The sequence below is a fragment of the Pseudomonas azerbaijanoccidentalis genome, assembly GCF_019145495.1.
Classification (GTDB): Bacteria; Pseudomonadota; Gammaproteobacteria; order Pseudomonadales; family Pseudomonadaceae; genus Aquipseudomonas; species Aquipseudomonas azerbaijanoccidentalis.
This window is the reverse complement of record NZ_JAHSTU010000008.1, coordinates 223,981-281,651: the sequence shown is the minus strand read 5'-3', so window position 1 is coordinate 281,651 and position 57,671 is coordinate 223,981. Positions and strand designations below refer to the sequence as shown.

General features: G+C 59.2%; 50 protein-coding genes and 1 other RNA gene (2 of these 51 only partly in view). 40 read left to right on the top strand and 11 right to left on the bottom strand.

What is annotated here, in order from left to right; genetic code table 11:
- The 3 genes from KVG88_RS24245 to KVG88_RS24235 all read right to left on the bottom strand — a co-directional run.
- On the bottom strand, positions 1-94 hold the 5' portion of the coding sequence (locus KVG88_RS24245) for a nitrate/nitrite transporter (protein ID WP_150701027.1). 1,118 nt of this gene lie to the left of the window's left edge; only the first 94 of its 1,212 coding nucleotides appear in the window; its start codon is at positions 92-94; its stop codon lies beyond the left edge, outside the window.
- Between the two features lie 268 nt (positions 95-362).
- Complete coding sequence (locus KVG88_RS24240) at positions 363-938, bottom strand: ANTAR domain-containing response regulator (protein ID WP_150701028.1); 576 nt, start codon at positions 936-938, stop codon at positions 363-365.
- A 15-nt stretch (positions 939-953) separates the two neighbouring features.
- On the bottom strand, positions 954-2,165 hold the full coding sequence (locus KVG88_RS24235; RefSeq protein ID WP_150701029.1) for a CmpA/NrtA family ABC transporter substrate-binding protein: 1,212 nt from the start codon (positions 2,163-2,165) through the stop codon (positions 954-956).
- Between the two features lie 223 nt (positions 2,166-2,388).
- On the opposite strand from KVG88_RS24235, the gene KVG88_RS24230 reads away from it, so the two are divergent.
- The 29 genes from KVG88_RS24230 to KVG88_RS24090 all read left to right on the top strand — a co-directional run bounded on the left by KVG88_RS24230 (position 2,389) and on the right by KVG88_RS24090 (position 28,484).
- Positions 2,389-3,123, top strand: a complete 735-nt coding sequence (locus KVG88_RS24230) for a helix-turn-helix domain-containing protein (RefSeq protein WP_217872958.1) — start codon at positions 2,389-2,391, stop codon at positions 3,121-3,123.
- Positions 3,124-3,127: 4 nt separating this feature from the next.
- Positions 3,128-4,780 carry a type III secretion system outer membrane ring subunit SctC gene (sctC, locus tag KVG88_RS24225; RefSeq protein WP_217872957.1) on the top strand — a complete coding sequence of 551 codons (1,653 nt, stop codon included), beginning with the start codon at positions 3,128-3,130 and terminating at the stop codon, positions 4,778-4,780.
- Positions 4,777-5,883 (top strand): type III secretion system gatekeeper subunit SctW, encoded by a 1,107-nt coding sequence (gene sctW, locus KVG88_RS24220; protein ID WP_217872956.1) that lies wholly within the window; start codon positions 4,777-4,779, stop codon positions 5,881-5,883. The genes sctC and sctW overlap by 4 nt, the downstream gene beginning before the upstream one ends.
- 23 nt (positions 5,884-5,906) lie before the next feature.
- Positions 5,907-7,958, top strand: coding sequence for an EscV/YscV/HrcV family type III secretion system export apparatus protein (locus KVG88_RS24215; protein WP_217872955.1), 2,052 nt, complete (start codon positions 5,907-5,909; stop codon positions 7,956-7,958).
- 13 nt (positions 7,959-7,971) lie between these two features.
- The gene (locus KVG88_RS24210; protein ID WP_217872954.1) at positions 7,972-8,379 is read left to right on the top strand and encodes an InvB/SpaK family type III secretion system chaperone; all 408 of its coding nucleotides are present in this window, start codon (positions 7,972-7,974) and stop codon (positions 8,377-8,379) included.
- A complete protein-coding gene (gene sctN, locus KVG88_RS24205; RefSeq protein WP_217872953.1) occupies positions 8,376-9,662 on the top strand; it encodes a type III secretion system ATPase SctN in 1,287 nt (428 codons plus the stop codon). The genes KVG88_RS24210 and sctN overlap by 4 nt, the downstream gene beginning before the upstream one ends.
- Entirely contained in the window at positions 9,646-10,101 is a 456-nt protein-coding gene (locus KVG88_RS24200; protein WP_217872952.1) for a SpaM family type III secretion system protein, read from the top strand. The genes sctN and KVG88_RS24200 overlap by 17 nt, the downstream gene beginning before the upstream one ends.
- Positions 10,098-11,021 (top strand): SpaN/EivJ family type III secretion system needle length determinant, encoded by a 924-nt coding sequence (locus KVG88_RS24195; RefSeq protein ID WP_217872951.1) that lies wholly within the window; start codon positions 10,098-10,100, stop codon positions 11,019-11,021. The genes KVG88_RS24200 and KVG88_RS24195 overlap by 4 nt, the downstream gene beginning before the upstream one ends.
- Complete coding sequence (locus KVG88_RS24190) at positions 11,018-11,953, top strand: FliM/FliN family flagellar motor switch protein (RefSeq protein WP_217872950.1); 936 nt, start codon at positions 11,018-11,020, stop codon at positions 11,951-11,953. Before KVG88_RS24195 ends, KVG88_RS24190 begins: the two co-directional genes overlap by 4 nt.
- A complete protein-coding gene (locus tag KVG88_RS24185) occupies positions 11,946-12,605 on the top strand; it encodes an EscR/YscR/HrcR family type III secretion system export apparatus protein (protein ID WP_217872949.1) in 660 nt (219 codons plus the stop codon). Before KVG88_RS24190 ends, KVG88_RS24185 begins: the two co-directional genes overlap by 8 nt.
- Before the next feature lie 10 nt (positions 12,606-12,615).
- Complete coding sequence (locus KVG88_RS24180; RefSeq protein ID WP_020795892.1) at positions 12,616-12,870, top strand: EscS/YscS/HrcS family type III secretion system export apparatus protein; 255 nt, start codon at positions 12,616-12,618, stop codon at positions 12,868-12,870.
- Positions 12,871-12,874: 4 nt separating this feature from the next.
- Positions 12,875-13,681 carry a type III secretion system export apparatus subunit SctT gene (sctT, locus tag KVG88_RS24175; RefSeq protein WP_217872992.1) on the top strand — a complete coding sequence of 269 codons (807 nt, stop codon included), beginning with the start codon at positions 12,875-12,877 and terminating at the stop codon, positions 13,679-13,681.
- Positions 13,656-14,690 (top strand): EscU/YscU/HrcU family type III secretion system export apparatus switch protein, encoded by a 1,035-nt coding sequence (locus KVG88_RS24170; RefSeq protein WP_217872948.1) that lies wholly within the window; start codon positions 13,656-13,658, stop codon positions 14,688-14,690. Before sctT ends, KVG88_RS24170 begins: the two co-directional genes overlap by 26 nt.
- 118 nt (positions 14,691-14,808) lie before the next feature.
- Complete coding sequence (gene sicA, locus KVG88_RS24165) at positions 14,809-15,291, top strand: type III secretion system translocator chaperone SicA (protein ID WP_150701041.1); 483 nt, start codon at positions 14,809-14,811, stop codon at positions 15,289-15,291.
- 2 nt (positions 15,292-15,293) lie between these two features.
- Positions 15,294-17,063, top strand: coding sequence for a type III secretion system translocon subunit SseC family protein (gene sctE / locus KVG88_RS24160; RefSeq protein ID WP_217872947.1), 1,770 nt, complete (start codon positions 15,294-15,296; stop codon positions 17,061-17,063).
- Between the two features lie 25 nt (positions 17,064-17,088).
- The gene (locus tag KVG88_RS24155; protein ID WP_217872946.1) at positions 17,089-18,180 is read left to right on the top strand and encodes an IpaC/SipC family type III secretion system effector; all 1,092 of its coding nucleotides are present in this window, start codon (positions 17,089-17,091) and stop codon (positions 18,178-18,180) included.
- 14 nt (positions 18,181-18,194) lie between these two features.
- Positions 18,195-19,250 carry an IpaD/SipD/SspD family type III secretion system needle tip protein gene (locus KVG88_RS24150; protein ID WP_217872945.1) on the top strand — a complete coding sequence of 352 codons (1,056 nt, stop codon included), beginning with the start codon at positions 18,195-18,197 and terminating at the stop codon, positions 19,248-19,250.
- 169 nt (positions 19,251-19,419) lie between these two features.
- Positions 19,420-19,677, top strand: a complete 258-nt coding sequence (locus tag KVG88_RS24145) for an acyl carrier protein (protein ID WP_150701045.1) — start codon at positions 19,420-19,422, stop codon at positions 19,675-19,677.
- Positions 19,678-19,862: 185 nt separating this feature from the next.
- Positions 19,863-21,176, top strand: a complete 1,314-nt coding sequence (locus KVG88_RS24140) for a winged helix-turn-helix domain-containing protein (protein ID WP_217872944.1) — start codon at positions 19,863-19,865, stop codon at positions 21,174-21,176.
- The gene (locus KVG88_RS24135) at positions 21,173-21,625 is read left to right on the top strand and encodes a transglycosylase SLT domain-containing protein (protein ID WP_217872943.1); all 453 of its coding nucleotides are present in this window, start codon (positions 21,173-21,175) and stop codon (positions 21,623-21,625) included. Before KVG88_RS24140 ends, KVG88_RS24135 begins: the two co-directional genes overlap by 4 nt.
- 127 nt (positions 21,626-21,752) lie before the next feature.
- The gene (locus tag KVG88_RS24130) at positions 21,753-22,925 is read left to right on the top strand and encodes a PrgH/EprH family type III secretion apparatus protein (RefSeq protein WP_217872942.1); all 1,173 of its coding nucleotides are present in this window, start codon (positions 21,753-21,755) and stop codon (positions 22,923-22,925) included.
- A gap of 10 nt (positions 22,926-22,935) precedes the next feature.
- Positions 22,936-23,196, top strand: coding sequence for a type III secretion system needle filament subunit SctF (gene sctF, locus KVG88_RS24125; protein ID WP_217872941.1), 261 nt, complete (start codon positions 22,936-22,938; stop codon positions 23,194-23,196).
- A 57-nt stretch (positions 23,197-23,253) separates the two neighbouring features.
- On the top strand, positions 23,254-23,562 hold the full coding sequence (gene sctI / locus KVG88_RS24120; protein WP_150701050.1) for a type III secretion system inner rod subunit SctI: 309 nt from the start codon (positions 23,254-23,256) through the stop codon (positions 23,560-23,562).
- A complete protein-coding gene (locus tag KVG88_RS24115) occupies positions 23,559-24,281 on the top strand; it encodes an EscJ/YscJ/HrcJ family type III secretion inner membrane ring protein (protein ID WP_150701051.1) in 723 nt (240 codons plus the stop codon). The genes sctI and KVG88_RS24115 overlap by 4 nt, the downstream gene beginning before the upstream one ends.
- Entirely contained in the window at positions 24,268-24,831 is a 564-nt protein-coding gene (locus KVG88_RS24110) for an OrgA/MxiK family T3SS sorting platform protein (RefSeq protein ID WP_217872940.1), read from the top strand. The genes KVG88_RS24115 and KVG88_RS24110 overlap by 14 nt, the downstream gene beginning before the upstream one ends.
- The gene (locus tag KVG88_RS24105) at positions 24,803-25,522 is read left to right on the top strand and encodes an oxygen-regulated invasion protein OrgB (RefSeq protein WP_217872939.1); all 720 of its coding nucleotides are present in this window, start codon (positions 24,803-24,805) and stop codon (positions 25,520-25,522) included. Before KVG88_RS24110 ends, KVG88_RS24105 begins: the two co-directional genes overlap by 29 nt.
- Before the next feature lie 7 nt (positions 25,523-25,529).
- Positions 25,530-25,946, top strand: coding sequence for a hypothetical protein (locus KVG88_RS24100; RefSeq protein WP_225934127.1), 417 nt, complete (start codon positions 25,530-25,532; stop codon positions 25,944-25,946).
- 46 nt (positions 25,947-25,992) lie between these two features.
- Complete coding sequence (locus tag KVG88_RS24095; RefSeq protein WP_225934126.1) at positions 25,993-27,381, top strand: hypothetical protein; 1,389 nt, start codon at positions 25,993-25,995, stop codon at positions 27,379-27,381.
- Between the two features lie 83 nt (positions 27,382-27,464).
- Positions 27,465-28,484, top strand: coding sequence for a quinone-dependent dihydroorotate dehydrogenase (locus KVG88_RS24090; protein ID WP_150701055.1), 1,020 nt, complete (start codon positions 27,465-27,467; stop codon positions 28,482-28,484).
- Positions 28,485-28,712: 228 nt separating this feature from the next.
- Here the strand turns inward: KVG88_RS24090 and rmf are convergent, their stop codons facing one another.
- Positions 28,713-28,928 carry a ribosome modulation factor gene (rmf, locus tag KVG88_RS24085; RefSeq protein ID WP_003223300.1) on the bottom strand — a complete coding sequence of 72 codons (216 nt, stop codon included), beginning with the start codon at positions 28,926-28,928 and terminating at the stop codon, positions 28,713-28,715.
- A 530-nt stretch (positions 28,929-29,458) separates the two neighbouring features.
- On the opposite strand from rmf, the gene rlmKL reads away from it, so the two are divergent.
- Positions 29,459-31,729 carry a bifunctional 23S rRNA (guanine(2069)-N(7))-methyltransferase RlmK/23S rRNA (guanine(2445)-N(2))-methyltransferase RlmL gene (gene rlmKL / locus KVG88_RS24080; RefSeq protein ID WP_150701056.1) on the top strand — a complete coding sequence of 757 codons (2,271 nt, stop codon included), beginning with the start codon at positions 29,459-29,461 and terminating at the stop codon, positions 31,727-31,729.
- A 143-nt stretch (positions 31,730-31,872) separates the two neighbouring features.
- Positions 31,873-34,266: a sensor domain-containing diguanylate cyclase gene (locus KVG88_RS24075; protein WP_217872937.1), complete on the top strand. Its 2,394-nt coding sequence runs from the start codon at positions 31,873-31,875 to the stop codon at positions 34,264-34,266.
- A gap of 86 nt (positions 34,267-34,352) precedes the next feature.
- On the opposite strand, the gene dacB is transcribed toward KVG88_RS24075, so the two are convergent.
- Complete coding sequence (dacB, locus tag KVG88_RS24070; protein WP_217872936.1) at positions 34,353-35,813, bottom strand: D-alanyl-D-alanine carboxypeptidase/D-alanyl-D-alanine endopeptidase; 1,461 nt, start codon at positions 35,811-35,813, stop codon at positions 34,353-34,355.
- A 233-nt stretch (positions 35,814-36,046) separates the two neighbouring features.
- On the opposite strand from dacB, the gene KVG88_RS24065 reads away from it, so the two are divergent.
- A complete protein-coding gene (locus KVG88_RS24065; protein ID WP_007971486.1) occupies positions 36,047-36,391 on the top strand; it encodes a YggL family protein in 345 nt (114 codons plus the stop codon).
- 135 nt (positions 36,392-36,526) lie between these two features.
- On the opposite strand, the gene KVG88_RS24060 is transcribed toward KVG88_RS24065, so the two are convergent.
- The gene (locus KVG88_RS24060) at positions 36,527-37,717 is read right to left on the bottom strand and encodes a benzoate/H(+) symporter BenE family transporter (protein WP_150701059.1); all 1,191 of its coding nucleotides are present in this window, start codon (positions 37,715-37,717) and stop codon (positions 36,527-36,529) included.
- 344 nt (positions 37,718-38,061) lie between these two features.
- Between KVG88_RS24060 and KVG88_RS24055 the strand changes: the two genes are divergently transcribed.
- Positions 38,062-38,826, top strand: a complete 765-nt coding sequence (locus KVG88_RS24055; protein ID WP_217872935.1) for a GntR family transcriptional regulator — start codon at positions 38,062-38,064, stop codon at positions 38,824-38,826.
- Positions 38,827-38,976: 150 nt separating this feature from the next.
- Here the strand turns inward: KVG88_RS24055 and guaD are convergent, their stop codons facing one another.
- The 4 genes from guaD to xdhA form a co-directional block, all read right to left on the bottom strand.
- Complete coding sequence (guaD, locus tag KVG88_RS24050) at positions 38,977-40,281, bottom strand: guanine deaminase (protein ID WP_150701061.1); 1,305 nt, start codon at positions 40,279-40,281, stop codon at positions 38,977-38,979.
- Positions 40,282-40,306: 25 nt separating this feature from the next.
- Complete coding sequence (gene xdhC, locus KVG88_RS24045) at positions 40,307-41,152, bottom strand: xanthine dehydrogenase accessory protein XdhC (RefSeq protein WP_217872934.1); 846 nt, start codon at positions 41,150-41,152, stop codon at positions 40,307-40,309.
- A 117-nt stretch (positions 41,153-41,269) separates the two neighbouring features.
- A complete protein-coding gene (gene xdhB / locus KVG88_RS24040) occupies positions 41,270-43,669 on the bottom strand; it encodes a xanthine dehydrogenase molybdopterin binding subunit (protein WP_217872933.1) in 2,400 nt (799 codons plus the stop codon).
- The gene (xdhA, locus tag KVG88_RS24035; protein WP_217872932.1) at positions 43,662-45,116 is read right to left on the bottom strand and encodes a xanthine dehydrogenase small subunit; all 1,455 of its coding nucleotides are present in this window, start codon (positions 45,114-45,116) and stop codon (positions 43,662-43,664) included. Before xdhA ends, xdhB begins: the two co-directional genes overlap by 8 nt.
- A gap of 264 nt (positions 45,117-45,380) precedes the next feature.
- Between xdhA and KVG88_RS24030 the strand changes: the two genes are divergently transcribed.
- The 7 genes from KVG88_RS24030 to KVG88_RS24000 all read left to right on the top strand — a co-directional run bounded on the left by KVG88_RS24030 (position 45,381) and on the right by KVG88_RS24000 (position 56,977).
- Positions 45,381-46,040: a GntR family transcriptional regulator gene (locus KVG88_RS24030; RefSeq protein WP_150701065.1), complete on the top strand. Its 660-nt coding sequence runs from the start codon at positions 45,381-45,383 to the stop codon at positions 46,038-46,040.
- 2 nt (positions 46,041-46,042) lie between these two features.
- On the top strand, positions 46,043-49,531 hold the full coding sequence (gene smc / locus KVG88_RS24025; protein ID WP_217872931.1) for a chromosome segregation protein SMC: 3,489 nt from the start codon (positions 46,043-46,045) through the stop codon (positions 49,529-49,531).
- Positions 49,532-49,789: 258 nt separating this feature from the next.
- Entirely contained in the window at positions 49,790-50,644 is an 855-nt protein-coding gene (zipA, locus tag KVG88_RS24020) for a cell division protein ZipA (RefSeq protein ID WP_217872930.1), read from the top strand.
- Between the two features lie 132 nt (positions 50,645-50,776).
- The gene (gene ligA / locus KVG88_RS24015) at positions 50,777-53,134 is read left to right on the top strand and encodes an NAD-dependent DNA ligase LigA (RefSeq protein WP_217872929.1); all 2,358 of its coding nucleotides are present in this window, start codon (positions 50,777-50,779) and stop codon (positions 53,132-53,134) included.
- 160 nt (positions 53,135-53,294) lie between these two features.
- Positions 53,295-54,461 carry a zinc-binding metallopeptidase family protein gene (locus KVG88_RS24010; RefSeq protein ID WP_217872928.1) on the top strand — a complete coding sequence of 389 codons (1,167 nt, stop codon included), beginning with the start codon at positions 53,295-53,297 and terminating at the stop codon, positions 54,459-54,461.
- A gap of 282 nt (positions 54,462-54,743) precedes the next feature.
- Positions 54,744-54,840: signal recognition particle sRNA small type (ffs, locus tag KVG88_RS24005), an RNA gene on the top strand.
- Between the two features lie 436 nt (positions 54,841-55,276).
- On the top strand, positions 55,277-56,977 hold the full coding sequence (locus KVG88_RS24000) for a putative bifunctional diguanylate cyclase/phosphodiesterase (protein ID WP_217872927.1): 1,701 nt from the start codon (positions 55,277-55,279) through the stop codon (positions 56,975-56,977).
- On the opposite strand, the gene KVG88_RS23995 is transcribed toward KVG88_RS24000, so the two are convergent.
- A protein-coding gene (locus KVG88_RS23995) for a substrate-binding periplasmic protein (RefSeq protein WP_150701071.1) crosses the window boundary here: on the bottom strand, positions 56,974-57,671 show its 3' portion. Its footprint extends 43 nt past the window's final position; only the last 698 of its 741 coding nucleotides appear in the window; its start codon lies off the right edge, out of view; its stop codon occupies positions 56,974-56,976. The genes KVG88_RS24000 and KVG88_RS23995 overlap by 4 nt on opposite strands.

Below are 57,671 nucleotides of genomic sequence, written 5' to 3'. Positions count from 1 at the left end.
CGAGCAGGTACCAGACCATGAAACTCAGGTCGAAGTAGAGAAAGGCTGCGAACAGGGTCGGGGTATGGCCGGATTTCCAGAAGCTTGAATTCATCGCGCACCTCAAACTGAGTAGAAGTCTCGAACGGGAGCCAAAACAAAAAAACGCCGCCACCTGATTCGCCTTGGGGCAAATGAGGTGAGCGACGTCTTTGTCGTAGATTGGGCAACCGCCGTTGGTTACCTGTAGCGATTACTTAGCCAGATCTGTGCCACATGCCGATTTTTGTGGCACAGGGGAAAAGATCGCAGCCTTCGGCAGCTCCTACAGGGTGTACGCATGCGAACTGTAGGAGCTGCCGAAGGCTGCGATCTTTTGATGCTCAACCCAATAATTCACTCATGGCAATAATCTGCTCCGCCACCTGAATCAGCTTCTGCTGGCGGCTCATGGCCTGGCGGCGCATCAGCGTGTAGGCCTCTTCCTCGTTGCAGTCTTTCATCTTCATCAGCAGCCCTTTGGCCAGCTCGATGCGCTTGCGCTCGGCCAGTTGCTGGTCGCGGGCATGCAGTTGCGCGCGCAGGGCCTGGTCGCTCTCGAAGCGGGCCATGGCCACATCCAGAATCGGCTGCAACCGCTGTGCGTGAATGCCCTCGACGATGTAGGCGCTGACCCCGGACTTGATTGCCTGACGCATCACGCCGGGGTCGTGTTCGTCGGTAAACATGACGATGGGCCGTGGCTGGTCGCGGCTGACCAGGACGACTTGCTCCATGACATCGCGGCTCGGTGACTCGGTATCGATCAGAATCACGTCCGGACGCACTGTTTCGACGCGCTCGGGCAGGTCGATGGTCAGCCCTGATTCGTCGATCACGTCGAAGCCGGCCTCGGTGAGAGCCGCTTTCAATCGTCCGACTTTTTTTGCGGTGTCGTTGATCAGCAGGATACGCATCATGTTCGCAGTCTCCTGTCAGCGGCTGGCGAGTCGGGGCGAGCTATCGCTCATGGCGTGCAGTTTAAAGCTGCGGGCATAACCGGCGGGGTCTGAACCGTCCCAGACCTTGCCGTCGATCAACTGGCTGCTGCGCATCTCTTTGCCCAGCGAGGCAACGCCAACGGCGCTGGCGGCCTCGCGGTAAACGTCCAGTTGCTGGACCTGGCGGGCCACGGCGAGGTAATCCGGATCGTCGCGCAACAGGCCCCAGCGTCGGAACTGGGTCATGAACCACATGCCATCGGACAGGTACGGCAGGTTCACATCCCCTTCACCATGGAAGCGCAGGGCGTGGGGGTCTTGCCAGCGATTGCCCAGGCCGTCGTCATAGTCGCCCAGCAGGCGCGGCTCAATGCATTCGAGCGGTGCATCGAGGTACTGCGGCGCACTGAGCAGTTGTGCGGTACTGCGCCGGTTCTCGGCGCTTTCTTCGATAAAGCGGCTGGCTTCCAGAATCGCCATCACCAGTATCCGGGCGGTATTGGGGTATTGCTCGACGAAAGCGCGGGTGCAGCCGAGGACTTTTTCCGGGTGATCGGGCCAGATGGTCTGGGTGGTGGCCAGGGTAAAACCGAGATCCTGTTGCACCGCGCTGGCAGACCAGGGTTCGCCGACGCAGAAGCCGTCGATGCGCCCCGCTTGCAGGTGGGCGACCATTTGCGGCGGCGGCACCACCACACTGTCGACATCCAGCAGCGGATGAATGCCCTGACTGGCGAGCCAGTAATACAGCCACATGGCATGGGTACCGGTGGGGAAGGTTTGGGCGAACGTCAGTTTTGGGCGACTTTGGTGCACGTGCCGGTGGAGTGCTTCAGGACCGGTCACGCCAAGCCCCTGCAAGCCATGGGAGAGGTTGATGCTCTGGCCGTTCTGGTTCAGGCCCATGAGCACCGCCATATCTGTCGCCGCCACGCCACCGATGCCCAGATGCACGGCGTAGATCAAACCGTACAGGCTGTGGGCGGCGTCGAGTTCACCGCTGACCAGTTTGTCCCGCAGGTTGGCCCATGACGACTGGCGCTTGAGGTTCAGGGTCAGGCCGTAGGGCTGGGCGAAGCCCTGGGTGGCGGCAACCACCACCGAGGCGCAGTCGCTCAGGGCCATGAAGCCGAGGTTGATTTCGGTCTTTTCCGGGGCATCGCTGCCGTTGACCCAGGCCAGTGGGCCGGCTGATGGTTCGTTCATCGATTTCGCACCTTCAAAAAAAACGTCGTCCCAGGCCCCTTGACTGCAAGGCCGGGTGACGACGCCATTGTCCTTGCGCGCATTCCGTCGTTGGTCTGCGTGCTGATGCCTGAAGGGGTGCAAGGCATATGCCATCCCGGGTTCATCAGCTTTACATCAGGATTCAACGCGCCATGTCTTTCATCCTGCCGACTCCTATCGTCAGGCTGCAAAGGAGGTTGGCGTGCACATCGAATCAATACACGCCGCAGGTTTTCCTGATCCCCGTTTCAATGAGCGGGTGTTGCATCTGCGGGTCGGTGAAGCGCCCGTGCATCTGACCACGCCTCAGTGTGCGACGAGCTGCCATCTGCCGGGCGGGTGGGAAGGATTGATTGCGATGAACGGTGCCTTCGAAGTGAGCGGCAGTGTGCAAACCCTGTCGGTTGCGCAAGCGCCTCTGGTGAAGTTGCAGGTGTTCATCGATAGGGGTGAAACGCTGCTCGATCAGCGATCCGCCCGGAATTCCTGGGCCGTTTTGCCGGTGGCTTATTCCATCGTGCAGTCGCCCCAAACGCTTGAGCGCTGGTACATCGGACAGGCGATGGTCGGTGGCGTGGCCTATCAGGCTTTTGCCAGCGAGCTGCGTCACTGCGAGAGCTATGGACTTGTGCGCTTTCTGCTGGAGCAGGGCACCCACAGTGAGAAGTTGAGCACTTTGGCCCGGCGTTATGGCGTCTCTGTTTCACATTTTCGTCGGCTGTGCCGGCAGGCATTGGGGACGGCGGCCAAACCCGCCTTGCGCGGCTGGCGCACGGCTCAAGCGCTGTTGAATATGAGTCAGCAGGACTGCTCGCTGACGGATGTCGCGCTGGAGTTCGGTTTCGCCTCTTCCTCGCATTTCTCCAAGGAAATCCGCGAGCTGGTGGGCTTCGCGCCCAGCAGCCTGGCCGATATCACCTACCTTCCAGGCAAGTGAACCGATGAACTGCCGATTGATCTCTTTATCTCTTTTGCCCGTTTGCCTGAACGCTGTGTTGCTGCTCACACCGTTTACCGTGCAGGCCTCGATCTACCAATTCGAGGCCCGTGAGCAGAGCGCGCGGACGTTTTTCGGCGAGCTGTCCGGTCCCTTGGGCAAACCCGTGATCGTCAGCAAGGCAGCTGCGGCCAAGCGGGTTTCCGGTACGTTCGATTTGCTCACACCCCAGCGAACCTTTGAGCGCATCAGCCTGCAAATGGGTTTGATCTGGTACAGCGATGGCCAGGCGATTTACCTGTATGACGCTTCGGAATTCAAAAGCGCGATGATGTCGTTGCAGACCCTCACCGTGGCCAGGCTCCAGGCGTTTCTCGAACGCTCCGGTTTGCATGACAAGCGTTACCCGTTGCGCCACGACGGCCTGCGCACTTTTCACGTGTCCGGCCCGCCGATGTACGTCGATCTGGTCATGCAAGCGGCCGGGATGATGGACAACCAGCGCTCGGAGCTGTTGTTGGGCAAGCAGCAGATCGGCGTGATTCAAGTGCGCAACACCTTCGTCGGCGACCGCAAGTACGAGTTACGCGATGACAAGGTGACCATCCCCGGCCTGGCCACTGTCATCGAAGAGTTGCTGCGCGGCGAGAAACGCGGGGTCGAGCCGATGGTGGCCCAGGCCCCTATGCAGCGGCCGCAAGGCCTGATGCCGGCGTTCCCTCTGGAAGGCCTGGCCAGTGCGCCAGGAGACCCAGACCCGACCGCGCCGCGGATCATTGCGCGGGATGTCGCTGCCGGCAATATCCGGGTGGTGGCTTATCCCGATACCAATAGCCTGTTGGTCAAAGGGCTGCCGGAGCAAGTGCGCTTCATCGAGAACCTGGTGAGTGCACTGGACACGCCAAAGCGTCACGTGGAGCTGTCGTTGTGGATCATTGATCTGCACAAGGACGAGCTCAACCAGTTGGGCATCAATTGGCAGGGCACCGTGAATTCGGGCGGTACATTTTCCGTATCGCTCAATGCCGGTTCGGCAACCACCCTCGATGGCGCTTCGTTTGTGACCCAGGTCATGGCGCTGGAACGGACCAACCGCGCGAACGTGGTCTCGCGACCGGTGATCCTGACCCAGGAAAACGTGCCCGCGATCTTTGACAACAACCGCACGTTCTATGCCCCGCTGGTGGGCGAACGCAGTGTCGATTTGCAGCACATCACTTACGGCACGCTGGTCAGCGTACTGCCGCGTTTCGCTCAGGCGGACGAGGTGGAAATGTCGCTCAACATCGAAGACGGCAATGAGGTGGAAAACCCCGGTCAGGGTGAGCGTCCGAACGCGTTGCCTACGGTCGGGCGCACGCGGATCAGCACCGTGGCGCGGGTGCCCCAGGGCAAGAGTTTGTTGGTGGGCGGTTTTACCCGCGATGACAACAGTGAACAGGTCGGGGGGATACCGGTCCTGGGTTCGATTCCGTGGGTCGGGCGTTTGTTCAGCTATCGCCAGAATCGCTCGGCCAACACTGTGCGGGTGTTCCTGATTCAGCCCAAGGAGATTCTCGACGCCCTCGAACCGGTCACGGAACCGCTGCCTCAGGTGTTGACCCCGCAGCAGCACGAGCTCGTGCGCAGATCCTATTTGCGGACAGCTGAAAAATGATCCTGCCACCGATTTCCACGGGTGGGCGAGCGGCCCAGGCCCGGCTGAATGCCGAGAAGGCCGCTGAGCAGCCACAACCGCAGGCGGATGCAGACGTTGAGCTGGACGAAAGCGGCACGGCGGCTGCCGCGCAACGTTTCGTGCAGATCAGCGATGAAATGTCGGCGGCGTTGGCGCAGTTTCGTAGCCGCCGGCATTTCGAACTCAAGTCCGACACTTTGACGGACAACTTTGAAAGAGTGCTCGACGACGACACCTTGCCCAAGGTGCAACGGGTCATCAGCCTGGCGCGGCTGGCGGAGAAACCGGTTACCTGGTTGTTGCAGCAGTTGCGTGGGCTATTCCCCGACGACAGCGATCTGGTGTTGGTGCTGCGTGAATTGTTGCGCCGTAAACGACTTGATGGCGGTTCGCGCCGGCGACTCGAAAAGGCATTGCAGCAAGCGCTCGCCGAGGCCTCGCCCAAGCGCCTGAACGCCGGAATCAACACGGCCCTCAAGGCCCGGATGTTCGGCGCGAGCATGGCCGTGCGTGCAGGCCTGCTGCGCGAAACCTACCGGGATTTTCTGCAGTCCGACGACGGCCCGGTCAATTGCTATCAGGACTGGATAGCGCTGTATGGCGCGGCCCAGCGCATGAGTGTGCTGACGTTCATCGAAGATGCCTTGCTCACCGACATCAGTGCCCAGGACCCCAGCTGCTCGCGCGCAGAGTTCGGGCATCTGCTGGCCCGGTTGGCCGATCTCAAACGCCTGCGTTCAGCCGATGGCCTGTTCATCGGTAGGCTGCTTGGCGATGAACTCATTTGCCGGCACAACCCCGACGAGTCCGATTGGCTGGTGTTTCTCATGGGCCTTTTGACCTATCCCGACGAACTCGATCAGTTGTTGCTTGGCGTACTGGGTGAACGCTTGCTGTTGAGCCCTCACCGTGAGCGCGGGGCGGTGCTGCAAACGCTGCGTCGACTCAGCCTGCCTTTGCCATTGCCGCTGTTTGCCGATGAAGAAGCGCCGCAGCGCCTGGCACAACAGTTCACACGCCTGGCTGACATTGCCTACACCCACGAATGCATCGAGCGGCGACGTCCCGGCGGTGGCTCATGATTTTCAACTGGAGCTGACTTGCCATGCTCAATGTGTTTTTGCGAAATGTCGGCGCTCGTCCGGAACTGCTGATCCTCACGCTGATGGTGATGATCATCGCCATGCTGATCATTCCCCTGCCGACAGTGCTGGTGGATTTTCTGATCGGCTTGAACATCATCATTTCATTGCTGGTGTTCATGGGCTCTTTCTACATCGAGCGCATCCTCAACTATTCGACGTTCCCGGCCTTGCTGCTGTTGACCACGTTGTTTCGCCTGGCGTTGTCGATCAGCACCAGCCGCCTGATCCTCAGTCAGGCCGATGCGGGCGAGATCATCGAGTCGTTCGGTGAGTTTGTGATCGGCGAAAGCCTGGTGGTGGGTTTCGTGATCTTTTCCATCGTCACCATTGTCCAGTTCATCGTGATCACCAAGGGCTCTGAACGGGTGGCCGAAGTGGCCGCGCGCTTTTCGCTGGATGGTATGCCGGGCAAGCAAATGAGCATCGACGGCGACCTCAAGGCTGGCGCCATCACGGCTGAAGAAGCCAAGGAAAAACGCAGTGTGCTGGAGCGCGAGAGCCAGTTGTATGGCTCGTTCGACGGGGCGATGAAATTCATCAAGGGCGATGCCATCGCCGGCATCATCATTATCTTCGTCAACTTCATCGCCGGCATGGCCATCGGTGTCGGGCAAATGGGCATGGACATGTCCACCGCTCTGTCGACCTACACCTTGCTGACCATCGGCGATGGGCTCGTGGCGCAGATTCCGGCGTTGCTGATCGCCATCGGTGCCGGTTTCATCGTCACCCGCGTCAACGGCGACGACAGCAACCTGGGGCGCAACATGCTTGCGCAAATGCTCGGCAATCCGTTCGTTCTGGGGGTGACCGCACTGTTGGCGGTGGGTGTCGGCCTGCTGCCCGGTTTTCCGCTGCTGACGTTCTTGTCGATTGCCAGCGTACTGGGGTTGGTGGTGTTTATGCGACATCGCAAAGCCTCCCGGCAAACCGGCCAGAGCGAAGGTCGTGCCGCGCCCGCCGGCCAGGATGCACTGCAACCCGAGAGCGGATTGCTCGATGACGTCGACAACATCGCCACCGAAACCATTGCCCTGATGTTGCTGGTGCCGCCGACGCGTCTGGATGAACTGAAGAAGGCCCGCTGGGCAGCGCGCTTTCGCAGCCAGTTTTTCGTCGACTACGGCTTGCGCATTCCCGAACCGCAGCTGCGTGCCAGTGAGGCGTTGCCGGCACATCAGGTGGCGGTGCTGATCAATGAAGTGCGCGCCGAGCAGTTTGATATCCATTTCGATCACTGGCGTCTGCTCGACTATTCGCCGGAACTGGAACCCTTGGGTTTTGCGCTGGTGCGCGGCAACGACAGCAATCGCCTGGGCGGTGTCTGGGTCAACGCCACCGAGCGTGAGCGGGTGCAGCAATTGGGGTATCACCTGCGCGCCGCTGATGAAGAGTGCTACCGCTGCCTGGTTACGTTGCTGGCGCGCAACATCCAGGAGTTCTTCGGCGTGCAGGAAACCAAGCAACTGCTCGACGAAATGGAAACGCGCTACCCCGATCTGCTCAAGGAAGTGTACCGCCACGTCACCGTGCAGAAGATCGCCGAAGTGCTGCAACGGCTGATCGGCGAGCGCATCTCCGTGCGCAACATGAAGCTGATCCTCGAGTCGCTGGCCCACTGGGCATCCCGGGAAAAAGATGTGCTGGCGCTGGTCGAGCACGTTCGCGGCGCGATGGCTCGTTACATCAGCAACAAGTTTGCCCAAGGCAATGACTTGCGTGTGCTGCTGCTGTCGCCGGAGTTTGAGGAAGTGGTCCGGCGCGGGATTCGGCAAACCTCCGGCGGCAGTTTCATCAACCTGGAACCGGCTGAATCGGAAGAGTTGATGGACCGACTCAGTGTCGGCATCGACAGCCTGCACATCGCGCAGAAGGACATGGTGTTGCTGTGTTCGATCGATGTGCGGCGCTACATCAAGAAACTGATCGAGGGGCGGTTCCGGGAGCTGGACGTGATGTCGTTCGGCGAAATCTCCGAGACCGTCTCGGTCAATGTCATCAAAACGCTGTAAGGAAAACCTGTAAATGATTCCGCTGGATATCGCTGATCTATTGCGCGAAGCGCTGCGTCTGAGTGGCTGCGATGACAGTCAGATTGGGCACTTCGACAGTCACAGCACCATTGAAATGCAAATGAAAAACCTGCCCGATATCAGTGTGGCAGTGGTCGATGGCGATGTCTGGGTGTGGGCTGCGGTCGCGGAGGCGAGCCCGAATGCACTGAATCACTGTGCTTTCGATTTGATGCAATTCCTGCTCGAAGGCAATGCATTTTCCCGCACCGGGCAATTGCATCTTTGCGTCGTGCAGGAGCGGCTCGAACTGCGCTTGATGGCCAATGTTCATGCCCTCAGCGATGCCGAACACTTCGCACAAGCGCTGGATGCCTTCGTGCAGGCCACTGAAACGCTGTGCGAACTCTTGCGCCGATGAGCACCCGGCTGGAAAGGCATGCGGCCCATCCCCTGCGTTTGAATGGTCCCTTGATCGAAGCGGCACTGGTCGACGTTGTCATTGGCGAGGTCTGCGAAGTCCGGCGCCATTGGCGTTTGCCTCAGGTCGTGGCCAGGGCGCAGGTCATCGGGTTCAAGCCTGGGTCGGTCCTGCTCAGTTTGCTCGGTGACGCGAAAGGCTTGTCGAGGGAGTCGATGATTGTTCCCACGGGCGCGACCTTGCAACTGACCTGCAGTGACGCCTTGCTCGGCAGTGTGGTCGACCCCCAAGGCAACATTGTCGAACGCCTGGCGCCATCAACGGCGGTGGCTCAGCGAGACTATCCGGTGGACGCCGACCCGCCGTCTTACCAGCAGCGGCGCCCGGTGGCAGAACCGTTGCGGACCGGCATCCGTGTCATCGATGGTTTGCTGACTTGCGGTGTCGGCCAACGCATCGGCATTTTTGCCGCCGCCGGTTCCGGTAAAACCACCATGATCAACATGCTGATCAACCACACCGATGCAGACGTTTTTGTCATTGGCCTGATTGGTGAGCGTGGGCGTGAAGTGACCGAGTTCATCGAGCATCTGCGTCAGTCTGAAAAACGCTCCCGTTGCGTGGTGGTGTATGCCACGTCGGATTTTTCTTCGGTCGATCGCTGCAACTCGGCCCTGCAAGCCACGGCCATCGCCGAGTACTTTCGCGACCAGGGCCAGTGTGTGGTGTTGCTGCTCGATTCGTTGACGCGATACGCCCGGGCTCGTCGCGACCTGGCCCTGGCGGCCGGTGAAGCGCCGGCGCGGCGCGGCTATCCGGCCTCGGTGTTCGATGCTCTGCCGCGCTTGCTGGAGCGACCGGGTGTGACCGCCTCGGGCAGCATCACTGCCTGGTACACCGTGCTGCTGGAAAGTGACGACGAGCCGGACCCGATCGCCGAGGAGATTCGCTCCATTCTCGACGGCCATATCTACCTCAGCCGTGCCCTGGCGGCTAAAGGTCACTACCCGGCAATCGATGTGTTGCGCAGCGTCAGTCGCGTGGCGACGCAAGTCACCACGCCACAGGTTCAACAACTGGCGGCGTCGGCCCGCGAAACACTGACGCGTCTTGAACAGTTGCAGATTTTCCTCGATATGGGCGAGTACACCCAAGGCGCGGATGCGGCCAACGACCACGCGATGCAGCGTCGCGAAGCGCTGACTCAGTGGCTGCGTCAACCCACAGGCGAAAGTTGTGAACCGGACGAAACCCTGCGGAGTTTGCATGAGCTCATTGGGTGATCGACGGCGCTTGTTGGCGTTCAGTCAGTACCGTCGGCAACGCGGTGAACAAGCGGTGTTGCGTACACAGGAGCAATTGCAGCCGCTGTTGCAGGAACAGGCCGGTTTCGCAGGGCAAGAGGCGTCGCTGCACAGTCTGTTGGCCAGCCATCGGGCGAACGACTGCGTGCTGGATTACGGCCAACTCTTGGCGCTGCTGCGCAGGCAGGCCGTGATCCGTCGGCAACTCGATCTGTTGCGTGTGGAGCGTGACCGCGTGGATCAGCAGTGCCGGCAGGTTGAGCAGAAGTTGCACGAGCAACGCGAGCAATTGCGTGCGTTGCAGCACAAACATGACAAGTACGAGCGGTCCGTCCAGCAGCAGTTGCGCGTGCAACGGCTGGAGCAGGTGCGGCGAGAGGAAAGGGAAATAGAAGAGATGAGCGGAGTCCGGCGATGAACGATATCACTGTAATTTCACCACGGCCGGTTCAAGTCCCGGACCCCGTAACCGACGGTTCAATGGACGAACTGCAAGACACGCTTGTGCCGGTGCAGGAAGAGGATTTGCCGCAAGGTGTACAGGATCTCCTGGCTGCACTGATTCTGCGTCATCGATCCACGACGCAAACCGGCCGCGCAATACCTACTTTCCAAGGTGCGTCGGAGGGTGTGCATGACAAGGTGCCCTCGGCTGTCCCGGTGGCATTGACCAACCCGCAAACCAACCGGCCGATCCAGCACCTGCCGCCTCAACTGATGTTGCCTGTTGTGGCTTCCGTCGACAGGGTGGGTACCCCTGTGCAGGGGGCTATCGCGCAAGCTGAACTGAAGCCGCTTCCATCGAGTCTGCCAGCGGGACCGTCGATCGAACGTGCATCGAGTATCCCTGAGTCGTATACCGAGCGAGTTGCCCATACACCGACATCGACACCGACATCGACATCGACATCGACATCGACGCCGGTTGCCGCCGAGCCGTCGTTGCCGCAAGCCTTGCAACTGCCGCCTGCCACCGTGTATCACACGATATCGGGGTTACAGCCGTCAGTCCCGGCGGCGCCTCTGCTTCGACCCCAACCGGCACCCGACGTAGTACTCGAAACCTTGCCGAACGCAGACCGAGGCCTGCTGCAAGTGCCATTCAGCAAAGGTGCAGCCAACGGGCAAGTGACGATCAGTCGAGTACCGGACGAACCCACCCGCAGCCTTCAACTCAGCCCGAGCAATGCTCTGGTGTTCGAACAACTCAAAGTGCCTTTCGAGCAGATTCGCGAACCTGTCTGGCGGTTGACCGACAGTGGTGGTGAGCAGCAGCGCCAAGGTTCACAACAATCGCCGGACGAAGAGCAACCCGAGCAGTCCGAGCTTCCCGCATGAGCGCACTGAAGTTGCGTCGGGTCGATCCTGCAGCGCATGCCTGTGCGCGGGCGGTCCGGCGTTGGCGGGATGCCGGTCATGGCGCAGGTACCGCTTGCCTGCAACGACTGCCCGGCTATTTGCAGTTTTGCGCACGCGGCGAGGGAGGGGACTGGCACGGCTTGATCATGGCCAGCGACTGGTTGCATCAATCGCTCCCGCAGTTGCAGTCGTTGCTGGTGGTCGAGCCGTCAATGACGAGCATCGCCAACCTGTTCCGGGCAGTGCACCAACCCTTGCTGCTGACGTTGGACGAGTTCCGCTACCAGACGTTGACCGAGGTCGATTTTGTCCAACCGCAATTGTTGCCGACACACGCGGTCCCGTGGCTGGACACGCCAAGGGGAAGCGTATGGGTGACGCAGATGCCACGGATTCGCGCCACCCGCGAGCCATTCACGCCCAGCTCTTGGCTGAGCGATTTACCGCTGCACCTGGCACTGAAACTGGGTGTCAGTCACATCGACCCTACGAGCCGGACTCGACTGAATGAAGGCGATGTCCTGCGCATCACTCAGCCTTCCCGACACTGCTTTGTGGCGCAGCGCTGCATCGGTGTTTTTTCGTTTACTGAAGAAGGATTACTCATGCAACCGACTGATACCGATGGTCAACAACCGGACGCGATTGACCCCGCCGCGGATGTCGGACTCGCAGCACTATCCGTGCGCCTTGAGTTCATTCTCGCGACCCATGACATCGACCTGGCCACGCTGTCGCAGATTGTCGATGGGCAACTGATCCCACTGGCTGATGATGCCGCGCAGCACATCGAAGTACGCGCCAATGGCAAGCCTGTTGCTCGCGGGGAACTGGTGCAACTGGGGGAGCAATTGGGTGTGGAGTTGATCGAGATCTATCGGAGCAATTCATTGGAAACTCGCGATGAATGACGTCTCGCTGATCGCGCTGCTGGCGTTTGCTTCGTTGTTGCCATTTCTGGTGGCGGCCGGCACTTGCTACATCAAGTTTTCCATTGTCTTTGTCATCGTGCGTAACGCTTTGGGCCTGCAGCAGGTGCCCTCGAACATGGCCCTCAATGCGATTGCCCTGATGCTGGCGATTTTCGTGATGACGCCGGTGATGAAGCAGGGCTACGGCTATTACAAGGACGAGCAGGTGGCTTTTACCGACATCGAGTCGGTGGTGAATTTTGCCGAGAACGGGCTGGGCGGCTACAAGGAATACCTGCGCAAATACACCGACCCGGAACTGGCGCTGTTTTTCGAGCGTGCCCAAGCTGTGCAAAGTGATTCCGATGCCGGGCTGCCCGCCGATGAAGAATTCACACCCTCGCTGTTTTCCCTGCTGCCGGCTTACGCGCTGAGTGAAATCAAAAGTGCGTTCAAGATTGGCTTCTACCTGTATTTGCCATTCGTGATCGTCGATCTGGTGATCTCCAGCATCCTGCTGGCGCTGGGCATGATGATGATGAGCCCGGTGATCATTTCGGTGCCAATCAAACTGGTGCTGTTTGTCGCGCTCGATGGCTGGGCGTTGCTCTCGACCGGGCTGGTCAAGCAATACCTGACGTTGCTGGCGTAGGGGGCAATTGATGAACGATCTGGTCTATGCCGGCAATAAAACCCTGTACCTGATTCTGCTGATGGTGGCCTGGCCGATCATTGTCGCCACGGTGGTCGGCCTGGTGGTCGGGTTGATCCAGACCGTGACCCAGTTGCAGGAGCAAACGCTGCCGTTCGGTTTCAAGCTGTTGGCCGTCGCCGCGTGCCTGTTCCTGCTGTCAGGCTGGTACGGTGAAACCCTGCTCGATTTCAGCCGTGAAGTCATCCGCCTGGCGTTGGGTTAGCGCAATGTCGGTGACGCTGTTTTTTGATCTGTACGCCTGGTTCGCCGCCGCCATCCTGGGGGTGGCACGCCTGGCGCCGATTTTCTTCATGTTGCCGTTTCTCAACAGCGGAGTGCTCACGGGCGCACCGCGTCAGGCGGTCATTGTGCTGGTGGCGACGGGGTTCTGGGCATATGTCGGCGTACCGCTGCCGGCGCTCGACGGCTTGGCGTTCTTCGGCCTGGTGTTGCGTGAGGCCGGCATCGGGGTGCTGCTTGGCATCTTGCTGTGCTGGCCGTTCTGGGTGCTGCACGCCATGGGCAACCTGATCGACAACCAGCGCGGCGCGATGCTCAGTAGTACGGTGGACCCGGCCAACGGCGTCGATACTTCGGAGCTGGCGAATTTTCTCCAGTTGTTCGCTGCGGTGGTTTATCTCGAAGGTGGCGGCATGTTGTTGATGCTCGAAACCGTTGGTCACAGTTACCGTCTCTGCACGCCGGCCACGGGTTGCGAGATGCACCTGCCCTCAATCCTCAGCCTGCTCGATGCGCTGGTAAGCAAGACGCTGGTGATCAGCGCGCCGGTGGTAGCCACTTTGTTGGTCAGCGAGGCACTGCTTGGCTTGCTTTCGCGGTACGCGCCGCAAATGAACGCGTTCTCGGTGTCGCTGACGGTCAAGAGCCTGGTGGCACTGGTGGTGTTGATGTTGTATTTCGGCGTGCACCTGCCGGATGAAGTCCTGCGTATGGGCACGAAGTCCCAGGGACTGGAGCATTATCTGGGCCGCGAAGGGGAGGTCACCGATGTCGTCCAGCGCCTCGAAGACTGAGAAACCCACCGCCAAGCGACTGCGTGATGCGTCACGCAAGGGGCAGACGTTCAAGGCCAAGGATCTGGTGGTCACCTGCCTGACCCTCTGCGGCATCACCTACATGGTGTTCAACAGTTCATTGTTGGAGGTCATGGAAGTCTATCGGCGCATCATCGCCAGCGGCTTTGATGCCGACCTGCAAGCCTACTCGGCGATGCTGGTGGTGGTCGGGCTCAAGGCATTGCTGCCGTTGCTTTTGGTGTGCGTCTTGACCAGCGCATTGCCCGCGTTATTGCAAAGCGGTTTCGCCCTGGCCAGCGAGGCCTTGAAGCTCAACCTTGGTGCACTGAACCCGATTAATGGGTTCAAAAAACTGTTCAGCATGCGCACGGTCAAGGACACCGTCAAAGCGCTGCTGTACCTGGGTAGTTTTGCCTTGGCGCTGTGGATTGTCTGGATCACGCAACGGCAACTGCTGTTTGCCCAACTGTTCGCCCAGGCCCCTGACTTGTTCGCGATTTGGGGCCACTTGCTGCTGGTGCTGGTGCTGGCGTTCCTGGGGTGCGTGTTGCTGATCGTCTTGCTGGATGCGCTGAGCGAGTACTGGCTGTTCATGAAAGACCAAATGATGGACAAGGACTCGGTCAAGCGCGAACACAAGGAGCAGGATGGCAATCCGGAGATCAAGGGACGCCGACGCGATCTGCACCGGGAATTGCTGTCCGAGCAGGTCAAGTCCGACGTACGCAGTTCACGGATGATCATCGCCAACCCGACCCACATTGCCATCGGCGTGTACTTCCGTCCGGAAATCACCGTGTTGCCGTTCATCTCGCTGATGGAAACCAACCAGCGCGCCCTGGCGGTTCGAGCCTATGCCAAAGAGGTCGGTGTGCCGGTGATCAACGACGTGGCCCTGGCCCGACGAATCTTCAAGACCCACCAGCGCTACAGCTTCCTGCAGGTGCAGGAAGTCGAAGAAGTCTTGCGCCTGCTGATCTGGCTTGAGCAAGTCGAACACGCCTGATTTCTCATTTTTCCCTTTTCTCCGAACGTTGGCATGAGCGCAATTTGGCAGCGTGCATGCCAGCGCTTTGGCTCAATGCATTCGTCAGCAACGCTGACGTTTTTCAGGAGTGTGGCTGATGAGTCGCGACAAACAACAAGCTGAGCAAGTGGCCCTCGACGTCGTGGATGCGGTGCTGGGTGGTGCGGTATTGAAAGACGTGCAAGGCATCAGTGACGAGCACATGAGCAGTCTCTATGCCTTCGCGTTCCAGTTTTACGAGCAGGGGCGGCTGGACGATGCGGAAAAATTCTTCCACTTCCTGTGCATCTACGACTTCAACAACAGCCATTACTGGATGGGGTTGGCCGCCGTACACCAGCTCAAGCAGAACCACCAGAAAGCGATCGACCTGTATGCGATCGCCTTCGCCCAGGGCAACAACGACTACCGGCCCATGTTGTACACCGGCCAGTGCCACCTGGCGCTGGGCAAGGTCGGCAAGGCCCGGTTGTGCTTCGAGTACGTGCTTGATCAAGCCACGCAAGACGATTTGCGAGAACAGGCCCGGGTTTATCTCGACACCTTGGGCCACATAGAACAGGACTGTTCGGAGGACTGAACATGAGTGAAATCAGAAGTACCTTTAACCCTGCGTTTCAGGGGACGATGAGCCGTACTGAAGCGTTCGAAAAGTATGGCAAGGCTGCCAGCCAGGCTGCCCGGACGGTGGATTATCAAAAGGCCGGCCAAGAGGCGCTGGCGCGGTTGATGTCCGTGAACTATGAAAGTCCGCAGGGGCAATCCAGCGCTGGAACGGGAAGGCCTGTTCTGCAAGCGCCACCACCGCGCGCCGATGGCAACAAACAGGAAACCAACGGTGACCTGTTCACATTGTTGATGGCGATGATCAGCGAGTTGATTGGCGAAGTCGACGTCAACAAGCTGAAAAACCGCTTGGCGATGCTGCAAAGCATGGCCGGCGCCAAGCAGCAGGGGCATGAAAAACTGGCCGCTGAATACGCCGCCGCCGTCGAGGCGCTAGAGGCTGCCGAGGGCCAGGTCGGAAGCAGTCAGGAGCACCTCGATCAATTGCAGGAACGGGTTCTGCGTGCCCAAGGTTTGCTGGATGCAAGCGAAGCACGGTTGGCGGGGCTGGATCCTGAATCACCGGAGTACGCCGAGGAACTGGCGCTGCGCGACAAGCTTAAAGGTGAGCTGGCAGGTCATACCCAGACGCTGCAAAAAGCAGCCGATGCCCACTTGAAGTTGATCGAGGTCGCCAATGCCTGCGCCAGAACGCTGGCTGCCGTAACCGTGAAGGTTCAGGAAGCGGGACTCGCTGGGCCGTCGGTGAAGGAGTCCAACGAAAAAGCGCTGAGCAGCAGCGCACTGGCACTGTTGAACCGTTTGAAGATCATCGAGTTATTGGGTGAGTCGGCTCAGACCAAGGAAGAGCTCAATCAGGAGTTGTTCCAGGAGCTGCAAGCCAGGCTTCAGGAACACATGAAGCTGGAGTCGGAAAAGTACCTCGAAGAAGTCCGCAAGGCCGAGGCGCTCCAGAAGACCATGGGCTGCATTGGCAAGATCGTCGGCGCGATATTGACCGTTGCGACCATCGCTGCCGGTGTATTGACGGCCAACCCGGTGCTGATCGCGGTGGGGGTCATTGGCGCGGCAGTGATGATTTCCGACGCAGTGGTCCAGCAAGCGACCGGCGTGTCGTTCATGGCCGAAGCCATGAAGCCGCTGACCACGGTCATGCAGGAAGCCATCAAGCTCTTCACCGAGATTTACACAAAATTGCTGGTGGCGTTTGGCGTCGATCCGGAGACCGCCAAAGACATCGCGCAAATCGCCGGCATGATCCAGGGGATTGCGGCCACGTTGGCGGCCATTGCATTGGTGGCGGTGGTCGGGGCTCAAGTGGTTGGGCCAATGGTCGGCGCGATCGCTTCGAAACTTTCCTCAATGATTGCCAATGCCGCGCCCGCCGCGATGCAGGCGTTCAAGCAGGTGGCTTCCTCGGTCAGCCATTCACTGACACAGATGCTGACTCAATTGCGCAGTTTCATCACCAATGGCGCCGATGCCGTGTCGTTGGCTCGTTATGCGGCCAATCTGCAAACGGCTCAGGCGGTGACCGAATTCGGCAATGTGGCGGTGCAGGGTGGCTTGCAGATCCGCAGCGGCGTGCATCAAGCCCAGGCAGCCGAGCATCTGGCTGACGTGCGCGTGCGCATGGCAATCAGCGAAGAGATCACGTCCTACCTCTCTCGATTGGTTGAGGACTACGGCCAGTCAATGCAGGTGCGCACCCGACAAATCGAACAGGTCTTTGCCGACATGCAACGCAGTCATTCCGTCAGTCTGCAAATAGCCCGGCACGTTTGAACTCACTGATTAAAGGTAAAGAATCATGACCACTATTCTCAACATGGCCAGGCCTGTACTGCCTTACGATCCGGTCAACAACTCAGGCTCTGACAAGTTGATCGCTCAGGAACAACGCTCAAAAGAATTCAAAGGCAAGACTCTTTCAGGTTCGGCGTTTCACCAGCAGATCACCGACAAACAAATTCTTCAGCGTGGCCACTTTTCGGCACCTACGGCTGCGGAGCTCGAAAGAGCCGTCAGCGCCTATCAACCCGGCGATTCGGACTGGCAGGACCTCATCGCGACGTCGACGATGCTCAGTGATGAAGTGCGCAACGATCTGGTATTTGATCCCGGTGCCTGGGAAAAACACGCCAATGTCTTGGTCGCCGCAATCATCGCGCTGAACATCGCCCGAGTCGCCAACGCGCAACTGCGCGGGCACTTCAGTGTCATGGCCGCTGATGCTGCCAAGGCCCAGGGTGCCGCCATCGTAGAGTCCGGCAAGGCCGCGCTCAACAGCGCCATCACTGCCGCCGTGGTGTCTGGAGCAATCTCCGGTTTTGCCATGTTCAAAACCTTTCAGGGTCAGGGACTCAAACATGCGGATATCAATCTGCATAAACAGAACAGCCTGGACGCCGGCAACATTGAGCGCGACCTCAGGCAGCAGCGCAGTCGCGATGACTGGGACAGCCAAGCGACCTATAAAATAAAAACCTTCGATGAGTTTGGCCGGACGAAGACAGTCGACTTCAAGCCCAAAGGGTCGACTCTGACTTCTCAAGAGCAAGCCTGGTTTGACGGTGAAATCCTCAAGGCACAGAAAGTCGGACAAACCTCCGACTGGCTGAGCCAGATGGGCAATAAGGGCATTGAGAAGAAGTTGGAAATCGGCCGTGCGCTCAGCACGATGTCGATGAGCTTGAGTCAAGTCGTGTCCAGCATGGTGCGCATCTCCGAGTTTGCTGCGCGAGAACAAGAGGTACTACAGCAAAGCGCACAAAACACTCAGAAGAGCCTGAGCGATGAGGTCGGTCAGAAAGACTCGGCAGACGGCGCATTGCTGCAAAAACTCATGGACATGGTGATGCAGATACTCCAGTCGCGCATTGATGTCATTGGCCGGGTCTGAGTGAGGAAACCAATATGAGAATTTCGGATTTCACCCCACCAGGAAGTAGACCACCAGCGGATTACAACCGGGTTGCCGAAGTGCCGCTGACCCCCGAAATACCCACCGAAATGCACGCTGCATTTTCCATCGCACTGTTGCTTGAACGTGCGGTAAAAAACCTGAATCGCAATCATGACAATATGCTCAAGTGCCCAGCGGCAATTACCAAGGGCCCTGAAGGCGGTTCAGCCGAATTTGTAGAGCAAATCCAGGCTAAACGCGTTCGATGGGAAATGTGGGCACAGCAATTGCGACAGTGTGGAAAAGTGTTTACCCATTGCGGTGAAACACTGCCGATGGAACAACGTCAGCAACTCTACAATGAGCAAGTTCGTATTTTCGATGGCCTGAGGCGAATGCCGGTGCCGGACGAAATGACTGACGAGTTCGGAGCGGGAGCGAATTCTTCAAGCGAGTTTTTCGACAAGCTGCTCGAACTCATCGATTTGATCAAAAACGGTTACCTGGCCGGTTATGAACACATCATCTCGGCCTATTCGGACTTCTTCTCCGACTTCAATGCGGAAATTACGGCGAAGTTGAAAGACTGGATCGTGGGCGTCGACGACGGCAAGAAAGTTGAGATCAATCTGGGCGCATTGCGGGCCGCGCTCGATAACTTGATTGCAAAGTACACCCACCCCAACCCTGCATCCGTGCTGTTCCCTGAACCAGGCAAAGGAGGGGCGACCCGGGAAGAGGCGGAGAAGTGGCGCGAAGCGCTGGGTTTGCCTGCCGATTGCCTCAAGCAAAACCAAGACGGGACTTATTGCGTTGTTATGGACTTGGCCCCGTTGAAAACCATGAGGCACAGCGTGGCAACGGGTACGGTAACGCAGTGGGATACGGCAAGATTCCAGGCCTGGCAAACTGGCTTCAACGCTCAGGAAGAACGTATGAAGAATACATTGCAATCCTTCACGCAGAAGTATTCGAACGCTAACTCTTATCACGATAACTTCAATAAAACCTTGTCTTCACATTTGAACCAATTCGCAGATATGTTGAAGGCGATGTTGAATTTTTGATGCAAAAGCATCTTGCGTCAGAGGGAAACAAATTTTTATTGGGGAAGGCATTGCTCCGGTTTATTTAAGCCGGAGGCTTTGCCGGCGCACATTTGTGTAGCAGCTGCCGAATGCAGCCATCGGCAGCTGCGACAGGTGGTGTTAAATGTTTGTCAGGGGGGAATGTCCAATGGTTGAATTTGGGCTCGAGCGTGAAGTCATAAAAGTCTTGTCAGATTATTTTTCAGTCGCTCGGGGAACGATAGAGTCCGATTCGCGATTAGTGGAAGACTTGTATGTCGATTCCGTGGGCATGATCGAAATCGTTATGGCGTTAAATGAAAAGTTTGGCATTGATCTGCCAGACGGAGGGGTGGAACGGTGGAGAACTGTGGGTGATATTTATGAACTGGTTAAAATCACAAAATCGATGGGGCCGCAAAATTAAGAATACCAATATTAGCTGGTGAAATTTCCTACAAGCTAAGTCGTGTTTTCGTTTAGCTATATCAGTCTCTGCCTTACGGATAGCTCCCACTCAACTTCCTATAGTCACGGTGCTTTTCATTTCGAGCCTGGCCCCTCTCAGGCTCGATTGCGTTTCAGTACCTTTCTATAGAGAAGTCTCAAAGTATGGACAGTGCCACTGACCCATTGCCGGTCCAGTCATATGTTTTTGACCACTGGCAACTGCAAAGCGATGGAACGCTGATGCGAGATGGACAAGGAGTCCATGTCCCTCCAAAAGAATTAAGTGTTTTACGTTTGCTGCTCGGTTCGGCGGGCACGGTGATCACCAAGGATCACTTGCTGGACAAAGTCTGGCCCGAAGCCGATGCGGCTGAAGAGTCTTTGACCCGCTGCATTTATGCGTTGCGTAAGCTACTCAAGGAGAACAAGGATTTCATTGCGACGGTGTATGGCCAGGGTTATAGGTTCACCTGTGCGGTTGTCGAGCTCGAGACGCCTGGCCAGACGAGGATTGCGGCACCGACGTTGGCTGTTTTGCCTTTTCGTAATCTGGACGAGGCCGCGGCTCTGGATTTGCAGGATGCAATGATCCGTCATTTGACTATGGCGTTCGGCGAGGCGCTGCACGTCATGCCCTCGGGATTGATGGCGGCTTACGGCCAACCGCTCGATGTGGGGGCGCTGGTTGGGCAATTGTCTATCGATTACTGCCTGAGCGGGCGCTTTACCGGATCGGGTGAGCGTCAGCAATGGTCGATTGAACTGATCCGCGATCATTCTTTGCTTCATGGACAGACGCTGGACGCAGGTGATTTGGGCGAGGGCCTTGGCGCATTGACGTGCCTGGTGGCGCAGTACACTCCCGGCTTGCGTCCTGTCAGGAATACCTGTGATTCATACCCGGCCGCCGTGGCCTATCTGCGCGGTTTGTGCAGCGTGCAGCAGCACACTGCACAGAGTCTGCGCGATGCCTTGATACAGTTTCGCCACTGTTTGCAGTTGGCTGAAAACTACACAGCGGCTTGGTGCGGTTTGGCGGATGTCTGGCTGGGGAAAGCCATGCTTGGTCTGTGCGCGCTGGATCGCGCTGTTGATGAGGCGTACGGCATGGTTTCCCGAGCCTTGTCGCTGGACCCCGCCAACCATCAGGCGCTTGTGCGGCTTGCCTTGCTGACCAGTCTTCGTGGTTGCGAAGAGGCTGCCAAGGTGCTGTTTCGGCGCTGCTTGCTGCACGTCGAACAGGCTGATGTTCACTTCTTCCACGCTTGGCATCATTGGTTCTGGCGGCGCAACGAGCAGGCGGCGCAAAGTCTCGAAAAGTGTCTTCGATATGACCCCGACTGCGTGCGAGCGACGATTTTCAAGGACCGTATTGCACTGGCAAGCAACCACGCGGATGTCGTGCTCATGGGCCGACAAACTTTGCAAACCAGCGAAAAGGCGTCTACGCCCGATAGTTTGCGGTGTCTGGCATGAGTCGGCGTGCATTCCAGCCGATCCTTATGCTGATGTGCCTTGGCTCCGGAACCGTTCATGCGTATTGCTGGCATTCGGCGGGTGAGAAACATGCCATTGAACCAATGCTGCTGCGAGCGATTGCCGATGTTGAGTCGGGCCAATCGGCGAATGCCATGAACTACAACAAGGACGGCACGCGCGACATCGGGTTGATGCAAATCAACAGCCATCATCTTCCACGCTTAAGTGCGCAGGGCATTACCGAGCAGCGCTTGCTGGAGGAACCTTGCCTGTCGGTTGAGGTGGGTGCATCGGTGCTGGCCGATTTTATCGCCCGTTACGGCTACAACTGGACGGCAGTGGGCGCCTACAACGCTGGCAACTCTCCGCATCGGCAAGCCGCGCGTCTTCGTTATGCGCGCAAGGTCTGGCAGCGCTATGAGGTGTTTACCCAGGCTCGACCATGACGGTGTCATGCCAGGCTGGCTGTGGATTCTGATCTCCTGCCGGGAACAATCGGCAGAATTTGATCAGGAATCCAGCGGTGGGGTTTTCTACCATGCCCGTTCATTTTATAGCTCTGGAGCTTGAACGGTGACAGTCCTCACGGCCCCCGCCCAACAGCCCTGCGTTCTACGGATACTCAATGGTCCGTTGCAAGGCTGCGAGTTTCCCCTCGGCGAAACCACGACCTTGTTCGTGGTAGGCGCCGTGGATCTGTTGGGGCAGGGGGCACTGACTGCCAGCGTGCCTGGCGATACCATCTTTATTCCGCTGGAAGAGGGTGGCTGCAATTTTGAGGTGTTGGCCGACCAGGTCACGTCGGATGGCTTGCCGGTGCGGCTGCTTGATGAGTCTGCGCAAGTACGTCACTGCGCTTTCCAGCAAAGGATTCAGGTTGGCGGCTTGCACATTGCCCTGCGCCCTGAAGACCAATCCTGGGCACCTGAATTGCTTGGGCAGCCAGCCCGTGCATCATCCGATGTGAATGTCGTTAAGTGTTGGCGTACACCGTTGACGCCATGGGTCGCCGGTGGAGTGGCGCTGGCTGCGCTGGTCGCCTCAACCAGCCTGTTGTCGATACCCGACCCGGCACCTGAAACCGACATCCGCGCGTTGATCACCGGAGCCAGTGCGGAGGCCAAAGTATTGAGCGGCCGTGACGATTCGATTTATGTGTTCGTCGCTTCCGAACGCGATGCCGGTTGGAGTCGGCAGGTGCTGGTGCGCCACCACACTCTGAGCGGCAAAGTGTTGGTGATGGATCAGGAGCGGCGTCGACTGGAACAGTTGCTGGTCGACCATGATCCGCAATTGGCCTGGCATTCCCTTGATCTCAAGGACCCGTCACAACCTCGACTGCTGCTCAGCGCCCAGCGCAATCTGCTCACGCCTGACAAGCAGGCAAAACTGATCAAGGCATTGCTCGCGGCCGCGCCCTATGCCCGGGATATTTCAGTGCAAATGCAGGATGACAACTTGCTCGCCGATCTGGCGCAGGAAGGCTTGCAACGTCTTTCGCTGAGCTTCAGCCGCGCTGAGCACGAGGGCAGTGTCACATTTGCCGTGACAGGCAATTTGCAGGATTCCGAACTGGCCGCCGCTCGTCATTACGTCGACAGCTTTTATCGGCAGTGGGGCGATCGCTACGTGAGTTTCTCGGTCGAGCTCAAAGACGAATCGCTCAAGCACAAGTCGTTTCAAACCGGCCCCCAGGGCTACATCAAGATGACGTCGTCATCCTGGCATTTTCCAACACAACACTAATAGGTGATTCATGTCTGGTATTGGTATTCCGATCGACTTTTCCGACGACTTTCTCGGGCGTCAGGCCGCAGCGTTCGAACTCGGTGCAGAAAATCTCAAGATAGCCCTGGACAAGGCCCTGGACGAACTCGAGGACGATGCTTCCGACCCCGCGAAGCTGGCGGCCTACCAGGCAGCCTTCTCTTCGTACACGGTATTCCGTAACGCCCAGACCAATACGATCAAGGGTTTCAAGGACATCGACATGGCGATTATCCAGGCGGCTCGCTGATTCTTTCTTTTCACCGGCCATCGGGTACGTGTCGATGGCCTTTCTTGAGTGCATCGCATGTCTATTCAAAACATTTCCCAGGCCTTCGTTGACCGGACAGCATTCACTGAATTGCGTGGTCCGCAGGAAGGCCCGGTGGTCTCCCTGGAGTCTCGATTGATCGAAGCGTTCGCCGGGTCTGCGGTCAACAGCGAACAGGAAGTCTCGGCGATCAATCAGTTGATGCAGCGCCCGGATATCACCAGTCCTGAATTGCTGACTCAGTTGCAGGAACAGGTGGGGCAGTACAACGTCGATATCAACTTGCTTAACGTGCTGGTTCGCAAAGCGGTTGGTACGGCTGAAACTCTGTTGCGTGCGTCATGAAGGCAGGCGCGTTACTCATATTGGTGTGTCTGGCGTTGATCGGTTGCCGGCAACCGAATCTGCTCGAAGGGCTGGACCAGTTGCAGGCCAATGAAGTGCTTTCGGTTCTGCAACGCAACAACATCGCGGCGGTAAAAGTGGACACCGGCAAGACCGGTTATGCAGTGAAAATCGATCAGCTCGATTTTTCCGCTGCTGTCGACTTGCTCAACCTCTACTCATTGCCTTCTCGGCCACGCTTGCAAGTGGCAGAGATGTTTCCTGCCGACTCGCTGGTGGCCTCGCCCCGCGCTGAAAAGGCTCGGCTTTATTCGGCGCTGGAACAGAGAATGGAACAGTCGCTGGGTGTGCTCGAAGGTGTGGTTTCAGCGCGGGTGCATGTCAGTTACGACGTGGATGCCGGCGAAGGCGGGCGCAAGTCACCGCCCATTCACCTCTCAGCGGTGGCGATCCATGAGCGCGACGTCGAACCGCAGTTGCTGATCACCGACATCAAGCGTTTTCTCAAGAACAGTTTTGCGGCGGTCGAGTACGAGAACATCTCGGTGGTGCTGTCCAAGCGTTCGCCCACCCAGCATGTCGCGCCGTCCGCGATCGCCAGGCAAGGGCATTCGCAGTGGCTGTGGTTGTTGGCCGCTGCGAGCGGGTTGCTGTTGGCCACTGGCGCAGCCTGGATCTATCACCAGTCCAACAAAGGGCCGCGTGATGTCGCACGCTGAATGTTTGCGGCGGATTCTCGTCGAACCACTCTTTTATCTGCACCCGCAACGCCTGACTTTACCGGCGGGATTCGACGGGCCTGAGGCGCGAGACCTGCTTAACGGCGTATTGCTTGAAGGGCTTGAAACAGGGGCTCCTCCAGCAACGCCGCTGACCGCCGTGGCGAAGCAATGGGTGCTTCATTGGCGACATTTGCCTTACATCGCGAGGCTGATGGGTGCTTACCGGCTGATGCCGGATCTGGCGCAAGGCGCTGCGCTGCTGCGGTTGCCACTGTCGTTGCGCCAGTTCGCCGGTTATCGCTTGGGGCCTCGAGGCGACCTGCCAATCGAGTGCTTGCCCGTTTCCTTGGAACAGGTCGAAGCCGCTGGCCTCAATGCATTGTGGAGCTGGTGCGAGCAGGTGCCGCCCCTGTTGCTCGAGCGTTTGATCCTGCAATTTTCCGAACCGGTTGTTCGCTTGCACAGGCAATGGCCGATCACAGAACCCGATCCAGCTCTTTTCTTCTTGGCGGTGCAACATGCTCGACGCTATCCGAACCCTGACTGAACTCCCCGATTCCCACTCTGTGCATTTGTCCCGCGAGGACATTTCCGCCACCCGTCAACGCCGTACTTTGCAGCGTCAGGCTCAGCGTTGGGCGCGTGATTGCGTCGACCAGGCCCGGCACGATGCCGAAGCGGTGCATGCCGAGGCTTTTCAGCGAGGCTATGCCGAGGGCATTTTGCGCGCGAGCGAACATCTGGCTGAGGGGTTGCTGGAGTCGCAGGCATTGGGGCAGAAACTGCGTCAAGAACTCGCACAAGCCGCTCGCGGATTGCTCGCAGAAGCACTGAGTCGGCCCGAATGGCTGGACGAAATGCTCGAGCGCTGGCTGGCCACGCAGTCGGTCGATTCGGTTGCCGTGCTGCATGTGCTGCTTCCACTGCATTGCCAATCCCGGAGCGATGAACTGCGCGAGCGACTGAAAAGACTGTGGCCTGGCGAAGTGATCGTCGACTATCACCCGCAGGAACGTTATGTGGTACGCCTGGCTGACCAACTGCTCGAATTCGATACTGAAACGAGCCGCCGACGATTGGAACCACGGTTGCTGGCATGCGTCGAGAATCTGCCGGAGTCGGTTCGTGCTTTGGACCAGAGTGCAATTCAGGCGCTCACGGCGCTGTGTTCCTCGTTCACCGAGCGCAATGCCGGTTTCACGCCAGCTGCCCGTCCCGAGGTGAGCCATGAGGGTTGATAGTTTGATGGGGCTCAGCGCGCTCAAGCAGCAGGGCGCCGAGGTTGAGACGCTTGAGTCACGTCTCCTTGCTGTCGATCAGAGTGCGTCCGAAAACAGGCGCCCGGACCCTGAATTCGAGCGCTTGTATCAACAGCTGTTAACCATGGAGGGCCAGGGCGAAAAGGCGATCTACGATTTTCTCCGCTCGCTGCGCAGCGCAGACGGCACCTCTGCCGCCTACCCGACGGCCCGGGCACTGATGGCCGTCACCCTTCAGGTGTTGGTTCGTCTGAAAGAGGAGAAGCTGGAAGACTCGCAGCTGTTCAAGGAAATGCGTGCAGCCAACAGCCTGGCATTCAGCATGGATGTCTTCGTCAAAGGTTTCATGCGTGAAGTGTTTGAGCCGATGGGGGATGACGCGTGGGAAAAGATTGAGTGGTGAGAGATGACAACACTCGTGGCAACGTCATCAATGAAAAAGGAAAGTCATGATGGTTCAATCGATTGCCGGATTGACAACACGCGTCATCGCATTACCCGATAGCCTCTGTGCAGTCAGTGCGTCGCCGGCGCGCTGCACAGTGGAGTTGCAGGACCCTTCACTGCTGGGTTCATCATCCCGGTTTCAAGTAGCCAAATTGGGGACGGCGCGACAAAACGCTGTGGGAATGCAGCACATGAGTCGTGCGATGACGACTCATTTTGAAGAGAGTTATCGCCAGCTTGGCGAGATAGACCAGGATGCAGTGGGACGGGTCAACGCATTCGTTGATCAACGGTGTTTACCCAGGGAGCGGATCAATCAAGAGTTGTTTGATCGGGTAAAGGTGTTAGATGCGGCAGATGACACGCGAACCCGTGAAAGCCGAATGCAAACCGTGCTCCAGGCAGGCATGGAATGGCTCGAAGCCGCCAAAGGGCCTGGGCTCAATTTGCTCAATGCCGCCGGGCGTACGGGATTGATTGTCGCGCTGACCACTGTGCTGCGGCAGGTGGTCAGCTATCACGTCGAACAAGCATTGCGCGAAGGCGATTCGCCTGAGGCGTCTCGAGCATGGGCGGTGGTCGCGCTGACCATGATCGGACCGGCGCTGACTTTGTTGGGTGCGATTCGAAATGAGCGCGACGGGACCGCCAGTCCAGCGTCGCGTCTGGGGCGCGTGTGCATGGCCAGCATAACGATGGGCGCGCTGATTGCCGCGCATATCACGGGAGCCGCCAGTACTTTGCTGCCGACGGTGATTGGCGGCTCTGTTTATACACTGGCCAGAGGATTGGCCAATGTTGTCATTCCTTTGCAGGACAATGCGGGGCCCACAAATCCCAAGGCCGCGGGAGCCACGACTGCGGCCTATGGTGCGGCCCAGTTTTTACTGGCAGAGCTGGGTCAGCTCGCACCGCTCAGCGGCCCGGCCAGGGCTGCGGCTGGACTTGGTTACAACCTGGGTGCCGATGCGATCCAGGGGGCGATAAACGGGTTTGCCATGGCCTTGGACGACGTCGTCTCGATTCTTTGCAAAAGTTGGCAGGTGCTGTCTCCGAATCCGGGGTTGGACTCGGTTTTTTCCGACCCGCAATCATTGCAGCAAATCGTTCTGCAGGTACGTGCCGGCGTTCAGCAACCGACCCGAACGCAGTTGGCGGATGCGCTTTTCAACATTGGGGCGCTCCGCCTCTCGGCGGGTCATGCCATCTCATTGGTGGTGGGGGCGGTAGCGACGTTGCTCAGTGATAGCGAGGTCGATGCCGGTTATGAGGGGCATATCCTGAACGGCTGTCTCGCGCTGATGGCAATGATCATTTACTTTCCGCTGGTGTTCGGCATTACCAAACGTACCGACAACCACTACGCGGTACAGGAGACTGCCGGGCCTTGATCACGGCAAAGAGATCGCCTGTCAACATCAACCCCGGCTATAATCGCCGCCTCAATTTGCCGCCAATCGAGTCAAACCCGCCCATGTACACCCTGGCCCGTCAGCTGTTGTTCAAACTTTCCCCGGAAACTTCCCACGATCTGTCCCTGGACCTGATCGGCGCGGGCGGGCGTCTGGGGCTCAACGGCTTGCTGTGCAAGGCCCCGGCCAAGAAGCCGGTGACCGTCATGGGGTTGGACTTCCCCAATCCGGTGGGTTTGGCAGCGGGTCTGGACAAGAACGGCGCGGCCATCGACGGCTTTGCACAGCTGGGTTTCGGTTTTGTCGAAATCGGCACCGTTACCCCGCGCCCGCAGCCGGGCAACCCAAAACCACGCTTGTTCCGTCTGCCGGAAGCCGAGGCGATCATCAATCGCATGGGCTTTAACAACCTCGGCGTTGATCACCTGCTGGCCCGCGTCGCAGCGGCCAAGTACAAGGGCGTGCTGGGAATCAATATCGGCAAGAACTTTGATACGCCGGTTGAGCGTGCGGTCGACGATTACCTGATTTGCCTGGACAAGGTTTACGCCCACGCCAGCTATGTGACGGTCAATGTCAGCTCGCCGAACACGCCAGGCCTGCGCAGCCTGCAGTTTGGCGACTCGCTCAAGCAACTGCTGGCCGACCTGGCGACTCGCCGTGCGGAACTGGCGCTGCGTCACGGCAAGCACGTGCCGTTGGCCATCAAGATCGCCCCGGACATGACCGACGAAGAAACCGCGCAGGTTGCGCAAGCGTTGATCGAAACCGGAATGGACGCGGTCATCGCCACCAACACCACCCTGAGCCGCGTCGGCGTCGAAGGCATGGAGCATGGTGACGAGGCGGGCGGTCTGTCCGGCGCACCGGTTCGCGACAAGAGCACGAATACCGTTAAGGTGCTGGCGGCGGAGTTGGCCGGTCGTTTGCCGATCATTGCGGCCGGTGGCATTACCGAAGGCAAACATGCGGCAGAGAAGATCACGGCGGGCGCGAGCCTGGTGCAGATCTACTCCGGCTTTATCTATAAAGGCCCGGCGTTGATTCGCGAGTCTGTCGACGCCATCGCAGCGCTACGCTGATCCTTCGTAGGAGTTGCCGAAGGCTGCGATCTTTTGATCTTGTCTTTTAAAAAGCAAAATCAAAAGATCGCAGCCTTCGGCAGCTCCTACAGGGGAACGGTTTTTTTACAGGCATAAAAAAGGGCCCCTTTAAAGGAGCCCCTGGGCCGTAGCCCGCCGTCCGGATGGGACGTGCGTGGTTAATTCAGTACAAAATCAGATTGTCGTGTCGGAGTGTTGTGCCCTGTGTTAGCCGACGGCGTGAAGTTCGTTGAGTCTGTGGATTCCCGCAGTGCCGGTCATACCGTCCCAGTTGTCGCCGCGTCCTTCTCGCCAGCCGTTAATCCAGGCTTGACGTACCGACGGTAGAGTAAATGGGCAAAGCTCACGGGATTTGCCACCAACGCCATATTGATATCCGCGCAAAAATGCTCTTTCCAACGGATCACGCTTAAGTCTTCTCATAGGGTATTGCCCTCACTTGTTGACTGTATGTATCGCGTCGACCTCTATTGAGGTCAGGCAGAAAAACTCTGCCGTTGGGGGCTCGTTGCCGGCGTGACGAGCCAAGGTGTTGGCGTCATTGCGGCGCCAACCTGAGTTGAGTTCTAACCAATGCGTCACATCGAGGGAATGATCGTTTTGTCATAAGGACGTAACTGTTCATGTGCTAAGGCCATAAGTAACTGGATGTTCGCTGCGTATTTTTTAGGCAAACCCCGGTATGATCGGCCCTGCACAGGATGATCAGGTTAATTCTTTGGTGAGAATGCCTCCCGTTGCCGGGAAGGACTATTCGACGAAGGGTCGACTTATGTCATTTTGTTGCATCAACTTTTTTATCTGTCCTTGCATCTAAGCTCATTTAACCCGGGCAGCAGGGGTGGAACGGCACACCTTCGTGCCACGCGGGCGCTCTTCGAGAAAAGCGCCTGATTGAAAACCGGGCCGGCAATGCGTTGTCGGTCCACTCAGCCAAAGGCTCTTGAATTCTCATGTCCGATCGTTTCGAACTCTTCCTCACTTGCCCAAAAGGCCTTGAAGGCCTGCTCATCGAGGAAGCCGTCGGGCTTGGCCTTGAGGAAGCACGTGAGCACACCTCTGCCGTGCGCGGCATGGCCACCATGGAAACCGCTTATCGCCTGTGCCTGTGGTCGCGTCTGGCCAACCGGGTCTTGCTGGTGCTCAAGCGTTTCCCGATGAAGGACGCCGAGGACCTCTATCACGGCGTGCTCGACATCGAGTGGCAAGACCATATGCTCAATGACGGCACCCTGGCCGTCGAATTCAGCGGTCACGGCTCCGGCATCGACAACACCCATTTCGGCGCGTTGAAGGTCAAGGACGCCATCGTCGACAAACTGCGCACCCCGCAAGGCGACCGTCCGTCGATCGACAAACTCAATCCGGACCTTCGCATTCACCTGCGCCTGGACCGTGGCGAAGCGATTCTCTCCCTCGACCTGTCGGGCCACAGCCTGCACCAGCGCGGCTATCGCTTGCAGCAAGGTGCGGCGCCGCTGAAGGAAAACCTCGCGGCCGCGATCCTGATCCGTTCCGGCTGGCCACGCATTGCGGCCGAAGGCGGCGCGCTGGCCGACCCGATGTGCGGTGTGGGTACGTTCCTCGTTGAGGCAGCGATGATCGCCGCCGATATGGCGCCGAACTTGCGTCGTGAGCAGTGGGGCTTCACTGCCTGGCTGGGTCACGTACCGGCGTTGTGGAAGAAATTGCATGAAGAAGCGTCCGAGCGCGCTGCCGCCGGTCTGGCCAAGCCACCGCTGTGGATTCGCGGATACGAAGCCGACCCACGCCTGATTCAACCGGGCCGCAACAACGTCGAGCGTGCCGGCCTGAGCGAGTGGATCAAGATCTATCAGGGCGAAGTCGCGACGTTCGAGCCGCGTCCGGACCAGAACCAGAAAGGCCTGGTCATCTGCAACCCTCCGTACGGCGAGCGTCTGGGCGACGAGGCGAGCCTGCTCTACCTCTACCAGAACCTCGGCGAGCGTCTGCGTCAGGCCTGCCTGAACTGGGAAGCGGCGGTGTTCACTGGCGCGCCGGACCTGGGCAAGCGCATGGGCATTCGCAGCCACAAGCAGTATTCGTTCTGGAACGGCGCCTTGCCGTGCAAGCTGCTGCTGATCAAAGTGCTGCCGGACCAGTTCGTCACTGGTGAGCGCCGCACCCCGGAACAACGTCAGGCCGAGCGTGAGCAGGCGGCCTACGATGAGGCGCCGAGCGTGCCGCAAGAGCGCCAGTACAACAAAAACGGCAACCCGATCAAACCGGCTCCCGCCCCGGCCCCGGTGATCGAGCAGCCGCGCCTGAGCGAAGGCGGGCAGATGTTTGCCAACCGCCTGCAAAAAAATCTCAAGGCTATGGGCAAGTGGGTCAAGCGTGAAGGCATCGATTGCTACCGCGTGTATGACGCTGACATGCCGGAATACTCCATGGCCATCGACCTGTATCACGATTGGGTCCACGTCCAGGAATACGCCGCGCCGAAATCCATCGATCCGGAAAAAGCCTCGGCGCGCATGTTCGATGCGCTGGCGGCGATTCCGCAGGCCTTGAACATCGACAAGAGCCGCGTGGTGGTCAAGCGCCGCGAGCGTCAGAGTGGCACCAAGCAGTACGAGCGCCAGGCTGCACAAGGCAAGTTCGTCGAGGTCAATGAAGGCGGGATCAAGCTGTTGGTGAACCTCACCGACTACCTCGACACCGGCCTGTTCCTTGACCACCGTCCGATGCGCATGCGCATTCAGAAAGAGGCGGCCGGCAAGCGCTTCCTCAATCTGTTCTGCTATACCGCGACCGCCAGCGTGCACGCGGCCAAGGGCGGCGCGCGCAGCACCACCAGCGTTGACCTGTCGAAAACCTACCTCGACTGGGCGCGTCGCAACTTGTCGCTGAACGGTTTCTCCGACAAGAACCGTCTGGAGCAGGGCGATGTGATGGCCTGGCTCGAAGCCAGCCGTGACGAGTACGACCTGATCTTCATCGATCCGCCGACGTTCTCCAACTCCAAGCGCATGGAAGGCATCTTCGACGTGCAGCGTGATCAGGTGCAGTTGATCGACCTGGCCATGGCGCGCCTGGCCCCGGGCGGGGTGTTGTACTTCTCCAACAACTTCCGCAAGTTCGAGCTGGAGCCCAACCTCAGCGAGCGTTACGCGGTCGAAGAGATTTCCGCCCAGACCATCGATCCGGATTTTGCCCGGAACACCAAGATCCATCGCGCCTGGAAAATCACGGCCCGCTGACACTTGGTCTGCTTGGATCCACAGAGCCTTGATTTTAAAAGGCTCTGCGGGTTCTTTCAGGACTGGTCAAATTAGTGGCTAATAGCTATAACTCAACTCAGGGCCAAAGGGCTTTCCCGCACCTGGCGTTTTGAGTTGCGTTTATGTCGTTGCACGCCGTGCGCCCAAAGATCCTGGGTTTTATCAGCGAAGATGTCTCGGCCTGGCTGGTCGCGCTCCTGGTTTTGCTCGTCGGCGGGATTCTCACGGGTTTGCTGGCGTGGTCAACGCTCAACCTGTTTCAACATCAATTGCGGCAACGCTTTCAACTGCTGGCCAGTGAGCGTTACAGCCGTATCGAAGAACGTTTCGAAGATCAGGAGCAGCGCCTCGATGGTCTGCGCCGGTTCTTCGCCAATTCCGACTCGGTCTCCCGAGTGGAATTCGATGGCTACACCCAACCTCTATTGCACCGCACCCAGGCGTACTCGTTTGCTGAACGGGTGAGCCTTGACGAGCGCGCGGCGGTAGAGCGCCGTATTCGTGACGAGGGCCTGAGCAGTTTTACCTTTCGCGAACTCAACGCTGACGGCCAATTGCAACTGGCTGGCGAACGGGACGAGTACGTGGTGGTGCTGTACAGCCAGACGCAAAGCAAACTCGGTTCGCCGCTCGGTTATGACTTGCTCGCCCAACCATTGCGTCGAGCGACATTGGAGCGCGCCGACCAGCACGGGCAGATGGCCGTGTCGCAACCCATGCATCTGGTCAGTATCGAGCCGGCCTACGCGCGGGGCGTGTTGCTGGTGGCGCCGGTTCTGCTGCGCGGAAGTCCAGCGACGGCCAAGCCGTTCGGCTATGTGATGGCGGTGATCAGCATGCGCCAGTTGCTGGCGGACGGGTTGCCGGAAGCGGCGCGTGACTATCTGTCGGTGCGGATCCTTGATCTGTCTATCGATGATCAGCACGAAGTGTTGTATGAATCGCCCAATGCGGCGGCCGTCAGTGAATTGTCGGCGACCAAGTTGTTGCGCCTGGCCGACCATGATTACCAGGTCGATATCCAGCCCAGCGAGGCGTTTCTCAAGGCCAACCACTCTTCAGTGACCACGCTGGTGGTGCTCGGTGGTTTGCTCAGCATGCTGCTCAGCGCCTTGCTCTACGTACTGGTGAGCCAGCGGCAGCGGGCGCTGAAAATGGTTGAGCAACGGACTGAAGAGCTGCGCGCCCGCGAGCAGGAACTGCGCGGCACCCATGGCCAACTACGCGGCGTGCTGAACGCCGCGACCCAGGTAGCGATCATTGCCACGGACTTGCGGGGGGTGATCAGCACCTTCAATGCCGGTGCCGAGCAGATGCTTGGTTACACCGCCGCCGAGGTGGTGGGGCACATGACCCTGGAAAACCTGCACTTGCCCCGGGAACTGACGGCGCGCTCGGCAGAACTGAGCGCGCGTTTCGGCAAGCCGGTGCCGACCTGTCACGCCATGCTGGTGGAGGGTGGCGAGGGCGGTGGGCACGAGGCGCGGGAGTGGACGCTGGTGCGGGGCGACGGCAGCCATTTGATCGTCAACATGCTGGCGACTCCGGTACTGGATGAGCAAGGCTTGTGGGTCGGGCATCTGGCTGTGTGCATCGATATCACCGAACGCAAACGCGTGCACGAGGCGCTGGCCGCGCGAGACTTGCTGTTGAAGAAGCTCAGTGCTCATGTGCCCGGCGGGATTTATCAGTTCAAGATGGAATTCGATGGCCGCTTCAGCGTGATCTACGCCAGTGACGGTATTCGCGAAATCTACGAACTCGATCCGGACGTCTTGCTGCTCAACGCCGAAGCGATCTTTACGCGCATCCATCCCCAGGACACCACCCGTGTGCGCGCCTCCATTCGCGACTCGGCGGACACCCTCAGCCCTTGGCGCGAGGAGTATCGCGTGCAGCTGCCACAACGTGGTTTGCGCTGGGTACGCGGCGAGGCGACGCCGGAGGAGCTGCCGGGCGGCGGCGTACTCTGGCACGGCTATATCTCGGACATTTCCGACATGAAGCGTGTGGAAGAAGAACTGCGCGCCCTGTCGGTCACGGACTCCCTCACGGGCATCCACAACCGCCGCTATTTCCAGGAGCGCCTGACCACCGAAATGGCCCGTGTTGAGCGAGGCGGCGGCGATCTGTCGGTGATCATGCTCGACATCGACCACTTCAAGCGCATCAATGACCAGCATGGCCATGCGGTGGGCGATCGGGTGTTGCAGATCGTCTGCGAGCGGATCGGCCATCGGCTACGCCGTACGGACGTGTTTTGCCGGTTGGGGGGCGAAGAGTTCATGGTGCTGTGCCCGAACATCAGCGGCGAACAAGCGTATGTACTGGCGCTGGAGCTGTGGCAAGGCTTGCGCAGTTCACCGATTGATGAGGTCGGGATCGTCACGGCGAGTTTCGGGATTGCCAGCTGGCGGGTCGGAGAGGGCGCCGATGCGCTGCTACTGCGGGCGGATTCAGGGGTGTATGCGGCGAAACAGGCGGGCAGGGACCGGGTGCAGGGCGAGTCGAATTAAAAAGATCGCAGCCTTCGGCAGCTCCTACAGGGCTATGTGTAAACCTGTAGGGCTGCCGAAGGCTGCGATCTTTTGACTTTTGGGGCTTACAACACGGAGGCGGTCTGCGGCAATTTCGGCTGGCGGTACAGGTCCAGCAGCACTTGGTCGAGCACCGACGACGCACCGAACGGCGCCTTGTCGTTGAGGATCGCCACGACGGCCCAGGTGTTGCCGTTGACGTCACGGCTGAAGCCGGCGATGGCGCGCACGGTGTTCAGGGTGCCGGTCTTGACGTGAGCTTCGCCGCGCATCGCGGTGGTCTTCAGGCGTTTGCGCATGGTGCCATCGGTGCCGGCAATCGGCATCGAGCTGATGTACTCGGCGGCGTAAGGGCTCTGCCATGCGGCTTGCAGCATCGACGCCATTTCCCGGGCGCTGACGCGTTCGGAGCGCGACAGACCGGAGCCATTCTCCATCACCAGGTGCGGCGCGGTGATGCCTTTCCTTGCCAGCCACTGGCGCACTACGCGTTGCGCAGCCTTGGCGTCGTCACCGTCGGCATCGGTCCGGAATTTCTGCCCCAGGCTCAGGAACAGCTGCTGGGCCATGGTGTTGTTACTGAACTTGTTGATGTCGCGGATGATTTCCGCCAGGTCTGGCGAGAAGGCCCGCGCCAGCACCTTGGCGTCTTTTGGCGTTGGCGCCAGCACGTCCTTGCCCTGGATGCTGCCGCCCAGTTCTTTCCAGATCGCACGCACGGCACCGGCCGTGTAAGTCGCGTGATCAAGCAGCGACAGGTACGTCTGTGAACTGCAACCTTCGCCCAACTGGCCGCCAACGGTCACGGTCACGCTGCCATCGGCCTGGGGCACCGGGTTGTAGCGTACGCCGCCCGTGCACTGCTTGGAGTTGAGGGCCTTGACCTGATTGTCGATGCGAATGCTGGCAATCGGTGGCTCCACCGAGACCAGGACCTTGCCCGAGTCGTTACGAGCAACGAACCGCAGGGCCTTGAGGTTGACCAGCAGGGCATCGGGCTTGACCAGGAACGGTTTGTTCTCGTCATTGCCGTCGTCATTGAACTCGGGAAGTTGCGGCTGCACGAAGAAGTTCTTGTCCAGCACCAGATCGCCGGTGACCTGGGTGACGCCATTGGCGCGCAGGTCGCGCATCAACAGCCAGAGTTTTTCCATGTTCAGCTTTGGATCACCGCCACCCTTGAGGTAGAGGTTGCCATTGAGGATGCCGCCGCTGAGGGTGCCATCGGTGTAGAACTCGGTTTTCCACTGGTGGTTCGGGCCCAGCATTTCCAAGGCCGCGTAAGTGGTCACCAGCTTCATGGTCGACGCCGGGTTGACCGATACGTCGGCGTTGAAAATGGTCGGCGTGCCCGGACCGGTGAGCGGAATCATTACCAGCGACAGGGCGTTGTCCTGCAACTTGCTGGCCTTGAGGGCTTTTTCAACGTTGGGAGATAAAGAGGTATTGATCGGTGCAGCGTAAACGGGGAGGGCCAGGGGGAGCAGCAGGCCGGCCAGCAGCAATGGACGCAACGATTTGATCATGTGAAATAGAACCCTACAGCCGAGGGGAAAAAAACGAGGGCATGAAGATGAATTCCCTCAGTGGTCATGAAAGTGTCGGCATTATGCCCCAAGGTGTCACGGCTTGTGCCGTGCCGTGGCCCTCTAATCCGCTATTTTTTTACCGGCGGTAGGCGTCGACGCCCAGAGAGTCGGGCAATTGGCGGCTTAAACTGCTAAAGTGCCGCCCGTTATTACTTAAGAGGATTGTTCCAATGGCGACTAACCGTTCCCAGCGTCTGCGCAAAAAACTGTGCGTCGATGAATTTCAAGAGCTGGGTTTCGAACTGAACCTGGATTTCAAAGAAGATTTGGCTGATGAAGCCATTGATGCTTTCCTCGACGCGTTCCTCAAAGAAGCCATGGAAGCCAATGGTCTGGGCTATGTTGGCGGCGACGACTACGGTCTGGTTTGCCTGCAGAAGCGTGGCTCGGTCAGCGCTGAACAGCGCGCTGCCGTTGAAGCCTGGCTCAAAGGCCGCACCGAGCTGACCAGCGTTGAAGTCAGCCCGCTGCTGGACGTCTGGTACCCGGAAAAGCCGATCAATCCGGTAGCTTGATGTTGAAAAAACGGCGACCCTCGGGGTCGCCGTTTTTTTTAAGATCAAAGGATCGCAGCCTCGTTTCACTCGACAGCTCCTACAAGGGAATGCGAACTCTGTAGGAGCTGTCGAGTGAAACGAGGCCGCGATCTTTCAGCTTCTGCGCCAATTCAAAATCACCAACGTCACAACCCCCGCCACAATCCCCCAAAACGCCGAACCAATGGAAAACAGCGTCAGCCCCGACGCCGTGACCATGAAGGTGATCAGCGCCGCTTCACGTTCCTTCACTTCGCTCATGGCGATGCTCAAGCCATTGATGATCGAGCCGAACAACGCCAGCGCGGCAATCGATAGCACCAATTCCTTGGGCAACGCCGCAAACAATGCCGCCAGCGTCGCGCCGAATACCCCGGCAATCCCGTAGAAAATTCCGCACCATACAGCGGCGGTGTAGCGCTTGTTGCGGTCTTCATGGGCATGCGGACCGGTGCAGATGGCTGCGCTGATCGCTGCCAGGTTGATGCCATGGGAGCCGAACGGCGCCAGCAGCAATGAAGCAATACCGGTGGTGGTGATCAGCGGCGAGGCCGGCACGGTGTAGCCGTCGGCCCGCAGCACGGCGATGCCGGGCATGTTTTGCGAGGTCATCGCCACCACGAACAGCGGAATGCCGATGCTGATCGTCGCGGCCAGGGAGAAGTGCGGGGTGGTCCAGACCGGCGTGGCCACTTCCAGGTGGAAACCGCTGAAATCCAGCAACCCCATGAACCCGGACAACGCTGTACCAATCAACAATGCCGCGAGCACCGCGTAACGCGGTGACAGGCGCTTGACCAGCAAATAAGTGATGAACATCCCCAGCACCAGCGCCGTGCGATGTTGGGCGGCGACGAAAATTTCGCTGCCGATCTTGAACAGGATCCCCGCCAGCAGAGCGGCCGCCAGGGAGGCCGGAATTTTTTTCACCAAGCGCTCGAAGCTGCCGGTCAGGCCGCAAATGGTCACCAGCACCGCGCAGGTGATGTAGGCGCCGATGGCTTCACCGTAGGACACACCGCCCAGACTGGTGATCAGCAGCGCGGCGCCCGGGGTCGACCAGGCAATGGTGATGGGCGTGCGATAGCGCAAGGAAAGGCCGATCGAGCACACCGCCATGCCGATGGAGATGGCCCAGATCCACGACGAAATCTGCCCGCTGGTCAGGCCGGCCGCCTGTCCGGCCTGGAACATCAGCACCAGCGAGCTGGTGTAACCGGTCATCATCGCAATGAAACCGGCGACGATCGCCGAAGGGGACGTGTCGGCCAAGGGACGCAATTGGGTGTGCGTGGCGTCATTCATGACGGCGGTGTTCCTTATACAGATGAAGATGTCCGCGATCCCAGCGTAGGAGCTGCCGAAGGCTGCGATCTATTGATCTGGGCTCTTAAAAGCAAAATCAAAAGATCGCAGCCTTCGGCAGCTCCAACGCAGATATCGAGCAAATCGCGGATTCCGGGTTTAAGCCTAAACTCAAAAGTAATCAGCCGTTGCAATACAGCCGAGGCGACATTCAGCCGTACAGTCGTGTTGACACCATCCATTGTGTACAATCGCAGTGTTTTTTACGCGATACTTGCCAGCGACCCACTGTGCCGTATTACAGTCACGGTCAATTCGCCGCAGTTCTTCCGACTCGAGTGCCCATGAACGAACAGTTGCAGCCCCTAAAGAAACAACCGCGAGCAGGCAAAGCCGGCCGCAGCGGTACCCAGGACGATATTGTCTACGCGCATATCTTCGAGGCCATCCTCGAGCAGCGTCTGGCGCCCGGCACTAAGTTGAGCGAAGAAGCGCTGGGGGAGATTTTCGGGGTCAGCCGCACGATCATTCGCCGCGCCTTGTCGCGCCTGGCGCATGAAGGCGTGGTGTTGCTGCGTCCGAATCGTGGCGCCGTGGTCGCCAGCCCGAGCGTCGAAGAAGCCCGCCAGGTGTTCATGGCCCGCCGTTTGGTAGAGCGCGCAATCACCGAGCTGGCGGTGCAGCACGCCACCGCCGAGCAGATCGCCGAATTGCGCCAGATGGTCAACGACGAACGCGACAGCTTCTCCCGTGGCGATCGCGGTGCCGGTATCCGTCTGTCCGGCGAGTTCCACCTGAAACTGGCCGAGGCGGCGAAAAACACGCCGCTGATCAGCTTCCAGCGCAGCCTGGTGTCCCAGACTTCGCTGATTATTGCCCAGTATGAAAGCGGTAACCGATCCCACTGCTCCTACGACGAGCACACCCAGTTGATCGACGCCATCGAAAAGCGCGACGGTGAACTGGCGGTGAACCTGATGATGCATCACATGGATCACATCGACAGCAAGCTCAACCTCGATGAGGAAAGTGCGTCGGATGATCTGCATGCGGTGTTCTCGCATTTGTTGCAGACCAAGAAGCCTGGGCGCTCGCCGGCCAAGCTCTGAAAAATCGCAGCCTCGTTTCACTCGACAGCTCCTACAGAAGAATGCGCTCCATGTAGGAGCTGCCGCAGGCTGCGATCTTTTGATCTTTCTGACAGGCAATAAAAATCCCCCGGACTGAAAGTGCGGGGGATTTTTTATGCCCGAAGAAAACTAGCGCTGATGCACCAGATTTCCCGCCGCATACGTCTGCTGCACAGTCCGGTCATCCCCCAGCGTCATCAGCACAAACAACGTCTCGGCGATGTTGTTGGCCTGCTTCAAGCGATAGCTCAACAGCGGCGTGGCGTTGTAGTCCAGCACCAGGAAGTCGGCGTCGGTGCCCGCTTGCAGGTTGCCGATCTTGTCCTCAAGGCGCAGTGCGCGGGCACCGCCGAGGGTCGCCAGGTACAGCGACTTGAATGGGCTCAGGCGCGCACCTTGCAGCTGCATGACCTTGTAGGCTTCATTGAGGGTTTGCAGCAGCGAGAAACTGGTGCCGCCGCCCACGTCGGTGCCGATGCCGACGTTGAGTTTGTGCTTCTCGGCCATCGGCAGGTTGAACAGGCCGCTGCCGAGGAAGAAGTTCGAAGTCGGGCAGAATGAGATGGCCGAACCGGTTTCTGCCAGCCGCGCACACTCGTCATCGCACAGGTGCACACCGTGGGCGAAAACCGAGCGCTCGCCGAGCAACTGGTAGTGATCGTAGACGTCCAGGTAGCCCTTGCGCTCCGGAAACAGCTCCTTGACCCACTCGATTTCCTTGAGGTTTTCGCTGATGTGGGTCTGCATGTACAGATCCGGGTATTCGGTCAGCAACTGGCCGGCCAGGGTCAGCTGTTCCGGGGTGCTGGTCGGGGCAAATCGCGGGGTCACGGCGTAGTGCAGGCGGCCCTTGCCGTGCCAGCGTTCGATCAGCGCCTTGCTTTCGACGTAGCTGGATTCGGCGGTGTCGGTCAGGTAGTCCGGGGCGTTGCGGTCCATCATCACCTTGCCGGCAATCATGCGCAGGTCGAGCTGCTCGGCGGCTTCGAAGAACGAGTTCACCGATTGCGGGTGCACGCTGCCGAATACCAGGGCAGTGGTGGTGCCGTTGCGCAGCAGTTCCTTGATGAAAATGTCGGCGACTTCGTCGGCATGGGCCTTGTCGGCAAACTGGCTTTCGCACGGGAAGGTGTAGGTATTCAGCCAGTCCAGCAGTTGCTCGCCGTAGGCACCGACCATGCCGGTTTGTGGCAAGTGAATGTGCGTGTCGATAAAGCCTGGGGTGATCAGCGCGTCTTGGTAATGGGTGATTTCAATGTCAGCCGGCAGCGTCGGCAGCAATTCGCTGGCGTGGCCAAGGGCGCTGATTTTGCCGTTATCGACGACCAGCAAGCCGTCTTCGAAATACTCATACGAGGCTTCGATCCCCACTTCGGCGGGGTCGGCGATGCTGTGCAGGATGGCGGCGCGGTAGGCTTTGCGAGTCAAAGGCATGGGGGTTCTCGGTTTCTAAGGCTTATCAATTAGAGGCTTGGCTGCGGCGGGAAGCAGGCAGCAGTTTGGCAATCGATGATCCAGCGCTGGTAGTTTGCTGGCCGAAATTGGCGTTATAGGTGGCGATGATCTCGCCGGCGATGGAGACGGCGATTTCCACAGGCAACTTGCCTTTGACTTCGCCGATGCCCATCGGGCAGCGCATGCGTTGCACGACGCCGCTGTCGAAACCACGGTCGCGCAGGCGATGTTCGAACTTCACCCGTTTGGTCTTCGAGCCGATCAGGCCGAAGTAGGCGAAGTCGTTGCGTTTGAGGATCGCCGCAGTGAGTTCGAGGTCGAGCTGGTGGTTGTGGGTCATGACGATGCAGTAGCTGCCGGCGGGTAGGTCGTCGACGTCATCCACTGGTTCTTCGGAAACAATCTTGCGCACGCCATGGGGGATCTGCTCGGGGAATTCCTCTTCGCGCGAGTCAATCCAGCGGACCCGGCACGGCAGGCTCGCCAACAACGGCACCAACGCGCGCCCGACGTGACCGGCACCGAACACGGCGATTTGCGCCTGCACCTGGCCCATGGGTTCGAACAGCAAAACGGTGGCACCACCGCAGCACTGGCCGAGGCTGGCACCGAGGCTGAAGCGCTCCAGATGGGTGTCTTGCTTGCCGCTGGCGAGCATCTCGCGGGCGATCTGCATGGCCTTGTATTCCAGGTGTCCGCCACCGATGGTGTCGAATGCCTGGCGGGCGCTGATGACCATCTTCGAACCGGCATTGCGCGGTGTCGAGCCGAGCTCTTCGATGATGGTCACCAACACACAGGGCTCGCCCTGGTTTTGCAGGTCGGCGAGGGCGTCGATCCAGTTGTACATACACACCTCAACATCTCTGTTGTCTGTTCCGGCCCCATCGCTAGCAGGCTAGCTCCCACATTTGGAATGCATTCCGCCTGTGGGAGCTAGCCTGCTAGCGATTGGCCGCGCCTCGGTCTAGAGGGAAGCCAACTCAGCTTCGGTTTCCACAGCCTTCGCCACCTTCAACTGGCGCATCTGCTCACAACCCCACAACACCCGCTCCGGGGTCGCCGGTGCGTCGATTTTCGGTTGATGTTTGTAATCGCCCAGGCTCGCCACGGCATCCTTGATCGCACACCACGCCGCGATGCCGAGCATGAACGGCGGCTCACCAACAGCCTTGGAATGGAACACTGTGTCTTCCGGGTTCTTGCGGTTTTCCACCAGCTTCACCCGCAGGTCCAGCGGCATGTCCGCCACGGCCGGAATCTTGTAGCTGGCCGGGCCGTTGGTCATCAGCTTGCCCTTGTTGTTCCACACCAGTTCTTCCATGGTCAGCCAACCCATGCCCTGGATGAAACCGCCCTCGACCTGACCGATGTCGATGGCCGGGTTCAGCGAGGCGCCGACATCGTGGAGGATGTCGGTACGCAGCATTTTGTATTCGCCGGTCAGGGTGTCGACCAGCACTTCGCAGCAGGCCGCGCCAAAGGCGAAATAGTAGAACGGACGGCCGCGGGCCTGGCTGCGGTCGTAGTAGATTTTCGGGGTCTTGTAGAACCCAGTGCTCGACAGCGACACCTGATTGAAATACGCCTGCTGGATCAACGCTTCAAAGGTCAGGATGTGATCGCGAACCCGTACGTGGCCGTTGTGGAATTCCACGTCTTCTTCGGTGACTTTGTACTGACGCGCAGCGAATTCGATCAGGCGTTTCTTGATGATTTCTGCCGCGTTCTGTGCGGCCTTGCCGTTCAAGTCGGCACCGCTGGACGCGGCGGTCGGCGAGGTGTTCGGCACCTTGTCAGTGTTGGTCGCGGTGATCTGCACACGGTCCATTTCCACCTGGAACACTTCGGCCACGACCTGCGCGACTTTGGTGTTCAGGCCCTGGCCCATTTCGGTGCCGCCGTGGTTCAGGTGGATGCTGCCGTCGGTGTAGACGTGCACCAGCGCGCCGGCCTGGTTGAGGAAGCTGGCGGTGAAGGAAATACCGAATTTCACCGGGGTCAGGGCCAGGCCTTTTTTCAGGATCGGGCTGTTGGCGTTGTAGCGACGGATCGCTTCGCGACGTTCCGCGTACTGGCTGCTTTCTTCCAGTTCGGCGGTCATCTCTTCGAGCATGTTGTGCTCGACGGTCTGGTAGTAATGCGTGACGTTGCGCTCGGTCTTGCCGTAGTAGTTGGCCTTGCGTACGGACAGCGGATCAAGGGCCAGATGGCGAGCGATGGCGTCCATCACTTCTTCGATGGCGACCATGCCTTGAGGGCCGCCGAAACCACGGTAAGCGGTGTTCGACGCCGTGTTGGTTTTGCAGCGGTGACCGTTGATGGTCGCATCGCCCAGGTAATACGAGTTGTCCGAGTGGAACATCGCCCGGTCGACGATGGATGCCGACAGGTCAGGCGAGCAACCACAGTTGCCGGCCAGTTCCAGGTTGATGCCGTGCAGGCGCCCGGTGCTGTCGAAGCCCACGTCGTACTCGACGTAGAACGGGTGACGCTTGCCGGTCATCAACATGTCTTCGACGCGCGGCAGGCGCATCTTGGTCGGTTGGCCGGTCAGATGCGCGATCACCGCGCACAGGCACGCCGGACTGGCGGCCTGGGTTTCCTTGCCGCCGAAACCACCACCCATGCGGCGCATATCAACGACGATCTTGTTCATCGACACGTCCAGCACTTCGGCCACCAGTTTCTGCACCTCGGTGGGGTTCTGCGTGGAGCAGTAAACGATCATGCCGCCGTCTTCAGTTGGCATCACCGAAGAGATCTGGGTTTCCAGGTAGAAGTGTTCCTGGCCGCCGATGTGCAGCGTGCCTTGGATACGGTGTTCGGCAGTGGCCAGCGCCGTGGCCGAATCGCCGCGCTGATGGGTGTGGCTGTCGAGTACGAAGTGGCGTTTGCGCAGGGCTTCGACCACGTCCAGTACCGGTTCGAGATCTTCGTATTCGATGATCGCGGCCATGGCTGCCTTGCGGGCGGTTTCGAGATCTTTCGCGGCGACGGCGATCACCGGTTGGCCGACGAATTCCACGGTGTCGATCGCCAGCAGCGGATCGCCTGGCAGCAACGGACCGATGTCTTTCAGGCCCGGCACGTCTTCGTGGGTGATGGCGATGCGCACGCCTTCGAAGGCGTAGCAGGGCTTGGTGTCGATGCTGATGATTTTTGCGTGGGCGCGATCCGACAGGCGCGCATAGACGTGCAACTGGTTCGGAAACTCCAGGCGGTCGTCGATGTACTGTGCTTCACCGGACACATGCTTGGCGGCGCTGTCGTGCTTGACGCTGCGGCCGACACCGGTGGTCAGGTCCTTGGCGAACAGTTCAGCCAGTTCGGCCTGGGTCTTCTCTACGGCGTGATGATTAGACATAAGCGGTCACCCGAGTCTCGATGTGCGGTGTTTGCAGTTCGATGAAGTATTTGCGCAGCAGGTTCTGCGCGCTGAGCAGGCGATATTCCTTGCTGGCGCGGAAGTCCGAGAGCGGCGTGAAATCTTCAGCCAGGGCGGCGCAGGCACGTTCAATCGTGGCGTTGTTGAACGGCGAACCGATCAGCGCGGTTTCGCAGCTGTTGGCACGTTTTGGAATGGCGGCCATGCCACCGAAGGCCACGCGGGCATCGGCGATCACACCGTTTTCCAGGCGAATGTTGAACGCGGCGCAAACGGCGGAGATGTCATCGTCCAGGCGCTTGGAAACCTTGTAAGCGCGGAACAGTTGTTCGACGCTGGCGCGGGGCACAATGATCTTCTCGATGAACTCGCTTTCCTGACGCGCGGTTACACGGTAATCGATGAAGTAGTCTTCCAGCGCCAGGGTGCGCCGGGTTTCGCCCTTGCACAGGACGATTTGCGCGCCGAGGGCGATCAGCAGCGGTGGCGAGTCACCAATCGGCGAGGCGTTGCCGATGTTGCCGCCCAGCGTGCCCTGGTTGCGGATCTGCAATGACGCGAAGCGCTGCAGCAGTTCACCGAAGTCCGGGTATTCGGCGTTCAGCGCTTCGTAGCAGTCGGAGAGGGCTGTGGCGGCGCCGATTTCCAGGCGATCGTCGAAGCGCTCGATGCGTTTCATTTCGGCGACGTTGCCGACGTAGATCATCACCGGCAGAGTGCGGTGGAATTGAGTGACTTCCAGCGCCAGATCGGTACCGCCAGCCAACAGGCGGGCCTGTGGATAGGCATCGTAGAGATCAGCCAGATCGGCCACGGTCAGCGGCACCAGGCAGCGCTTGTCGCCACTGTTGAGTTCGCCGATATCGGTGGGCGCGATGGCTTTGAGGCGCGCGATGGTGTCGGCCTCGCGGGCGTCGAACTGATCCGGTTGCTTGCCGCAGCAGGATTGCTGGGCCGCTTCCAGAATCGGCCGATAGCCGGTGCAACGGCAGAGGTTGCCGGCCAGCGCTTCGTGGGCTTTATGGGAGTCGGGTTCGTCACTGTTCTTTTGCAGGGCGAACAGCGACATGACGAAGCCCGGCGTGCAGAAGCCGCACTGCGAGCCGTGGCACTCGACCATGGCTTTCTGCACGCTGTGCAGTTCGCCTTTGTGCTTGAGGTCTTCAACGCTGATGAGCTGTTTGCCGTGCAGCGACGAAACAAACGTCAGGCACGAGTTGAGGCTGCGATAACGAATGTGTTCGCGGCCCGAATCATCCGTCTGCAACTCGCCGACCACCACGGTGCACGCACCGCAGTCACCGCTGGCGCAGCCTTCTTTGGTGCCGGGTTTGCCCACATGGTCGCGCAGATAATTGAGCACGGTCAGGTTCGGGTCCAGGGCGTGCTCGCTACGGAGTTCCTGGTTTAGTAAAAACTGGATCACGGAAGGCCTCGCAGACTCATTATTGTTGTTAACCGATGTGACCGAATTTAGCAGGTCTGACTTTTCGGTCAATGATTTTCTGACTTAAAGGTCAGGAAAGCGCATTTTGTCGACTAACAGCGTGTTTCTTCATTATTGACCCTCGCGGGCTAGCCTGCTTTTTGCTTGAATCGTGCCAAAACCCCCGCCAGGGCTGTGCGCCATGACGTATCAATTGCGCTACACTGCGCCGCTTGTGCAGATCGATCAGTTTGAAGGACAACCATGACGTTCAAGGCGCCGGACAGCCTCGCCGAGCAAATCGCTCACCACCTCGCCGAACGCATCATTCGCGGCGAAATGAAGCCCGGGGAGCGCATCCAGGAACAGAAGGTCACGCTGGCCCTGAATGTCAGCCGCGGCTCGGTCCGTGAGGCTTTGCTGATCCTTGAGCGTCGCCATCTGATTGCGATCCTGCCGCGACGTGGCGCACACGTGACGGAACTCACCCCGCACAAGGTGCAGAGCCTGTGCACGTTGATGAGCGAGATGTACATCCTGCTCGCCAACGCCGTGGCCAATGGCTGGAAAGTCCAGGCCGACCTGGCGCCTTTCGTGCAGATTCAGCAGCGCCTGACCGCCAGCTACGGGCGCCAGGACATCCATACTTTCGTCGACGACAGTTTCAATGTGATGCGCGCCACGTATGGGTTCGCCAACAATCCGTACTTGCAGGAAACCGTCGAAAACCTGCAGCCAGCCATGAGTCGTGCCTATTTCCTTGCCCTGGACCAGCGCAAGGCCTCGATGAGCGAGTATCTGGAACTGTTCGAACGCCTGCTCGCCGCCGTGATTGCCCGTGACTTTGCACAGATTCGCGAAGTGCTGACCGCCTATGGCCAGCGCAGCTGCGATCTGGTGATTTCCGCCCTGACGGACGCCTGATCTTGCGGCTCAAGTGCATCAAGCTGGCGGGGTTCAAGTCCTTCGTCGATCCGACCACGGTGAACTTCCCCAGTAACATGGCGGCGGTGGTCGGACCCAATGGTTGCGGCAAGTCGAACATCATCGACGCCGTGCGCTGGGTGATGGGCGAAAGTTCGGCCAAGAACCTGCGCGGCGAGTCGATGACCGACGTCATCTTCAACGGTTCGACCAGCCGCAAACCGGTGAGCCAGGCGAGCATCGAACTGGTGTTCGATAACTCCGACGGCACCTTGCTGGGGGAATTCGCCGCCTATGCGGAAATTTCCATTCGCCGCAAAGTGACCCGTGACAGCCAGACCACTTATTACCTCAACGGCACCAAATGCCGTCGTCGCGACATCACCGACATCTTCCTCGGCACCGGCCTCGGCCCGCGCAGCTACTCGATCATCGAGCAGGGGATGATTTCCAAGCTGATCGAGTCCAAGCCCGAAGACCTGCGTAATTTCATCGAAGAAGCGGCGGGCATCTCCAAGTACAAGGAGCGTCGGCGCGAGACCGAAAACCGCATCCGCCGCACCCACGAAAACCTCGAACGCCTGACCGACTTGCGCGAAGAACTGACGCGTCAACTCGAGCGTTTGCACCGTCAGGCCGAGGCTGCGAAGAAGTATCAGGAATACAAGGGCGAGGAGCGCCAGCTCAAGGCGCAACTGTCGGCCCTACGCTGGCAGGACCTGAACGATCAGGTCGGCCAGCGCGAAGCGATCATCGGCACCCAGGAAATCAGTTTCGAAGCGTTGGTGGCCGAGCAGCGCAATGCCGATGCCAGCATCGAACGCTTGCGTGACGGGCACCACGACCTGTCCGAACGCTTCAATCTGGTGCAAGGGCGCTTCTATTCGGTCGGTGGTGACATCGCCCGGGTCGAGCAGAGCATTCAGCACGGTCAGCAGCGCTTGCGCCAATTGCAAGACGATTTGAAAGAGGCCGAGCGTGCGCGCCTGGAAACCGAATCGCACCTGGGCCACGACCGCACGCTGTTGCTGACCCTCGGCGAAGAGCTGGACATGCTCACGCCCGAGCAGGAAGTCACCAGCGCTGCCGCTGAAGAAGCCGCCGCCGCACTGGAAGAATCCGAAACCACTATGCACGGCTGGCAGGAACAGTGGGACGCCTTCAACCTCACCGCTGCCGAGCCGCGTCGTCAGGCGGAAGTGCAGCAATCGCGCATCCAGCAGCTGGAAACCAGCATGGAGCGTTTGGCTGATCGTCAAAAACGTCTCGGTGAAGAACGCGCCTTGCTCTCGGCGGACCCGGAAGACGCGGCGATCATGGAACTCAGCGAGCAACTGGCTGAATCCGAAGCGACCCTTGAAGATTTGCAGACCAGCGAAGAGGCGCAAGTCGAAAAGCTTGAGCAACTGCGCCAGCAATTGCAGCAAACGCTGACGGCGCAGCAACAGGCCCAAGGCGATTTGCAGCGCCTCAATGGGCGGCTGGCGTCGCTGGAAGCTTTGCAGCAAGCCGCGCTCGATCCTGGCACCGGTACCGCCGAATGGCTGCGCGAACAGCATCTGGCGGATCGTCCGCGCCTGGCCGAAGGCCTGAAGGTTGAGGCGGGTTGGGAGCTGGCGGTGGAAACCGTGCTGGGCGCCGACCTGCAAGCGGTGCTGGTGGATGACTTCAATGATTATGATCTGGCCGAGTTTGCCCAAGGCGATTTGCGGTTGCTCAGCCCTGCGGGCGATGGCGTGCGCGTGCCCGGCAGTCTGCTCGACAAGGTCGAGGCGCAGATCGATCTGTCGCCCTGGTTGGGGCAGGTCAAGCCGGTTGAAAATCTTGAGCAGGCCCTGGCTTTACGCGGGCACCTGGCCGCTGGCCAAAGCCTGATCAGCCGAGACGGTTTCTGGGTCGGCCGGCATTTCCTGCGGGTGCGCCGGGCCAGTGAAGCCGAGAGCGGTGTGCTGGCTCGTGGCCAGGAAATCCAGGCGCTGGGCCTTGAACGTGAAGAGCGTGAAGCCGCCGTTGAAAACCTCGAAAGTCAGTTGCAAAATCTGCGTGCGCAACAGCGCCAGCAGGAAAACGGCCGCGAACATTTGCGCCGACTGCTGCAAGACGAAGCCCGTCAGCAAGGCGAATTGAAGGCCCAGTTGTCGGCCGGTAAAGCCAAGGCGGAACAGTTGACCCTGCGCCGTACTCGCCTCGACGAAGAACTTGTCGAGCTGGACGAACAGCGCGCGCTGGAACACGAAAACATTGGCGAAGCGCGTCTGCAACTGCAGGAAGCGCTCGACAGCATGGCGCTGGACACCGAGCAGCGCGAGCTGCTGCTGGCCCAGCGCGACAGCTTGCGCGAGCGCCTTGACCGGGTGCGTCAGGAAGCGCGGCAGCACAAGGACCACGCCCATCAACTGGCGGTGCGTTTGGGTTCGCTCAAGGCTCAACACGACTCCACGCGCCAGGCGCTGGAGCGACTGGAAATGCAGTCTGAGCGCCTGACCGAAAAGCGCGAGCAACTGAGCCTCAATCTGGAAGAGGGCGAGGCACCGCTGGAAGAGCTGCGCCTGAAACTCGAAGAGCTGCTCGACAAGCGCATGACCGTCGACGAAGAACTCAAGACCGCGCAGATCGCCCTGGAAGACGCCGACCGCGAACTGCGTGATGCCGAAAAGCGCCGTAACCAGGCTGAGCAGCAATCGCAGCTGATCCGCGGCCAGCTCGAACAGCAACGCATGGAGTGGCAAGCGTTGACCGTGCGCCGCAAGGCCTTGCAGGATCAACTGCTCGAAGACGGCTACGACCTGCACGGCGTGCTCGCCACGCTGACGGCCGAAGCCAGCGAGAAAGCCGCCGAAGAAGAACTCGAACGCATTGCCGCGCGAATTGCGCGCCTCGGTGCGATCAACCTGGCGGCCATCGACGAATACCAGCAACAATCCGAGCGTAAACGTTATCTGGATGCGCAGGACGCCGATCTGGTGGAAGCACTGGAGACGCTGGAAAATGTAATTCGCAAGATCGACAAGGAAACCCGTAACCGTTTCAAAGATACCTTTGATCAGATCAATGGCGGTTTACAGGCGCTTTTCCCAAAAGTTTTCGGTGGCGGCCGCGCGTATTTGGAACTGACGGGCGAAGATCTACTCGATACAGGGGTGACGATCATGGCGCAGCCGCCGGGGAAGAAGAACAGCACCATCCATTTGCTCTCTGGTGGCGAAAAAGCCCTGACCGCATTGGCACTGGTTTTTGCGATCTTCAAGTTGAACCCGGCGCCGTTCTGCATGCTCGATGAAGTTGACGCGCCATTGGATGACGCTAACGTTGGACGCTACGCACGACTGGTCAAAGAGATGTCGCAGACGGTGCAGTTCATCTATATCACCCACAACAAGATCGCCATGGAAATGGCCGATCAACTGATGGGGGTAACGATGCACGAACCCGGCTGTTCGCGTCTGGTGGCAGTGGATGTCGAGGAGGCGATGGCGATGGTAGATGCCTGAGCCGGTGTTTGTAGGAGAGGTATTTTAAGTCTGTGGGACTTTTTTACTTGCTTCGACTTGCTGGCAAATCGACATATTCGCGTAAGCCGGGGCGGTAGACGGTGTAAAGTTGCCTTTGGTCGTGCTAGTTTAATGTCAATTTTTCGTATACGTGGGCAAAACGCCTGTCAGAACATAGAGTTGGCGCCACGTTTTAAAGCGGTTTACAGGTTGTAAACCCCTTATTTTTCAGCATTTTTTATAGAGGCACGGGATTACATGGAAATCGGTCTGCGCGAGTGGCTGATCGTCATCGGCATTATTGTCATTGCCGGTATTCTTTTTGATGGCTGGCGCCGGATGCGCGGCGGCAAGGGAAAACTGAAATTCCGTCTTGATCGAAGTCTGTCGAACCTGCCGGATGAGGACACCAGCGCCGAGCTGTTGGGCCCGCCCCGCGTGCTGGACACCCATAAAGAACCGCAACTGGACGAGCACGACCTGCCTTCGGTGAGCATGCCGGCCCGCGAGCCGCGTGAGTCGGGCTCCAAACGCGGCAAGCGTGGTCATGGCGAGCCTGCCCAGGGCGACATGAACCTCAGCCTGGATCTGGATGGCGGCCCAAGCTTCAGTAGCCGTGACGACGATTTCCCGGATGACACCAAGTCTTCCCCGTCGGTCAGCGAGAAGGATCAACCTCAAGCTGAAGAAGTGCTGGTGATCAGCGTGATCTGTCGCGACGCGGCCGGCTTCAAAGGCCCGGCGTTGTTGCAGAACATTCTGGAAAGCGGTCTGCGTTTTGGCGAGATGGACATTTTCCACCGTCACGAAAGCATGGCGGGTAACGGTGAAGTCCTGTTCTCCATGGCCAACGCGGTGAAGCCGGGGGTTTTCGATCTGGACGACATCGACCACTTCAGCACGCCGGCCGTGAGCTTCTTCCTCGGTCTGCCAGGCCCGCGTCATCCGAAGCAAGCCTTCGACGTGATGGTGGCGGCGGCGCGCAAGCTGTCGCAAGAGCTGAACGGCGAATTGAAGGACGACCAGCGCAGCGTGCTGACCGCCCAGACGATCGAGCATTACCGTCAGCGCATCGTCGAGTTCGAGCGTCGTGCCCTGACCCAGAAGCGCTAGGATCAAACGATCGCAGCCTCGTTGCACTCGAAGCGGTGTAGGAGCTGTCGAGTGCAACGAGGCTGCGATCTTTTGCACATGATGAAATAGGGAGCAGCCTCGGCTGCTCTTTTGCTTTATGAGAGAACACCCATGACTGCCGCCAAAAACCGCATTCTAGAGCTGCGCGCCGAGCTGGATCAGCACAACTATCGCTATCACGTGCTGGACGAGCCGAGCATTCCGGACGCCGAGTACGACCGGTTGTTCCACGAACTCAAAGCCCTTGAAGCTGCCCACCCGGAACTGGTGACCAGTGATTCGCCGACCCAGCGAGTGGGCAGCGCGGCGCTGTCGGCGTTCACCCAGGTGCGCCATGAAGTGCCGATGCTCAGCCTCGGCAACGCCTTCGAAGAAACCGACATGCGCGAATTCGACCGTCGAGTGACCGAAGGCCTGGATCTTCCTGCCGGTGATCTGTTTGGCGGTGGCGCGGCGGTGGAATACAGCTGCGAACCCAAGCTCGATGGCCTGGCGGTCAGTTTGTTGTATCAGGACGGCGTGCTGGTGCGCGGTGCCACGCGTGGCGATGGCACCACCGGCGAAGACATCAGCGTCAACGTGCGCACCGTGCGTAACATTCCGCTGAAGTTGCACGGCACCGGTTGGCCGGCGACGCTGGAAGTGCGCGGCGAAGTGTTCATGTCCAAGGCTGGTTTCGAACGGCTCAACGCCACGCAACTGGAAATCGGCGGCAAGACCTTTGCCAACCCGCGCAACGCCGCAGCAGGCAGCTTGCGTCAGCTGGATTCAAAGATCACCGCTAACCGCCCACTGGAATTCTGCTGTTACGGCATCGGTCAGATTTCTGCGGATATTTCCGATACGCACATCGGTAATTTGCAGCAGCTCCAGGCCTGGGGCATGCCGATCAGCCATGAGCTGAAACTGGCGAACGGCATTGACGAGTGTCTTGAGTATTACCGCGACATCGGCGAGCGCCGCAACGCGCTGCCTTACGAAATCGACGGCGTGGTGTTCAAGGTCAACAGCATTGCTTCACAGCGAGAATTGGGTTTCCGCGCCCGCGAACCGCGCTGGGCCATTGCCCATAAATTCCCGGCCATGGAAGAGCTCACCGAACTGCTCGACGTCGAGTTCCAGGTCGGTCGCACCGGTGCCGTGACGCCGGTGGCGCGACTGAAGCCGGTCAAGGTTGCCGGTGTCACCGTGGCCAACGCGACGCTGCACAACATGGATGAAGTGGCGCGGCTGGGGTTGATGATCGGTGACACAGTGATCATCCGCCGCGCCGGTGATGTGATTCCGCAAGTGGTGCAAGTGGTACTTGAACGCCGCCCGGAAAACGCACGCCCCGTGCAGATTCCTGAGGCGTGCCCGGTTTGTGGTTCCCACGTCGAACGCACGCAGCTGGTCAAGCGCAGCAAGGGCCGCGAGACCGTCAGCGAAGGCGCGGTGTACCGCTGCGTCGGCCGACTGGCCTGTGGCGCGCAACTCAAGCAGGCAATCATTCACTTCGTGTCGCGCCGGGCGATGGACATCGAAGGTTTGGGCGACAAGAGCGTCGAGCAGTTGGTGGACGAAGGTCTGGTGAGTTCGCCGGCGGATCTGTATGCACTGAAGTTCGAAGACATCGTCGACCTGGAAGGCTTTGCCGAGGTGTCGAGCAACAAGCTGCTCAGCGCCATTGCCGACAGCAAGAAGCCGGGGCTGGCGCGGTTCATCTACGCCCTGGGGATTCCCGATGTCGGCGAAGAGACGGCCAAGGTGTTGGCGCGTTCCCTGGGTTCGCTGGCGCGGGTTCAGCAGGCCTTGCCGCAAGTGCTGACTTACTTGCCGGATGTCGGGCTGGAAGTGGCTCACGAGATTCACAGCTTCTTTGAAGATGCGCATAACCAGCAAGTGATCAGCGAATTGCTCAAGCACGGTTTGCAGATTCAGGACCAGGGCGAGTTGGGCGCCGAGTTTGCCGCCAGTACCACTCTCGGCGGTTTCCTCGACAAGCTGCACATTCCTTCGGTGGGGCCGGGCGGGGCGCAGAAACTCGCTGAGAAATTCGGTTCGCTGCAAGGCGTCATTAGCGCTGACTGGCTGGATATGCGTCAGGCGTTGCCGGAGAAGCAGGCTAACTCGGTGCGTGAGTTTTTTGCGGTCGAAGAAAATCGTCTGCTCGCCGAAGCCGCTGAAAAACAACTGGCCGACTTCGGCATGCATTGGTTGAGCGAAAAGAAAGTCGTCGAAGGCTTGCCACTGGCTGGCCAGACCTGGGTGCTCACCGGCTCGCTGGAACTGATGAGTCGCGATGTCGCCAAGGACAAGCTCGAAAGCCTCGGCGCCAAGGTGGCCGGTTCCGTGTCGGCCAAGACCCATTGTGTGGTGGCAGGCCCAGGGGCGGGGTCGAAGTTGGCGAAGGCCAATGAACTGGGGTTGAAAGTGCTGGATGAAGAGGCATTTGTCGAGTTTCTGCGTAAACACGACATTTCGGTTTGATGCAAAAAAGATCGCAGCCTGCGGCAGCACCTACAGGAAAACGCATTCCTCTGTAGGAGCTGCCGCAGGCTGCGATCTTTTGATTTTGGCTGTTTGAATTACGGGAACGATCTTCATCGGAGAATGATCTAGTCTTGGCAAGCCCCGAGGAGGGATCGCCATGTACCGTTTCTTCGAACAGCTCAGCTCGCGCATCGCCGCGCCTTTCATCGGTGAAAGCTCGCGCAACAGCAAGGTCTGGCCCTGCCGATGCGGGCAGTCGCTGTTCTTTCGCAACAGCCAGTGCCTGGCCTGTTCCGCGGCGCTGGGTTATCAGCCGGAAAAGAGCCGCCTGTCCTCGTTGCGCCCGGACGATCAGCCGGACATCTGGTGGCTTGATGTCGATCCCGCAGCGGGGTTGTTTCGCCGTTGCGCCAACCTTGATTCCCCGGCAGCGTGCAATTGGCTGCTGCCTGCCAATGACCACGATGCGTTGTGCATCGCCTGCAGCCTGAACCGCACCATTCCCGATCTCTCGATCGCCGAAAACCACGAGCGCTGGCGCAAGGTGGAAACCGCCAAGCGGCGGCTGGTCGCGCAATTGGTCAGCCTGGGCTTGCAGCTGGTCCCCAAAACCGTCGATGAAGAAAATGGCCTGGCCTTCGATTTCATCGGCGTGGACCTCGAAGGCAACCCGCCCACCACCGGTCACGCCAATGGCTTGATCACCCTCGACATCAAAGAAGCCGACGATGCCCATCGCGAACAGGTGCGGGTGCAGATGCACGAACCCTATCGCACACTGCTCGGGCATTTCCGTCACGAGGTCGGGCATTACTATTGGGACCGTTTGATCGCCAACAGCGACTGGCTGCCAGCGTTCCGCGGACTCTTCGGGGATGAGCGCGCCAGCTATGCCGAAGCCCTTGAACGGCATTACCAGCAGGGCGCACCGCTTGATTGGCAGCAACGCTACGTCAGTGCCTACGCCACCATGCACCCTTGGGAAGACTGGGCTGAAACCTGGGCTCATTACCTGCACATGATGGACGCGGTCGATACCGCCCTGGGGTTTGGCATGAGCGCGCGGGAAATGGACTTCGACTATCAGCCGTTTCCGCTGGACACCCTCTACGATCCGCAGCATCCCGGTGGCGCGGCATTTCTCTCATTCGTGAACGCCTGGATCGAACTGGCCGGCATGCTCAATGAACTGTCGCGAAGCATGGGGCAACCGGATTTTTACCCCTTCGTCCTGCCGCCGGCCGTCATCGCCAAGCTGCACTTTATTCATCTGGTCATCCAGCGCGAGGGGGGCAGGGCGGATGAGGCGTTGCAGGATTTATAGCGATTATCCGTAGCAGCTGCCGAGCCTGCGAGGCTGCGTTCGGCTGCGCAGCAGCCGTTAAATCAAACGACCTCGTTTCACCGCTTCACCGCCAGTACCCTGTTTACGACTGCTTCGCAGCCGAACGCAGGCGGCGCCAGCTGCTACAGAGGCAGTCTTTTCGGGGTTATGCATGTCCTTGAAGCAGCTCATGTTTTTTAATCCGCCACAACGGTTGTAACTTCGTCTCAGATAGGTACAATGGCGCGGCTTGCCGACAGGCGAGCGTCGTTATGGTGATCCCATCGGTCCCCCCGCAACGATTACCCGTGAACCTGGTCAGAGCCGGAAGGCAGCAGCCACAGCGGGAACATTGTGTGCCGGGGTGTGGCTGGTGGGGTTGCCTCCATAACGCACCGCGAGTCTTCTCTCGCGTTATCTGAATAAAATACTTTTTATTGCGCTGCCATGGATTTAGTCCATAGCGGTTTTCTGTCGTCTGCGAATTGGTAACGCGACATGAATTGGAGCAGGTGCGCCCAATGGATTAACCTGCGGCTCGCTATAGAAGTCGGAAGCCCATCGACGGGTGTTTGCGGCAGGTAGCGGCATGATCGCTTACCTTTCCTTGCAAAATGTACTGCATCTCGTAGAATCGCCGCCGGAAACGGGCATTTGATGGCTCTTTTTCAGGCGTTCGATCAATTCTTTTAAAGCCAGCATGGCGTCCGCTCACAGGGTTACGTGAGTCTTTGGGCCGCCGTGATATTCCGCGAACTGTCAGCGGTATATCGCAGCTTCTGCGCCGCCAATGTTAGCAACAGCGAGTCTGACTCATGGATGAGAAGTACCGCAGGGCCGTGGATGCCGCCGCGATTTTTTCCGAAACCGATCTGTCCGGCCGGATCACCCACGTCAACGACCAATTTTGCGCCATCTCCGGCTATAGCCGCGAAGAGCTGCTGGGGCAAAATCATCGTCTGCTCAATTCCGGCACCCATTCGACCGATTTTTTCGCTGACATGTGGCGCACCATCGCCCTGGGCAATGTGTGGAAGGGTGAAATCTGCAATCGCGCCAAGGACGGCAGCCTGTACTGGGTTGAAAGCACCATGGTGCCCGTCGTCGACAAAGCCACCGGTCGGGTTGAGCGATATTTGTCGATACGTTTCGATATCAGTGAAAAGCGTCAACTGCTGCATACCCTGCAATGGCGGGTCGGTCACGACGTGTTGACCGGGCTGCCCAATCGCGCGTTTCTTTCCGACTTGCTCGATCAGGCACTGGAGTTTTCGCGGCAGGAAAGCATCCCGTTGGCGGTGTGCATGCTCGACCTGGATGGTTTCAAGGCTGTTAACGATGGATACGGGCATGCCAGCGGTGATTTATTGCTGGTGGAAGTTGCCAAACGATTGCGCAGTATCGTTCGGGCCGAGGATGTCGTGGCGCGGCTGGCGGGTGACGAGTTTGTGCTGGTGTTGCGTTACGTGCGCGACCTGCCGGAGTTGCGTGCAGCGCTGAACCGGGTTTTGGGCACGATCTCGGCGCCATATTCGCTGCGCGGCAAGGAGGTCAATGTATATGCCAGTATCGGCGTCACGCTGTTTCCGCATGACAACGAAGATGCCGAAACCCTGCTGCGCCATGCCGATCAGGCCATGTATGTGGCCAAGCAGAGCGGGCGCAAGCGCTTTCATCTGTTCGATGTGTCCCGGGACCGCGAGGTCAAGGCCACGCACCAGACCGTCGAGCGGGTGCGCCAGGCACTGGCCAGCCATGAATTGCGCCTGCACTTCCAGCCGAAGGTGAATATGCGCCTCGGCAAAGTTGTCGGCTTCGAAGCATTGCTGCGCTGGAAACACCCGCAAAACGGCTTGTTGGCAGCCCGGGACTTTTTGCCGCTGGTGGAAGAAACAGACCTGATCGTCGATATCGGTGAGTGGGTCATGGATCAGGTGCTGCTGCAACTCGACCACTGGCGTCAGGCCGGGCATGACTGGCCGGTGAGCGTAAACATCGCGGCGCGGCATTTTCAGCGGGCGGATTTTGTCGCGCGACTCGAAAGCGCGTTGGCCCGGCATGCGAGGGTAGCGCCGCAGCGTCTCGATCTGGAAATCGTCGAGTCGGTGGCCATCGAGAACATTCAGCACGTTGGTGACTGCTTGCGGGCCTGCCAGGCATTGGGTGTGCAGTTTTCGCTGGGGGATTTCGGTACGGGTTATTCGTCCCTCAGCTACCTCAAGCGATTGCACACGCAAACGATCAAGATCGATAGATCCTTTGTGCGAGACATCCTGCATGATGGCGACGATCTGGCCCTGACCACGGCCGTGATTGGTCTGGCCCGGGCGTTTGGCCGGCAGGTGATTGCCGAGGGGCTGGAAAGTGTCGAGCACGGTGAATTGCTGCTGCGCCTGGGCTGCGAAGTAGCGCAGGGGTACTTCATTGCACGCCCGATGCCGTCCACCGAAGTGCCGGGGTGGGTGGCCGGATACGTCGCGCCGTCGCAATGGCGAGAGCTGGCGCCCGCCAGTTAAGGCTTGCCGCCGATGTAAAGCCGAATGATGTCGTCGATCTCCCCGGACATTTTCATTCGCACCAGCGTGCGCAGAATTCGCTGCACCGGAACCTTGGGGTCGTTGCGCACATAGCAGCCGACACGCTGCTCCTGCAGTACCGCCACACTCAGCAATTGCTGCTTGGGTATCAGGCGCTGGTTGAACCAGTCCAGCGTCCATTGGTTGCTCACCGCATAGCGGTTGCGTCCGGCCTGAAGTTTTTCCAGCACTTGTTCCTGATTGCGCGCGTCATCGCGGTGCAGGCGACTGGCGTCGAACAGCGGTTGCAGGGTCGGGTAGCTGTAGCCCAGAACCGTGCCGATCGATTGTGGGGGCAGGTTTGCGGGTATGACCGGATCCGGTTGGGCGGGGCGGCTGATCAGCAGATCGGGCTGAGTCCATAGCAGAATGCTCCAGATGTAATCGCCGGACTGATTCGGCAACCACGATTGCGCGGCATAGCAGCGGACATCGACCTCGCCGTGTTCCATGGCGTTTTGCACCCGGCCTCGAGGCAACACATGGAATTCGGCCGGTACACCGACCTGGGTCGCCAGGCTGAGCATCACGTCATAAAGGATGCCCTGGGTCGGCCGGCCGTGCTCAAGCTGCACCATCGGCATCGCCCAACTGTCAGGCACCACAAAGCGCAGCGGCGTATCCGCAGCCGCAC

Coding starts and splice junctions, on each gene's coding strand:
- sctC (WP_217872957.1), top strand. CDS start 3,128: ATGAACTGCCGATTGATCTCTTTATCTCTTTTGCCCGTTTGCCTGAAC.
- sctF (WP_217872941.1), top strand. CDS start 22,936: ATGTCTGGTATTGGTATTCCGATCGACTTTTCCGACGACTTTCTCGGG.
- KVG88_RS24240 (WP_150701028.1), bottom strand. CDS start 938: ATGATGCGTATCCTGCTGATCAACGACACCGCAAAAAAAGTCGGACGA.
- sctT (WP_217872992.1), top strand. CDS start 12,875: ATGTCGGTGACGCTGTTTTTTGATCTGTACGCCTGGTTCGCCGCCGCC.
- KVG88_RS24000 (WP_217872927.1), top strand. CDS start 55,277: ATGGATGAGAAGTACCGCAGGGCCGTGGATGCCGCCGCGATTTTTTCC.
- KVG88_RS24145 (WP_150701045.1), top strand. CDS start 19,420: ATGGTTGAATTTGGGCTCGAGCGTGAAGTCATAAAAGTCTTGTCAGAT.
- guaD (WP_150701061.1), bottom strand. CDS start 40,281: ATGCCTTTGACTCGCAAAGCCTACCGCGCCGCCATCCTGCACAGCATC.
- KVG88_RS24140 (WP_217872944.1), top strand. CDS start 19,863: ATGGACAGTGCCACTGACCCATTGCCGGTCCAGTCATATGTTTTTGAC.
- KVG88_RS24010 (WP_217872928.1), top strand. CDS start 53,295: ATGTACCGTTTCTTCGAACAGCTCAGCTCGCGCATCGCCGCGCCTTTC.
- KVG88_RS24115 (WP_150701051.1), top strand. CDS start 23,559: ATGAAGGCAGGCGCGTTACTCATATTGGTGTGTCTGGCGTTGATCGGT.
- KVG88_RS24150 (WP_217872945.1), top strand. CDS start 18,195: ATGAGAATTTCGGATTTCACCCCACCAGGAAGTAGACCACCAGCGGAT.
- sctN (WP_217872953.1), top strand. CDS start 8,376: ATGAGCACCCGGCTGGAAAGGCATGCGGCCCATCCCCTGCGTTTGAAT.
- KVG88_RS24215 (WP_217872955.1), top strand. CDS start 5,907: ATGCTCAATGTGTTTTTGCGAAATGTCGGCGCTCGTCCGGAACTGCTG.
- KVG88_RS24210 (WP_217872954.1), top strand. CDS start 7,972: ATGATTCCGCTGGATATCGCTGATCTATTGCGCGAAGCGCTGCGTCTG.
- sctW (WP_217872956.1), top strand. CDS start 4,777: ATGATCCTGCCACCGATTTCCACGGGTGGGCGAGCGGCCCAGGCCCGG.
- zipA (WP_217872930.1), top strand. CDS start 49,790: ATGGAAATCGGTCTGCGCGAGTGGCTGATCGTCATCGGCATTATTGTC.
- KVG88_RS24055 (WP_217872935.1), top strand. CDS start 38,062: ATGAACGAACAGTTGCAGCCCCTAAAGAAACAACCGCGAGCAGGCAAA.
- KVG88_RS24090 (WP_150701055.1), top strand. CDS start 27,465: ATGTACACCCTGGCCCGTCAGCTGTTGTTCAAACTTTCCCCGGAAACT.
- KVG88_RS24095 (WP_225934126.1), top strand. CDS start 25,993: ATGATGGTTCAATCGATTGCCGGATTGACAACACGCGTCATCGCATTA.
- sctE (WP_217872947.1), top strand. CDS start 15,294: ATGAGTGAAATCAGAAGTACCTTTAACCCTGCGTTTCAGGGGACGATG.
- KVG88_RS24030 (WP_150701065.1), top strand. CDS start 45,381: ATGACGTTCAAGGCGCCGGACAGCCTCGCCGAGCAAATCGCTCACCAC.
- KVG88_RS24110 (WP_217872940.1), top strand. CDS start 24,268: ATGTCGCACGCTGAATGTTTGCGGCGGATTCTCGTCGAACCACTCTTT.
- KVG88_RS24075 (WP_217872937.1), top strand. CDS start 31,873: ATGTCGTTGCACGCCGTGCGCCCAAAGATCCTGGGTTTTATCAGCGAA.
- ligA (WP_217872929.1), top strand. CDS start 50,777: ATGACTGCCGCCAAAAACCGCATTCTAGAGCTGCGCGCCGAGCTGGAT.
- rlmKL (WP_150701056.1), top strand. CDS start 29,459: ATGTCCGATCGTTTCGAACTCTTCCTCACTTGCCCAAAAGGCCTTGAA.
- KVG88_RS24065 (WP_007971486.1), top strand. CDS start 36,047: ATGGCGACTAACCGTTCCCAGCGTCTGCGCAAAAAACTGTGCGTCGAT.
- KVG88_RS24185 (WP_217872949.1), top strand. CDS start 11,946: ATGAATGACGTCTCGCTGATCGCGCTGCTGGCGTTTGCTTCGTTGTTG.
- KVG88_RS24190 (WP_217872950.1), top strand. CDS start 11,018: ATGAGCGCACTGAAGTTGCGTCGGGTCGATCCTGCAGCGCATGCCTGT.
- KVG88_RS24105 (WP_217872939.1), top strand. CDS start 24,803: ATGCTCGACGCTATCCGAACCCTGACTGAACTCCCCGATTCCCACTCT.
- KVG88_RS24235 (WP_150701029.1), bottom strand. CDS start 2,165: ATGAACGAACCATCAGCCGGCCCACTGGCCTGGGTCAACGGCAGCGAT.
- KVG88_RS24100 (WP_225934127.1), top strand. CDS start 25,530: ATGGGGCTCAGCGCGCTCAAGCAGCAGGGCGCCGAGGTTGAGACGCTT.
- KVG88_RS24155 (WP_217872946.1), top strand. CDS start 17,089: ATGACCACTATTCTCAACATGGCCAGGCCTGTACTGCCTTACGATCCG.
- xdhC (WP_217872934.1), bottom strand. CDS start 41,152: ATGTACAACTGGATCGACGCCCTCGCCGACCTGCAAAACCAGGGCGAG.
- sctI (WP_150701050.1), top strand. CDS start 23,254: ATGTCTATTCAAAACATTTCCCAGGCCTTCGTTGACCGGACAGCATTC.
- rmf (WP_003223300.1), bottom strand. CDS start 28,928: ATGAGAAGACTTAAGCGTGATCCGTTGGAAAGAGCATTTTTGCGCGGA.
- dacB (WP_217872936.1), bottom strand. CDS start 35,813: ATGATCAAATCGTTGCGTCCATTGCTGCTGGCCGGCCTGCTGCTCCCC.
- sicA (WP_150701041.1), top strand. CDS start 14,809: ATGAGTCGCGACAAACAACAAGCTGAGCAAGTGGCCCTCGACGTCGTG.
- KVG88_RS24060 (WP_150701059.1), bottom strand. CDS start 37,717: ATGAATGACGCCACGCACACCCAATTGCGTCCCTTGGCCGACACGTCC.
- KVG88_RS24195 (WP_217872951.1), top strand. CDS start 10,098: ATGAACGATATCACTGTAATTTCACCACGGCCGGTTCAAGTCCCGGAC.
- KVG88_RS24180 (WP_020795892.1), top strand. CDS start 12,616: ATGAACGATCTGGTCTATGCCGGCAATAAAACCCTGTACCTGATTCTG.
- KVG88_RS24200 (WP_217872952.1), top strand. CDS start 9,646: ATGAGCTCATTGGGTGATCGACGGCGCTTGTTGGCGTTCAGTCAGTAC.
- KVG88_RS24170 (WP_217872948.1), top strand. CDS start 13,656: ATGTCGTCCAGCGCCTCGAAGACTGAGAAACCCACCGCCAAGCGACTG.
- xdhB (WP_217872933.1), bottom strand. CDS start 43,669: ATGTCTAATCATCACGCCGTAGAGAAGACCCAGGCCGAACTGGCTGAA.
- KVG88_RS24135 (WP_217872943.1), top strand. CDS start 21,173: ATGAGTCGGCGTGCATTCCAGCCGATCCTTATGCTGATGTGCCTTGGC.